Origin of the sequence: Acidisarcina sp. (genome assembly GCA_035539175.1) — a bacterium.
Taxonomy (GTDB): Bacteria; Acidobacteriota; Terriglobia; order Terriglobales; family Acidobacteriaceae; genus JANXZS01.
Map to the genome: position 1 here is coordinate 403700 of DATLIY010000009.1, position 57671 is coordinate 461370.

Consider the following 57671-nt stretch of genomic DNA (forward strand, 5'->3'; position numbering starts at 1 on the left):
GCGAATCGGGTTAGATTCATTCCGTGCGAAGCGGAGCGCACAAGGGACAAAAACGCGGACCGCGTATCGTCCTGACCCATTGCTGCAAGATAGGCAAGCCGCTCCGGTTTTGCGCGGCCACGAACGGGCGGAAAGATGTCGATGACGCTTCCGCCGCCGATTGTCCTCTGCGCAGATTGATCGCGAAGGATCAGACGATCGCCATACAGCGCGCCGATAGGACGGTCGAGCACGAGTTGTACTAAGCCCGAGGCGCCGGGCGCAATGCTGGAGTCCTGCAAAACCGCAACGCGCCCCGTAACATCTGATGCGCCGAGATGGACGTGAACCGGAGTCCAGTGCGCCAACGGCCGCACCTCGCTCTCGAGAATACGAAGACGCGCATCGAAACGCTGCACAGGTTCCGGAACGTTTCCCGTGACCACCCAATCTCCTCGCTCAATGAGCTTGGGTTTCAACTCCGAGCCTGCCAGATTGATGGCGCAGCGCTGCCCTGCTCTGCCGGTTGGGGATGCAGCGTTCTGTGCGTGAATAGTACGAGCCCGGACTGCGAATCCGGCTTGCAGAACTCGCACCTGCTCCCCTGCCGAGAGAGACCCGGCCATCGCCGTTCCAGTAACGATGAGTCCGGCGCCGGAGACGCTGAACGAACGGTCAATCGCCAATCGGAAATTGCCTGCAGTCGTTTTGGGCTTCCACTCTCGTGCAGTTTGCAGCAGGTACGCCTTTAGACTTTCAATTCCCTCACCCGTCAACGCACTCACGGGGAACATCGGCGAGCCCGCCAAGGTCGTCCGGGAAAACAACGCAGCAACTTCATTCTGAACGTCGAGGACTCGCGAGGCCGTCACCCGGTCGGTCTTCGTAATCGCAACCGCGCCCTTCTGAATTCCCAGAAGATCCAGAATCGACAAGTGCTCCCTGGTCTGCGGCATGGGGCCGTCATCTGCGGCGATGATAAACAGGACAAAATCGATTCCGGCCACGCCCGCAATCATGTTGTGAACAAAACGCTCATGGCCGGGAACATCGACAAACCCGAAGGTCTCGGCTGACTCGATGGGGAGATAAGCGAATCCGAGATCGATCGTCATCCCCCTCTGCTTTTCTTCCGGCAGCCGATCCGCATCCACGCCGGTGAGCGCTTTCACCAGCATCGTCTTCCCGTGATCGACGTGTCCTGCAGTAGCAATGATCATTTGGCGGAGGCGCGAAGAAAGTTGAGTGCGGGTAGCTGGCCGACGAACGCCGATTCATCCTCCAGCGTGCGCAGGTCGAAGAGGAGCGTACCGTTCTGTATGCGTCCAATTGCGGGGATGGGCAACTCGCGGAAGGCGCGTGCAATACGCTCCAGGGCCGCTCCGGAATTGCGCCCCTGCACTACGGGCCGGATCGCGAGACCAGCACTCGGAATCTCGCGCGTGGGCAGTGCGCCACTACCAGGCTGGCTGCCGCAGAACGTTGTTTCCACTGAGGCGATTCCATCAAGCCGGGGAGCAAGCAGATCTCGAAGTCGATCGGCCATGCTGCGAATCTCTTCCACTGGACGCACCAGCAGGCGCAGTGCGGGAAGCCGCTCCGCAAGACGCTCCGGATTTGAGTAAAGACGAAGTACCGCGGAAAGAGCGGCGACCGTCATCTTATCGACGCGCAGAGCTCGTTTGAGCGGATTGCGCTTGATTGCTTTGATGAGAACGGCCCGGCCCACGATGATGCCGGCCTGGGGGCCACCGAGAAGCTTGTCTCCGCTGAACGTTACCAGATCCACTCCATTCGCAATAGACTCGGCTGGCGTAGGCTCATGCGGCATCCCAAATTTCTCAAGACCAACCAGCGTGCCGCTACCCAGGTCTACAACGAGAGGAACACTGCGCTCGTGACACAGCCGTGCAAGATCGGCCTCGGGCACTTCGGAGGTGAAGCCCTCGATCACATAGTTGCTGGTATGAACCTTCATGACGAGTCCGGTCTTGGGACCAATCGCGTCTGCGTAGTCGCTCAAATGAGTTCGGTTCGTGGTTCCAACCTCTCGCAGCCGGCAGCCGGAGCGCGTCATAATATCAGGCAGACGGAACGATCCCCCGATCTCGATCAATTCGCCGCGCGAAGTGGGAGCCTCCTTACGGTTCGCCAGGCTGTTCAGAACCAGCAACACCGCCGCAGCATTGTTGTTCACCACCGTGGCCGCCTCCGCTCCCGTTAAGTCGCACAGAAGCCGTTCGAGATGAACGTCGCGATCTCCCCGCCTGCCACTGACTAGATCGAATTCAAGGTTCGTGGCTTCCCGTGCGGCCAGCGCAACCGCCTCAATCGCCTCTTCTGGCAATGTGGCTCGCCCAAGATTTGTATGGAGCACCGTACCGGTCAGGTTGAAGACTCGGCGTAAAGAAGGCACATCTGCTCGCAGTTGGCCGCCGGCGATTCGAATGAGGGAAAGATCGTCAGGAACGATGGTCGAACTGTTGGCGAGCAACTCCGACCGCACTTGCGCCAGCACGGCGCGGATAACACGGGTCACCGCCGGACGACCAAATTCCGCGATCAACCCTGCGGCCTCGGTCTGCTTGAGAAGACTCTCTACCCCCGGAAGCGATGACAACAGAGAGGACCTTGGGGTAGAAACCAGCATTGCCATCCTTCTTCTCGGGACCCTGTTATTTGCCAAGACTATTCAGACGGGTACTATTATAGCGGCGTACCGACGAGTTTCGAATCATCTATCCCAAGGAGAAACCCGCATGGCAACCCAATCGATTCGGCTGACGGAAATGGCGCATGGCGGTGGCTGCGGCTGCAAGCTTGCTCCTGCGGTTCTACGGGAGATCCTGGCAAAGATGCCTCAGCCCATTGGGGTCGAACAGTTGCTGGTGGGCACGGAAACCGACGACGACGCTGCCGTGTATCGCATGAACGATCGTCAAGCTATCGTCGCAACCACGGATTTCTTCATGCCGATCGTCGACGATCCACATGACTTCGGTCGCATCGCGGCAACCAATGCGCTGTCGGACATTTACGCCATGGGCGGAACTCCTGTCATGGCGCTCGCGGTAGTAGGCATGCCGGTGGATAAGATGCCGATGAGTCTGGTACAGGAGATCCTTGCAGGAGGAGCATCGGTGTGCACGGCCGCCGGGATCCCGGTGGCTGGAGGACACTCGATTGATTCGCCCGAGCCGATCTATGGCCTGGTCGCAATCGGCATTGTCGATCCAGCCCGTGCGATCCGCAACAGCACGGCACGCGCGGGAGACAAGATTATCCTGACCAAAGCACTCGGCGCAGGTATCTATAGCGCAGCCCTCAAATTACAGAAACTCAGCCCTCCACTCTATGACGAAATGGTGCGTTCGATGACGCAACTCAACTCCGTCGGCGCGGAGATGCGAGAGATACCGGGTGTGAACGCTATGACGGATGTCACGGGATTCGGGTTGCTCGGTCATCTTCTGGAAATGTGCCGGGGAGCACGGCTTGGCGCCAAAGTCGAGCTTGCCGCTTTGCCATTGTTCTCCCACGCTCAGCAAATGGCGGAAGCCGGGATTGGTACCGGCGGCGCAAAGCGGAATTGGAAGAGCTACGGACACGATATCGATCTACCGGCGGATGCACCTGAATGGTGGCGCGGCGTCCTTTGCGATCCGCAGACCAGCGGTGGCTTGCTGATTGCCTGTTCCAGCGACAGTGTGCCGGAGGTACTCGCACTTCTGCGAAGCCGGAACTTCGATCACGCAAGCGTAGTGGGCGAGTTCGCCGCTGCACCACCACTTATCCATGTGAGTTGAGTAGCGCTCCCGCCAGGGGGGCGCATATCCTGCAATCCAACTCGACCTAAACAGCCCACGACACGGTGCCTAAAAATCCGACTATGGGAAGTAGAATTCTCGAGCTGCGATCAAGTATTGCTTGCAAGGTGATACCCTGGGCAAAAGTCACAGCTGCAAGAACAGATGGCATCTTTCTATCGGGCAAGTGTCGAGGAGTTCCTTACACAGAGTGAGCAGCAGGTGCTCGCTCACTTAGAGGTTGCATACGCCAACCGTGGATATACGAGCCAGTATTCAGACCAAACCCTAACATGGGAACGAGACATCCATTCGCTTCGACTGGCGTTGGAACAATGCGTTCGCTGGTCAACTTCTGCGAACTCGTGGGGCCTGCTTCTCGAGTTCTCAATTCCGCGGAAAGAGCTGCGCATCGATACGGTCCTGTTAGTCCGGGATACCGTTGTAGTCCTTGAAGCAAAGACCGCACAAGTCGCACCAAAGGCTAAGCGACAGATTGAAGAATATGCTCTCCTCCTGCATTACTTTCACAAAGCATCTGCGGATCGTCGAATCGTACCGATTATCCTTTCGCCTGAGGCGCCGAAAGCGAATCTAACGGCTCTGAATCAGCGCGAGCTTCTCCTGCAATTACCGACATATTGGGTGGGGCAGGTCTTGCGGATCTCTTGGAATGAACTTTCACAAATACTGATCGAAGTAGACAAACATTCGACGGGACAGCTCGATGCAACAGATTGGGACGACAGCCCCTATTTCCCAGTACCGAACATTATTGAAGCAGCCTTGGCACTCAGAACCGGGCTTTCGATTCGTGAGATTGCACACTCGGAAGCGTCAGAACACGAAATTGAAAGTGTGCGCCAGACCATTCAGGCGCAGGTAGACCGAGCTCGTGCTGAGAATCATTTTGCAATTTGCTTTTTGACCGGAGTGCCCGGTTCAGGAAAAACCTTGGTGGGCCTAAGTCTTGCGCATTCGAATGAAAATAAGGCTGACGCCATCCACTTTATGAGTGGCAATGGTCCGCTGGTAAAGGTGCTGCAACATCTCTTTACCCAGGAGAGTAGGCGAAGCGGTGCGAATGTCGTACAGGCCCGTGCCGAGGCAAAGACTCTTCTGGAAAATGTTCACGTCTTTGCTCGATATTACACAGAAGACAATCCAGGGCCGCCCTCCAACCATGCAATCATCTTCGATGAAGCGCAGCGTGCCTGGAATCGGAAGCAGAACAAGAAGAAGTTTGCACGAGACTACTCAGAGCCGGAGATGCTTCTCCGCATTATGGAACGACATCAGAATTGGGCGGTGGTCGTAGCGCTAGTCGGCGGAGGCCAGGAAATCAACGATGGCGAAGCTGGGCTGGAAGAATGGGGCCGTGCACTAATCGACAGCGCAAAGCCTTGGGTGATTTACGCATCGCCCGAAGTGTTGGAAGGCGGGGCATCCACGGCGGGACATCGTCTATTTGCCGACCTCTCCATGCAGAAACCGGTGCAGACGAGTTCAGCGTTGCACCTACGAACCTCGAATCGAAGTCTGCGCGCAGAACATCTGGCCACATGGGTGAATCGTGTGCTGGAGGGAGACCCCGAGGGTGCAGCATCCTTGCGGATTGGCGAGCGATTTCCAATCCTCCTTTCACGCAATCTCGACGAAACGCGTTCGAAGTTGCGGGAGCAAGGGATCGGCGCAAACCGTTATGGCCTTGTCGGCTCTTCAGGGACCGCTCGCTTGCGTGCGGAAGGGCTGGAGCCAAGCTCCACCTTTCATGCTGAGTATCCTTGGGAACACTGGTATCTGGCAGAATAAACAGATGTGCGCTCGAGCTATCGCTGTGAAGTATTCGCGACAGAGTTTGAGATTCAGGGGCTGGAACTGGATTGGATTGGTCTTTGTTGGGGCGGAGACTTCATATGGTCTGAACCGCTAGGTTGGCAGCTCCGAACGCTACGGCCTGGTAGACAAAGCAAATGGATCGCGATCAAGAACGATGATAAGAGAACCTATCGTCGGAACGCCTACCGCGTGTTACTCACCCGTGCGAGACAGGGAATGATTATCTTTGTCCCCAAAGGGAATCCGGATGACCCCACGAATCCACCAAAAGAGTTTGAGGCCACAGCGCAGTACCTGCTTCAATGCGGCGTAACCTTGTTAGAGCAGCCAGCCCCCAATACAGATACAGCCCACCTACGCTGCCTATAGACAGTGCCAGTGGGCTGCAGAGTGCTTCGACTAGTGGGCTGTCAGATCGCCGCCGCCGAGGTTTTGCTCGATAGTGTTTGTGCCATCCCAATTGCTGGAGAAGCGGAGAATGCCACCGTTGTAGACCGAGATCCCAAGAGTGTCATTGGTGCCGGGTGTGCCGTTATCGTGGAAGGTGAGCGTCAGTGAGTCGTTCCCTTCAATCGAGATCGGATTCAGCGGATCCGTGACATCCTGGATGTTGGCCTTTGCGATGAACGAGCCATAGCCGCCCGCGACAGTGTCTGTGACCCCGAGCGAAGCGATCGAATTGCTCTTGATCTGGTAGATGTGTCCATTGCCGCGAACGACGATGTTGAGGTGCCCCTGCAGGTTCGTCCCGCTCTGGTTGTATTTGACGTTGAAGCCAAGGTTCGTCTTCGCGCCTGCATCACCAGCATACGTACCCATCGAGGCGCCGTTTACCAGGAAGCCGCCTCCACTGATGAAGTTGGTCTGGTTTGGCAGGTTGACCGAGATCGTGAAGCGGCTATCTCCGGCGGTGGGCAGATAATAGCTGCCCGAATCGGCAACTACAGTGATGGTGGGCGTGGCTCCCGTCTGGCTGCTCGGGAACGAGAATGTATAGCTGCAACCGATCGTTCCGACGCGCGTGTCGTCGGTAACGAGCGATGGCTGAAGATTGCTGCATGCCGGCGTGGCAATACCGTCAACCAGGATCTTGAATCGGGCATTCAGAATATTTCCTGGATAAGGATCATAGATGGGCGATGTGGTTGGTACTGCGTTGCTGTCCTGCACGGTGAACGTCAACGGCGCGGTCACCGAGTACGTACTGCTGGATGCGGTGTAGAGCACATACTGCCCTGTATAGGTAAGATTCGAATCCTCTCCAGCAATAGGAAGCGCCGCTGTGTTCGAGCTGCCCACGAAGTCTGCAAGATCGCTCGGCGTAAATAGCGCAGTAACGGTGTGATTTCCCGGAAGCATCGACCCAGCCACGCTCTCCAACAATAGAGCGTTGGAAACCGTTGCCGTGCCGTCAGGTCCAACCAGTTGGGCATCGCCCAATTGCTGCTGGGTGCTGGTCATGTAGTTAAGGAAGAAGCTGACGCTACCACCAACCCCGGGAGATGAAACGGTAGTTGCGGAAACATTGACCACGTCACTGTACTGCGGCGTCGTGGGTGTGACCGTAACTATAGGAACTGCTGTCGGTGCGGGAGTAATTGTGATAGCAGCAGGAGCCGAAGTTCCGGGAGTGTAGTTCGTATTGCCGGCAAAGCTTGCTGTTACCGCATAAGTGCCGACGACGATAGGCGGTGTAGGAGCGGGTCCATAAGCAGTGCTGCCCGTGCCGGAGTAACTTAGCGTCACCGGTGTGAGCGACTCCCCCTTGACGCCGGTGGCCGTGCCGCCACCGTTGCAACCTGACCCGCTGTAGACACAACTACTTCCGGTAGCCGTTACAGTCGGAGTAGCCTGGGAGACAGTTAGCGTCGACGTCGCCGAGGTTGCGGCGTAAGTGCTGTCGCCTGCATAGCTGACGTTGACGGTGTAGGAGCCGACGGCCAAACTTGCGGTCGGATAGTTCGCAATACACGTGAGCGTGCCACTACTTATTGAGCATGTTCCCTGTACTGGGTTTCCGTTGTTGACCTGGAAACTTAGCGACCCGGTCGGGCTCGTGCTGGCGTTGAATGTACCAGTCGCCGTGAGCATCGCCGATGCGGCACCATACGTTATCGCCGCAGGCGATAGACTTACATTCAGGGGATTTGTCCCAATGGTCTGGGGACTCCAGCGATAAACGACAAGATTTGTACCGTTGTAGTCATCCTTCGTCACCACATATTCACCCGTCGATCGGAGATATGCCCGGATGCCATACATCGAATCCACGTCGTTCCCGACGTACACAGTGCTCGGGCTGCTGTTGATGAAAGTAGTATCCAAACTGCCGGTGGTCAGGTTGAAGGCATCGATATTCGGGACGGTGTGCACGTACCCGACAAACAGATAGTTGCCAGCAGCAGCAATGGCCTTCGGATTCGTACTCGTCAACGTGATAACTGGATTCGGTGTAGTTGTATTTCCAGCTTTCCACCCATGGTAGACTTCGACCCTTGTCCCGATTGAAGTCCAGTCTGTGCTTCCTACAATTCGTTGCGCCAGAATCATCGTGTCTGTGTCTGGCAAGTAGATAATGCGGGCCAATACCCCAATACTGGCGGGCGTGGGAGTGGCAATACCTGCTCCCCAGGTTGGTTTTCCATTGCTGTCAAAGCCAAGCAACGGATAGTGCCAGATTGCGTTTGTCTTATCCAAGCCGGCCCAAACATCTCCCTTGCTATCGAGGCAAAATCCATTCCGGATTCTTGCCGTCGTGCCAAACGCTGTACCGGGTATGGAGGCGTCAGGTATAGCGATATATCCATTCGCCTGATTGAAGTGGGAAAAGAAGAAGATATCCGGATTCTGTCCAGCAGCTACAAGGATCTTGTTCGGCCCTACGGTCGCAACCTGGCCAAAATGTTCCCCACGAGCTGGGTCACTCAGGTTAATTCGCGGATCATTTGGATACGTGATCGGATCGATCGTGTTCGCTATGAATTGTCCACCGGCAGTCCCGGTGTAGATGTTGTTTCCACTGTAGAAATAAGCTCCGTCTGTACCTGAATCGGGATCACCAACCGCCTCGAAGTTTAGAGCCTGGAGCTTCCACTGCAGCGTACCAGTGCTGTCGTAAGCGTGAAGGTCCGTCTCGCCATTGCGCCCTAGATCCCAGGTTCCACCCCAGGGATTATTGAGTACGTACAAATTCCCGGTATTGTCTTTTCCAATTCCGACAACTCGTGTGAACCGCTGAGCTCCAACCTGACCTTTGGTCCCAGTCGTCGAGTCGAGATACCCACCCTTAACGCCAAAGGTGCCAGTCAGAACTGGGGTACTCGCAATGTTGTATATCTTGATGTTCATGTCGGGCCCTTGATCGCCAACCATCAGTCGCGTGTTGGGCGCGTCATAATACAGGGCGGATGGACGAGAGGTTGTGCCCATCGGAATTGTGTTTAGCAGAGTTCCAGTTGGACCGAATTCGACGATTGCTCCTGCGCTCATTTGAGCGACCCAGATATTCCCTGCATTGTCCACAGCGAGCGCGCCAGGCCCCTGAACGCTGATATCTCGCTGCCAGACACCCGCAGTTGTAAATACCCGAACTCGATTGCCTGGAAAGTCGCTCGCGTAAAGCAGCGACCCGGACGTTGCCAGTCCAGTGACCACATCTGCATATTTCTGAGTTGTGGTAGCACTGACCGATATAACCAGATCTCGCGCTTTGGTGGATCGATTGTAGCGTCCCACTTTTCCGCTGCCATACGTTGTCGAATATTCCATAGCCGCAAAGAGAGAAGTTGAGTTACCAGTGATGGCACTACCTTGCGTTTCGTTGTGTGTTCCTATGGAACCTATGCTCTGGCCATTCTGGTAGATGGCAATGCTGCCTTCATTCTCGTCCCATGCAGAAGCTGTATATATAACTCCCTCGGGAGCTACCCACAGGGAACGGGCAGCGTTACCCACGTGTGTTGCATTGGTCCCATATGTGTTAGCCACCCAGTCTGTGGTGTACTGCGCACGGCAGATCGGCGCAATAGCAGCCATCAGCACGACAATAAGAAACGCGTTGATTCGTTTCACTAGCATGAGCGAGGTTCTCCTAAGTCACCTGGCGCATTCGCCGGTGACATGTGTGTTCTCTTACCAACCCAAGTCTTTATTTTTTGCGTCGCAGACATGGGCGAATTTCAAAGCAGCAACGGCCTCAAACGAAACTATTGAACTCGGACAAGATCTCTAGTCTGAGTTCCTAATGTCAATCATGTATGAGAAATTTCCAGAGACCGCTAACAGCGTTTTATTTTTTGATAAGCGCGCTGGCGTCCTGATACAACGACGACTTAAAGATAAAGAAACTCCTTTTTCTATAGAGAAGGCTGGTCTTACGCAATAACTAATAAGATCCCGTGCAGATCGGACCGCCGGAATAGCATCTATTGCTACTAGAAATACACGGAGAAGGAGCCGACACGTTGTTTCGCGTGGTGAAATAGATTGCAGCCTCAACCAGAAGGGTAACCAATCCAGATATCCTGTCAGGAACTGCGCCGCCTATACTGAATCGGGTAAATTCTTGTGGCAAAACGCAGCGCCGGCCTGCTGATGTATCGGCAGCGAAGCCGTGGTCTCGAGGTCTTCCTAGTTCATCCTGGCGGTCCATTCTGGGCGGCCAAGGATCTGGGAGCATGGTCTATTCCCAAGGGGGAATACGCAGAAGGCGAGCAGCCGTTACATGCCGCCGTCCGCGAATTCCAGGAGGAGACAGGCGTTGCCGTGCAAGGAAATCTTCTCGCACTGGGCGAGGTGAAACAGGCCGGCGGAAAGATCGTCTCCGTATGGGCCCTTGAGGGTGACTGCAACCCCGGCGATTTGACCAGCAATCGCTGTCAATTGGAGTGGCCGCCGCGAACAGGGCGTTTCATCGAGTTTCCTGAAGTAGATCGTGGAGGGTGGTTTTCTCTTGCTGAGGCGAGAGAACACATGCTCAAGAGCCAGATTCCCTTCCTCGATCGGCTTACGCGGGCATTGAGCGGAGCGGAGTAGACGCGAAGCCGCAATCGAACAGAGCGCGCTACCATTATCTTGGTATGCGATTGTTTGTTGGAATACCGCTGGCGGCAGAAGTTATCACCGAGCTCTCGGCGGTGACGATGCGTCTTCAATCCAACAACGATGGACTACGCTGGTCACCTCCTGACCTATGGCACATCACTTTGCAATTTCTAGGCAACACCGGCGCGGAACAATTCAAATGCGTTGTCGAACAGCTTCGCAAACTGCATCTGCCTCCCGTTCCTATAAAGCTTGAGTTGCTGGACCTTTTCGACCGCGCAGGGATTTTCTTTGTGGGTGTGCGACTGACTCCCGGCCTGCTCTCCCTTCAGGAGCATGTCTGCACCGCAACAAGTCTTTGTGCATTCGTCCCTGAGACTCGCCCCTATCGTCCTCACGTCACCCTGGCGAGAAGCAGAGGCAAAGGCCCGGGACAAGCTTTCCACGCACTGAAGAGCAGGATCCACCACCAGCCCACCTTCACCAGGTTTACCGCTGATGCGTTCCTTCTTTATGAAAGCTTGCCCGCGCCCACTGGTTCTCAATACGAGATCCGCGAGCGGTTTCTCCTCGATGGCGGTTCCCGAGCTGGATCTTAACGCTCCATTCGGTCGCCTCCCCATCAGCCTCATCCATTAGAATGTGGGAGTCTTCCAGCGAGACCTCGCGAGCGGCTTCTCCTGGACTTGTGAACACCGATACTACAACGAAACAATTCCAACGAAGCCGTGACATCAACTTGCTAGCTGCCACGCACAGACAGGTCTCCTCCATGGCGGAACGCCACCGAACGCTGCTCCCAGTCTTCCTCTACTTTCTGGTTGCTGGCGTCGCCACGGTTATGCTCGGACCTATCTTGCCGACCCTCAATGCACGATGGCATTTGCCTGATGCACAGTTGGGGACGCTCTTCGTCGCGTCGTTTGTGGGGCAACTGCTTGGAGCCTGGTTCGCGACGCGGCGCCTGGGATTGAGCCTGCTATGCGGTGCGCTGTGCTCGGCACTCGGATGCCTTGGACTTACTTATTCCGGATTCCTGATCGCCCACGTTGCCTTCTTCGTCATCGGACTTGGGCTTGGCGCTGGGCTGACCGCCGGCAACGTAATCATAGGCACGATCGATGCTGTCGAAACCAGCGCTCCCCTTGCGCCTGAACGTAAACGCTATTCCACTTCCAGGCTGCTGGCGCTGTTGAATATGGGGTGGGGCCTGGGTGCCATTGCATGTCCGCTGCTGCTGCGATGGAGCCTGCATCGGCAGGTCTTCGAAATCACTGAGTCTGGGACGACGGGCAATGCAGCCGGCAACTTGAAATGGTTCTTCCTCCTTGTGATGATTGGCCTGACGATCGCGGCAGTGCTATTCGCTTTTCTGTTACCGAAAAGGTACTATGGCCTTTCATTGGACAGCGGATCTGGTACGAGGCTTCCCTGGCCGACTCTATGGCTTTTTCTTGCCACGCTGTTTCTATATATAGGAATAGAGAATTCACTAGGTGGCTGGCTACCGACCTATGGACAACGCATCATTCCAGGTAGTTTGAGTTCCGGGATTGCCTCCTCGATCTCGTTCTACTTCTGGATTGGCCAACTATGCGGTCGCAGTTTAATGGCCCTTCTGCTCAGAGATGTAAACGAGCGGCGTGCCTATCGCGGAAGCCTGGTGGCGCTCATCCTTATAGTTGGCGTTTTGATTCTGGCACCACATCTTACAGCGCCTATCCTCATCTGCCTGACGATAATCACAGCGATGAGCTTGGCGCCTCTATATCCGTTGGTGGTTTCGTTCATGCTATCGCGCACCGGGAACAACCCAAGGCTGGGCCGCATCTTTGCCTCCGCATCTCTTGGGGGGGCCACATTGCCGTGGTTGACGGGGCTTGTCTCTACCTACTTCCAGGCACTTCGTATCGGCCTTTTGGTCCCAACGTTCGGCGCGCTCATGCTATTGATGCTTTCTTCCCTTCTACCCCATGATCGCGATGAGCAACCCCAGGTTGTAGCCAGACCTTAGACTCGATCAGGGGTGCCTGGAAGATTCGGGCTGTTGCGGATGAAGCAGCGTGATTCCCTTACCTTCTGTAACACGATAGTAGTGATCGGCAGCTATGTTTTCGAATACTTCAGTCTTTCCAGCAGGCCAAAGAATCTCTACTTTATCCAGGTGATCGCGGTTTTCCAAACCAAAATGGATGCGCAGATCGCTCTGCGATAAGTAACTGCCACCACTGTGCACTTCACCTAATTGGACCAGATCTCCCGCAGTTGCCCTGACTCGAGCATTCAGCGCCAAATGATTACTCTTAGTTCCTTCTAACTCAAAGCTGATCCAGTGATTCGCAGGACCTCCCGTGGGACGAAGGATCATCGGACCGCCCGACAAGTTCTCTACCACGATATCGATTCTGCCATCATTGAAGAGATCGCCCATTGCTACTCCGCGGCTCACCTGAGGCGTTTGAATCGCCGGACCGGCGAGTTGACTTATATCCTTGAAAGTACCGTCTCGCTGATTCAGAAACAGCAGCTTGGGTTCTCGATAGCTTGCATCCAGATGGGCATTATCAACCTGCGGATAGACATGACCATTGACGAGGAAGAAGTCCTGCCATCCATCATTATCAAAATCAAAAAATCCATCTCCCCAACCAACATACGGAGCTGTCCTTCGCGCAAGGCCAGCATGCGCAGAACTATCGGTGAAGGCATTGTTTCCATCATTCCGAAACAGAGCGGCGTATTCATGATTGAAGTGCGACACAGCGATGGAGAAGCGCCGTCCCGTATTGAGATAGTCTCCCAGGGCGACGCCCATATTTGCCTGTTCTGATCCGTCATCGCTCAGCGCAACGCCAGCCGTCATTGCAATATCTGTGAAGGTGCCATCGCCGTTGTTGTGGTAGAGATAGTTTGTCTCTCCGTCATTAGTTACAAAAAGATCGAGGCGGCCATCGTCATCAAAATCTTCCCACACCGACGTCAGCCCAAAATACTTTTGGGGATCATCAACCCTGGCCTTCTTCGAGACATCCGTAAAGGTTCCGTCGCCGTTGTTGTGGTAAAGGTTGTCGGGAGCTCCCTTTAGACCTCGCGGCCCGCACTGAACATCAATCCCCTCGTACTTGCATGTTTTACTTGAGCCAAAAGCAGGAAGGTCATCCAGATGAAAATCAACGTAGTGCGAGACGAACAGATCCACCCAGCCATCCCCGTCGTAGTCTCCGAAGGTTGCACCCGTAGCCCATTGTGTATCGTTGCTTAAGCCTGCCTGCCGTGTAACATCCTTAAAGGTCCCATCATGTTGATTGCGGTATAACACTACGCCGCCGAAACATGTCACCAAGAGATCGGGCCAACCATCGTTATCGTAGTCTCCCACGACCGCGCCCATAGCCCAGCAGGGATATCCAACTCCAGCCTTTTCCGTGACGTCGGTAAACGTACCATCATGATTATTGTGATAAAGAGCGCTGCGCGACTTCTTTCCGGAGAGAGCCATCTGAACGCTTTGCGCATTGGTGAAATAAATATCCGGCCAGCCATCGCGGTCGTAGTCAATGAGCGCCACACCTCCACTCATCGATTCGACAATATATTTTTGTTCGGGTGATGACTGATGCTGAAAGGTAATTCCGGTGGAGGCAGTAATGTCTACAAGCTCGGGTAGTTGTTGTTTTCCTCGATCAGCAGTGGATGGACGCTCCGTGGAACTGTGCGAGCTTCCGCTTTGCTTTCTGCCAAATTGTGGATCTTCCTTCTGTGGCCCCATGCCGCTTTGCGCGAAGGATGGAATGCACGTAAGGAGCGCCGCAAGCAGCAAAGCCCATGCACTCATGCCGCGAACCTGTCTCTCGCGTGCATGAGTTAGAAGGCTCTTTGAGTGCTCACTTCTCGGCATCGGGAACTGCATCCTTGGCATTTGCCGGCAAGCGCATTTTCTTATATGCCTCGCGCAATTTTTCCTTCATCTCCTTGTACTTTTTGTATTGCTCAATCTCGCGCTCTGCATCGGCAGTGCGTCCTGCATGACGATAGAGAGTGCCGAGCCGGAAGTGTGCAACAGCACTGGTTGGATCTAGCTGTACGGCATGCTCCAGCAGCGGGAGAGCTTTATCAGACTGCTGATTCGCGACATATATCCGGGCAAGCCCCAGCATCGCGTCTGTGTCATCCGGCCGCAGTTCGAGAGCATGCGAATAATGCGCGATCGCTAGTTTCTCATCGCCATGCTTATCCGCAAGCTCTCCCAGCTTGCACTCTGATTTTCCATCGAATGGATTCGCAGCCAGAGCGGCTTTGTACTCGATCTCAGCCTCTTTATGACCAGCCTCCGTATCCAAAGAATTCAGAATCTCCGCCAGCTCAAAATGAAGTCCGGGTAACTTCGGATCGATCTTGAGAGCTTCACGGAAGTTAGCAATCGCGGCTTGAGTATCCCCCTGGCGAGCTAACTCATGCGCCATCATCTGATGTACCTGGGCAGACTCCGGATCGGTTATAGCTAAGGACAATCCCGCTTCGCCTGCCTGATCCGAATAGATGCGATAGGCCGCGTAAAGGATACTGGCATTGGCAGGGTCTAGGGCTCGGAGAACGGATACTGTAGTCGCTGCTTTGTCTAGGTCTCCGGTAGCCGTGTAACTCTCAATCAGCTCCAGGCCGACTTCGGTGCGTATCTTGGTTTCCGATAACTGTGGGAAGGCTGCTTCCAGATCGGTACGACCAGCCTCGTCCTCCCCTGTCCTCCGTTCACACATGCCGAGCAATGCCTGTATCTTCCATAGGCCTGGATGCAGCTTGAGGGCATCCTGCAGATGAGGAAGAGCATTCTTGTAGTCCTGGCGAAAAAACAAAAGTACACCGAGGTTTGCCTGGGCATCGGCATTGGCTGGGTCGAGCTTGACCAGCGCCTGCAGTTCGGGTATCGCGAGGTCAGGCTTCTTTTCGAGAAGCAGAGCCTGCGCCTTTCGCGTATGCAGGTCGATCTCACGCTGCTTGTCGCCGGTTGCCTGCGCAAAGCACAGTGCGGAGCCCAGCAGAATACCGATTCCAGTGATTACGAGGCGATATTTTCGAGTCATCACATTCAAATCATATACACGCAGATCGCGGAGATCGATCTCCATAAAAAGGAGAGACGGCAATCTCTTGCCGCCTCTCCTTTACGAAAACCCCGATTCGGCCAGAACTAGAACTGCAGCCGAGCTCCGAGTTGTACGTTACGTCCACCGACTGTTGTTGAGTTAATCTGCCGACCGAATAGGTTTTCCGAAAACGCGTCGCCAGGCTTCGCACCAGCACTCAATCTCAAGTTGGACGAAGGAACGCCAAAGCTCGGGTGGTTAAAAGCGTTGCTCGCGTCTGCTCGAATCTGGAGCTTGACACTTTCCCAGATTGAGAAGGTCTTGCCGGCAGAGAGGTTAAATACATTGAGCCCGGGACCGTAAAGGCTATTCCTCTTTACGTTGCCGAAGGTTCCGTCGAGCGGCATTGAAAATGCTGCGGGGTTATACCACTCGCGGATACTCCGATGCCGGGGAGTTGGACTGATCCCGGTTGCATTTGGATACTGTTTTCCCGACTGAGCGTAGGTATTGCCATTTGTGGTCACAGTAAATGGATTTCCGGTAGAAAGGACCACCGTACCGGAAAGCTGCCATCCGCCGATCACGGCATCCACAAGAGAATTATTGTTGAGGAACTGTTTGCCTCTTCCGAGCGGCAGTTCATAGAGAGCATTTCCCTTGAACGCGTTACGGACGTCAAAGTTGGAACTGCCATAGTTGGACGATGGATCCAGTGCGCGCTGATAAAACTGGTCTCCCGCGCGGCTTCCCCATCCTGAGGAATCCTGATCATCGAGGAAGTGCGACCAGACATAGTTGAAGTTGAAGCTAAGTCCGGAAGTCAGGCGTTTGCTGATGGACGCCTGGAGCGAGTTGTAGTTAGAGATAGCATTATTGGTGCTTCCTTTGATCTGCCCATACTCCGGATATGGTCGGCTGCCTTTATCGTTTGAAGATAGTTTGGATTCAGGCACCTGATTGATATCCACCGGGAAGTTAAGATTGAATCCATGGCTAGCCACGTAAGCGATCTCAGCCACCAGATTTCTCGTCAACTCATGCTGAATTGCCACGGTCCACTGGTAGATCTCAGGCATTGGAGTGTGAAACTGGTTATAGGTCACGTCGTTTCCATTGAATCTCGTCGGATCGGTTGAAGCTGCTGCGAACGGAAGATTCGCACCGCTCCCGCCAAGCTGCACCACGGGCGTTATGCCGTTCGTCTGATCCGTAACGCTGCCTGAAGATCCAAAGGTGCCTCCCATCCCAGGGCCATAGGCATCCAGGCTCCAATTGTAGGCATAGATACCGAAGCCGCCGCGAATCGTGGTTCCAGGCTGGAACAGCCAGGCAAAGCCAACACGCGGCAGGAATGTGTTGTTGACGTCGTCCTGAAGCGACTTGCGGCCATTTACGTGCGTACTGGCATACCAATAGGCACCATTGGCATTTGTAGCGGGATTGAGCACAGTCGGATCGAAGACGGCGATGTTGTTATGGACTTCGTTCCAGCCATGCCGCATCTGGTAGCGTAGACCGAGATTTAAGGTCAGGTTGGGCCTTATTTTGTAATCGTCCTGGATGAACACCTGTGGAGTCTTCATCCGCGCCCCATACTCCGGAGTAATGCCTGCATTCCACGACTGAGCCTTACCAAGCAGGAAATCCGCATAGTTTAGACCAGTTTCAGAATTCGGCTTGGCGATTCCCGATCCTGGATCCACTTGCCATACCTGTGTATATTGACCGGAAAAATTCATCGCTCCGGCATTCATATTCCCCCACGCTGTGGAGTTGTCCTGGTACATCAGGAACTCGCCGCCAAAGTGAAGAATGTGCTTGCCGCGGATCATGGTCACAACGTCAGAGGGATCGAAGACGTGTTCCTTATAAACCGAATTCGAACTCGGCTGAATCCAGGCATACGGATAGGGAGGCCCGAACTGTATCGCGGGAAGATCATCGGCCTTGGCAAACTGCCAACCCAACTTAGAAGCATAGCCATGATTTAGGGCCAGATCTTCAAAGAAGTTTCCTTGCCAGGTATAACCAATTCTCACTTCATTAATGGTATGAGAAGTGATGGTCCATACATCGGTGATCTGCGCGTTATTGTTATCGACATCGCCGGATTGGCAACCAACCGGACATGCGGTCACAGAGCTTGGATACATGACCGGAGTGTCACTCTGCGTGTCGGACATGGTCAGCCTGTTGTTCGGCGTAAGGTCGTAGTCCAGTCTACCGAAGAACTTTCTGTATGGCGTGGACTGCGGAAGGCTGGAATAGAAGTTATTTTCCAGCAATCCTACGCCATTCAACGATCCGGGAACAAACTTCCCGCCGGCGATGTGGTTGGAAGGAGTCGGATAGAGCTTCTGAAAAGCCGCGGCAACGCTATCAATCATGCTGGCTGGGATGGCGTTTTTGCCGGTTTCCTCCAGAAAAGATTTCCTCACCGGGTACGGATTTCCCTTTGAATCATATGCAATTACCTGCGTAGTCGGGTCATAGATAAGGGGCTGCCCGGTAAAGTCTCCATTCATCACATCCGCGGTCGGAATTGTATTAGTGCTGTTGTTGGCAGAACCATGGTTGATGGTCTGGTCATAATTGAAATAGAAGAACATCTTCTTCTTCAGGACAGGACCACCGATGGATCCTCCGAAATTGTTGTAGCGAAGAAAAGGAACCGCCACTTTATTACCAAAACCATAGTGAGCGGCGTTCAAGGCATCGTTCTGCATATAGTCATATGCCGAACCGTGGAAACTACCCGTACCGCCTTTGCTGATCTGGTTAAAGATGATTCCGCCAACACCATACTGAGCAGAAAAAGCAGATGTAGTGACCTGCAGTTCAGAAACCGTCTCAAAGATGGCAGGGTTGGCGTTCTGGCTATGTGACAGTGTAGTAGAAGCGCCATCGGCGAGCACATTGCTATACGGAAGGTTGCCATTCGCCGCGACCGTTTGCCCCGGATTGGCCGAACCCTGAGGTCCCTTGGCCGTACCCGAAGTACCGGCAAGCAGGATAGTGAAGTTTTCCCAGTTCTGGCCGACGTTCGGCAATTGTGCCATTGATTTTGATTCAAGAATCGTCGACTGCTCGCCGGTTTCGGTCTTCAGTTGCGACACATCGGTGTCGACAATCACCTCTTGCTTGGCGGCACCGACACTCAACTGTGCGTTGATCGCGGTTGTGCCAACCTGAAGAGAGAGAGGACCCCGCACCAAAGTCTCAAATCCATCACGAGAGAAGGTGACCTTATAGTTGCCGGTCACAATCGAGCTTGTGTCATAGATTCCGTCCTGGTTCGTGACGAGCTCCTTGGTCACGCCCGTATCGACATTCAGCACTGTAACGCGCACATTGGGAATGACTGCCCCAGTTGCGTCACTTACAGTACCTCGGATGTCCCCAGAATTTGTGCTTTGAGCACGACCGGCAACGGTCGCGCATAGGAGAATGCAAAGCAACATCCAACGAAATAGTTTCACCATGTACCTCCCGAATTAAAAACTGCGTTGATCATCTTTGCTTGCGCATTTCCACACGCATTACGGCATTGTGATCTTCGATCCTGGCCGGCGGGACAATTCATCACCATCCCTGTATCTCGGCCTGTCTATCTAAATCTAGACAAACGATTGCGTTAAAGACAACAAAATGATCACACGAAACACCGCCAACGAGTAAACCTCGCCGCGAGAACGATTGTCAAGCCAAATGTCATGAAGAAAATTTGGGGCTGATTTAGCTATATTTCCCTAGACAATGGCTTGTCTACTTAGGCCATGGAATGGACATGGTTGCTTTTCTACTCCCGACACGGATACCACTTGAAATGGGGTATCCCGCACAATGGATAGAAAACAATCCTTTGTCTAAGGGGCAAACTTCGCATACTATTGCTGGTTACAAAGTCTCGAGTCACGGGTCGAAGGATAATGTCACAGAAAACTCGCCGCGAATTCATGCAGTTATCCGCTTGTGCAGCTGCCGCTATCAGTGCATCCAAAGGATCCCTATTATGGGGTGCCACGGCATCCCCCAGCCGACCGGTCAGTCTGTGGCTCACAGGAGGTACAAGAAGATTTGCGCAGGTTGAGGCTCCACAGTGGAAAGCCACACAGGGTAAGGCCGCTGCGGGGATCCATATCGATCCGACCGTGCGATATCAGGAGATTCTCGGTTTTGGTGCTGCCTTCACAGACGCCTCCTGCTACCTCTTTGGCCAGCTAAGTGCGCAGGACCGGAAGGCTCTTCTCAGCGAGTTGTTCGGAGCGGAGGGGTTACGGCTCTCGGTTGGCCGAACCTGCATCGGATCCAGCGACTATTCCAGGAATGTCTACAGCTATGACGAAGTTGAGCAGCCGGATCCCGAGTTGCAGCACTTCAGCATCGAGCATGATCGCGGTTACATCCTTCCCTCACTTCGGATGGCCCGCGAATTGAACCCGGAGTTGTTCTTATTTTCGAGCCCCTGGAGCCCACCCGGATGGATGAAAGCTGGGGGATCCATGTTGGGCGGCTCTATGCGCCAGAAATATCTGGCTCCCTATGCGGAATATTTTGTTAAGTTCCTGAGGGGCTACGCCGCCGAAGGAGTGAAGATTAACGGGGTTACAGTTCAGAACGAAGTGGACACCGACCAGGATGGACGGATGCCAGCAGCCCTGTGGGCTCAGGAATATGAAGCGGAATTTATCAAGAAGCATCTGGGACCTGCATTGGAGCGCGCCGGCCTCGACACAAAAATCTGGATGCTCGACCACAATTACAACCTGTGGGGCCGCGCGGCAGATGAACTGAGCGATCCTGAGGTCTACAAGTACGTGGATGGAGTTGCATGGCATGGATACGTCGGCACCTCGAGTGCAATGACTCGCGTGCACGATCTCTTCCCCGCCAAGCATGCTTATTGGACCGAGGGAGGCCCGGACATCAGCAGCGCCGACTACGCTACAGACTGGACGAGCTGGTCGCAGACCTTTACTGGAATTCTGAGAAATTGGGCCCGCTGCATCGTTGGGTGGAACCTTGCGCTGGACGAACAGGGAAAGCCAAATATTGGACCGTTCCCATGCGGGGGCCTTGTGACGATCGATTCCAAAACGCAGAAGATCATCCGCAGCGGACAGTATTGGGCATTTGCTCATTTCTCCAAGTCCATCCAGCGTGGAGCCCGCATTGTGGCGTCCCATGGGGAGTTGGCAGGCATCGATCACGTAGCCGCAGTAAATCCAAATGGCAGCCATGTATTGGTGCTCACCAACCACGGGCAGGAGCAGATGGTGCCATGCAGCTTCGGGTCGAGCGTATTACAGGTAAAGGTCCCAAAGAATTCGGTCGCTACACTACTTTGGTAAAGACTGCGGCATACGCCGGCCAATACGGCCCGTCCAATACGTTAGGATCAGTACGAAGCGTTGTTCTTCAAAGTAGAGCGTTTCGATCCACTGTGAAATGAAAGTACGCGGCTGAACTTTTCAAGACTATAGCGATGAAGCCGCAAGAAATGCAGGAATGAAGAAACCTACCAGCGAGCAACAACAATCTGGAAAGCCGCCAGTGCAGGAGCGGGTCAGCCTGAAACAACTGGCGGCGCATCTAGGGCTGAATCCGGCAACGATCTCGGTTGTGCTCAACGACGTACCTGGGCGCTCGATTCCCCAGGTCACGCGGGACCGAATTAAGGCCGCGGCCAAGGAAATGAATTACCAGCCCAGCCTACTGGCTCGCTCCCTTCGCAATCGCCGTACCTTAACGATCGGCATCCTGGTCCCCGAACTAGGAGAGGGATATCACACAGAAGTTATAAGTGGCGTTGGCGATCATTTGGTGAATGCCGGATACTTCTATTTCACCGCTCACCACAGGCACCGCAAAGAACTGGTTGAGGAATACAGCAAGATGTTCATTGGCCGCGGGGCCCAGGGAATTATCGCGATTGATACCTTGCTGGAACACTCCGTATCCATTCCCGTAATCGCCGTTGCGGGTCATCGGCAGATCGAAGGTGTGACCAATGTACAGCTCGATCATCGGCGCGCGGCGGAACTAACCTTGACGCACCTGCATTCGCTAGGCCACAGAAATATCGCCTTCATACGCGGGCAGTCCTTCAGTTCGGACTCAGTCGATCGCTGGAACAACATAGTGGAGATAGCACGGGGGCTGGATATCACAATCCGTCCAGAATTAGTTGTGCAACTGGATCGCGATATGACCTCACCAGAGCTAGGCTATCCTGTGGTGCAGCAATTGCTTGCCTGCAAGACGCCTTTCACAGCCCTGGTCGCATTCAATGATTTTTCGGCTATCGGTGCAATTCGTGCGCTTCAGGATTTCAACCTGCGCGTACCGGATGACGTCTCGGTGATCGGCTTCGACGACATTAAGTCGGCAGCTTATTGCATCCCCCGCCTGACCACCATCCACCAGCCATTGGCAAACATGGGACGAATTGCAGCACAATGTGTTCTCAACCGCATACATGGCACGGAAATGTTCCGCCAGCACATCATCGTCGAGCCTAAGCTGGTCGTTCGGGAATCGACGGGTCCGGTCAAGACAGGTTCTCATGCTACTTCGAGCAAGCGACCTACGATGACTCGCCAGCGCGTGAACCATTCCTAATCCGTACTTGAACTTATAAATAGCGCGTCTTACGAGGAATGCCTCGGAACTGGAGAATAGCGCCAGCCATCCAGCATGACCAGTACGGAGTGAATCCAGAACACAAATACGTCATAGATCGTCGTCCGTGACAGACGTCACATCTAGTTCTCCCTGCGGCAGGAGTATTATCCGCATCCGGAAGGAGCAAGTATGGCGAAGCGGTTCTTTATTTTTGTTCTGGCAGGACTGGCGACACTCACTATTGTTGGCAACGTTCTACAGGGTCAGTCGGGGAGCAAGGTCCCATTGAAGCGCACCTCGGCAACATCTGGTAAAGAGATGTATGAAACCTATTGCACCCAGTGCCATGGCAGGGACGGTACGGGTACCGGTCCAGCCGCTGCTGGGCTGATGAGCCGCCCAACAGATTTAACGCGGCTTGCCAAGAAAAACGGTGGCAAGTATCCCGCGGAACGAGTGGCAAACGTTCTTCGCTCTGGATCTCATGGTTCGCAAGATATGCCCGTCTGGGGTCCCGTATTTCGATCGATGAACAAGGCGAATCCGTCCGGCGAAGAGGAGAAGCGGATCGCCACCATGGTGGAGTTTATTCGTATCTCGCAGGTTAAATAGGCGGACCCGGCATCTCTAGCGGTACGGCTTGTTAGCCAGATCACTAGCGACACAGAGCCACTCCTGCAGAAGGGTTAGCCAGTTCTTTCTCCGGTCAAAGTGGAGCCATCCTTTCCAGATGGCTTCTCAAGACCTGCTACGTCTCATCGCCGGGTCTCTTCCGAAATTGCCACTACACCTGTTGCGGAGACACTGGAAGGTCACGAGAGTTCGTGACCTTCCAGGCCGAGCCCGCACCGGACTCCTACAGTCACACTGCGTTCCAAAGCGAAAGAGATTCCCCTCTCCGAGTGCTACGATGACAGCCAGAATGACAGCGGCCAATCCAGTAACGGCTTCTCTTCTCGCCCTGCTCTTCCTTGCCTCAGCGGGTGCGCAAACAACTTCGCAGATTCCCAGCAAGCCCGTTGTGCTCCATGCAGCCCGATTGCTCGACATCGAGAAGGGACAGATTCTCGCTCCGGGAGAAGTCCTCGTAGCGGGCGAACGCATAGTTGAGGCAGGGACCTCAGTCAATCATCCCCGTGACGCGCAAATTCTGGACCTGGGCGACACCACCCTGCTCCCTGGATTGATCGACGCGCACGTGCATCTCTTTCTTCATCCTGGTGCAGAAGATCTGCAGACCGTGACTGAGTCAGTCCCGGAACGCACGATTCTCGCAGAGATTGCTGCGCGGGAAGATTTGATGGCCGGCTTTACCGCCGAGCGCGATATGGGGACGGAGGGAGCCGGCTCTGCCGACTCCGCTGTGCGCAACGCCATCAACGCAGGCCTTATTCCCGGGCCTCGTATGCTCGTCAGCGGCAATGCCATCAGCACCCTTGGCGGGCATGAAGACGCCATCCATTTCAATCCTGCGGTCCATGTTCCATCGAACGCCACATACGCGAACAGCTCCAGCGACCTCGTCAGCGTGATTCGCCAACAGCTCAAGGAGGGTGCCGACTTCATCAAGATTTACGAGAGTGGACAGGATCAATTCAACGAAGGCAAACTGGCTGCACCCTACCAATACAGCCCTGCCGAGCTCGAGGCTGCGGTAAAGGAGACTGCCCGCATGAACACTCGCGTGGCAGTACACTGCACCACGGAGCCCGGTGCACTCTATGCCGCTCAGTCCGGAGTGGCATCCCTTGAGCACGCGTATCAGCTCAGCCCGGAGACGATGCGCATCCTGCGCGACAAACAGATCTATGCTGTACCGACATTTGCCATTACAGAATATTTTGCAGAGCATGCAGCCACCTCCGAGATGGCCGCCCGCGAACGCGCCTTGCAGCAACTCCACGCGCAGGAGTTTCGTCTGCAACTCGCTGCCGGCGTGCCCATGGCGGTAGGTTCTGACGTGGGTCCATTTCCCCACGGCACCCAGGCTCGCGAATTTATCCTGATGGTGCAATATGGAATGACTCCGCTGGCAGTGCTGCAGGCGGATCTGCTGAATGGCGCCAAACTCCTCGGCTGGCAGGCGCAGATCGGCAAACTGAAACCTGGCTACTTTGCCGATGTCATTGCTGTTCCCGGCAATCCGCTTGAGGACATCAGCGTGCTCCAAAGGGTCAGCTTCGTGATGAAGAATGGCATCCTCTATCGACACTGAAAACAAGTACGGCCGAAACACAGGCGAATGGGGGCTTTGTAGAGTGAAGCAGTGGCGTATTTTCCCGATCTTGAAGGCGGCCGCTATGTTTGCATGCATCTTCTTCCCTGGTGAGACGATGCATGCACAGGCAGCACAGCCACATAAGTGGGCCGTTGTTATTCATGGTGGCGCGGGCGTTATCGAGCGCAGTTCGATGACAGACAAGGCCGATGCAGAATATCGCGCCGGAATCCATGAAGCGCTGGAAGCGGCAGCAGGCGTTCTCGGCAAGGGAGGCTCCTCCCTGGATGCAGTTGAAGCCGCTATCAAGCTGCTGGAAGACAATCCTCTGTTCAACGCCGGGCGTGGCGCAGTCTTCACCGCCGACGGCAGGAATGAACTCGACGCTGCCATTATGGATGGAGCGACGATGAAGGCGGGATCCGTCGCCGGCATTTCGCGCAGTCGCCATCCTATATCCGTGGCACGTGCGGTCATGGATAAGACACCGCATGTAATGCTGATCGGCAAGGGCGCCGACGACTTCTCCGCGCAGGCTGGACTGGAGCAAGTCGATCCCAGTTTCTTCTTCACAGAGGCTCGCTGGCAGAAGTTGATCCAGCAGCTACAGAAAGAAGGCCGGCCCATTCCGCCGCGACCTGCCGGTGCGCCACCTGCTCCAACTATCCCGGCGCCGGCGCTTGAACCAGCAGACGCGCATAAGTACGGCACCGTCGGAGTGGTCGCCCTCGACCGCAATGGAAATATCGCTGCCGGCACATCCACCGGAGGGACACAGGCAAAGCGGTGGGGCCGCGTGGGAGATTCACCGATTATCGGAGCTGGCACGTATGCGTCGAACCAGTCTTGCGCGGTCTCCGCTACAGGTACCGGCGAATACTTTATCCGCCTCACCGTGGCACGTACCATCTGCGCACTCGTCCAGTACGAGCACATGCCTCTGCAATCGGCGGCAGACGAGGTAATCCAGAAGCAACTCGTCGGTATCCATGGCGATGGCGGTGTCATCGCGCTCACTCCGGATGGACAGCTTGCGTGGAGCTTCAATACACCAGGCATGTACCGAGGACGTCTCACCGAAGGCGGCACTCCACACATCGCCATCTACCGTGACGAGCCTTAAGAGCAGTGATCGCGCTCTGCAGCCTGGCCATGTAAGCCACAACTAGTTTTCCGATGCGTCTTCCACAATAGCTCCTCCGTCTAACGTGCAGGCCAACAGATACACCCAGAACGGACGCTTGTTTTGGGCTTATCAATTCAGCCATCTTTACGGCATTTCCAGGAATCGAGTTGGCCTGGCACAAGTGTCACGACAGGGAGACAGAGGGATGACGACCAAGTCACTGCAACGGTGGTGCGTAGTCTGCGGATGCCTGCTGATGTCGCTGGCAGCGCCCTTCGCCGCAATCGGCCAGGAGGCTCACGCTGGCTCCGGGCGCGGCGGATGGATGGGGAATGGATCCATGACGCCTCCGATAACTGGCGTTGTCACCGCCATTGCCTCTGGAGACCTTACGATTCGAACTTCAGAAGCTGAGGTCTATAAGGTCCTCTTCAGCGTCAATACAAGGTTCGTCAAGGATCGCCAGCCCGCCAGGAGCAGTGACGTGAAGGTGGGAGATAGCGTGATCGCGATGGGCGTCGTGGACGCCAAGGCAAAAACAGTATCTGCAGCAGTAGTGGCAGAGCTCGATCCAGAGCAGGCAAAGAAGATGCACGAAATGCAGGCCAATTATGGAAAGACGTGGCTGGCCGGCAAGGTGTCCGCAATCAACGAAACACAATTGACCCTTAGCGGAATGGATGGAAAACCATCCAGCTTTGTTGTCGACGAAAACACCTCCTTCAAGAAGCGCCGGGACAGCATAACCCTTGCTGACATCAAGGTAGGCGATCAGGTTCGTGTGCAGGGAGAAGTTCGGAATGGCACTTTCTTCGCGTCAACCCTGAATGTATTCGAGCCAAGGCCAGAGGGCGAACGTGGTCCACGAGAAGGCATGGGGCCGGGTACGGAGCAGCCGGCACCTCCGCAAAAGTAGCACGGCAAACCGTTCCCAAATTCACTTCCGCACATTGTCATGAGGATTTTTTGGTGCGAACTCTATCTCGATATCTGGTGCCGATGATTGTGGTGTTGACTGCCTGCACACCGCTGATGGCTCAGGATGTTCCGGCCTCGGCGTCACCTGCCGCAGCATCCAGCTCCGCTGAGGTCAAAGGCGGAACCATCCGTGGCTCGGTGAAGTCCGGCAGTGTGCCTCTGCCTGGTGTTGGCGTGACTGCCACCAATACGCTCACTGGCAAAAAATACTCCACCACGACCGATGTGAATGGCAGTTTCTCCATGACCATTCCGCAAAACGGCCGTTATGTCGTCAAAACGGACCTGGCAGGATTCGCCCCCGCTACGAAGGAAGCGCTCCTCAACGCCAGTTCTCACGATCAGCAGATAGAGATCTCCATGATGCTGGCCTCGCGCGTCCAGGCGCAGGAGACACAGCAGAACGCCGCATCCACCCGGCAAGCCGCGGGCGGTGTGCAGAATCTGGCGCTGCTCGGAATGGCTGCCGGTGTCATTCAGGCTGGCGCAAATTCAAGCGCCGAAAGCAGTGGCGCGCAATTGCCTTCTATCGCAGGCAGCTCTGACTTCTCTGGTGATTCTGTAGCGATCAATGGGCAGGCAGGCAGCACCAATCCGTTCGCCAGTGTCGATATGAATCAAATGCGGGAGAACATGGAAAACCAGCGCCAGCAGGAATCCCTCTCGCAGATACCTGGCCAGGGTGGTTCAGCCGGCAGAGACGGCCCTGGCGGTGGAGGCCCTGGTGGCGGTGGCATCTTCTTTGGCGGCGGCAGAAGGGGCGCTGGAAGCTTTAGAAACTTCAAGCCCGATCAGCCTCACGGAGCCATTTATTGGAACGGTGGAAACTCCGCGCTGAATGCGAACCCCTTCTCCTTACGCGGGCAGCCGTCGATCCAGCCTGCCTATGGATCGAACCGATTCGGGGTCACGCTGATCAGCGAACCATTTATCCCCAAACTTACGAAGCCAAGCTCGAAGAGCACGCTCTTCCTCAATCTCAATGGCCAGCGAACCTCCTCTCCGTTTGATCAGTACGCGACCGTTCCTACGTTAGCGGAACGCAGTGGAGACTTCTCGAACTTCACAAATCAGCGGGGAGAGCCAGTTGCGATCTACGACCCGCAGACCGGGCTGCAGTTTCACAACAATCAGATTCCCCTCGACCGGTTAGCCAAGGAAGCGCAGTCCCTGTTAGCCTTCGTTCCGCAGCCGAACCTTCCAGGAACCCTGCAGAACTATAGGCGTCAAACCACGCAGCAAACGAACACGACAACTGCAGGCTTGCGCTATATGCGCAACCTGACAAGTGGCGCAGCTGGTCCAGGACTTCCCGCCTTGTTGTCGCAGTTTGCGAGCACCAAGGGCTTACGCCAGAACATCAACGCCAACTTCAATTACAGTCACTCGGCCAGCGACCGCATCAACATCTTCCCTGATCTGGGTGGCAAGCTATCCTCTGACAATTATTCGTTCGTGCTTGGCTATACGATTGGGTACGGCAAGCTGACCAATAACTTCTCGGCAGGCTGGAACTATGCACAGTCGCAAGTCATCAATTCCTTTACAAGCAAGAAAGATATTGCAACCCAGACAGGAATTCTCGGACCAAATGGAAGCGCCCTGAACGCGAGCCCACTCAACTACGGCTTACCTAGCATTGTCCTGAGTGAATTCAATGGGCTGAACGAGACACAACCCAACCTGCGACTTACGCAGACTATCTCCGTCTCAGATTCAAGCTCCTGGTCTCACGGCAAGCATAACGTTCGGTTTGGTGGAGACTTCCGGCGCGTGCATCTCAATCTTCTCGGCGGCACTAACGCCACGGGAACGTTCTACTTTACCGGCTATGCAACCCAGGCTCCGAATTCAGGAAGCGCTGCTCCGTCGGGATCTTCGCTTGCAGATCTTCTGCTTGGAACCCCACAGGAGACGACCATCCAGTCGCCACAGCAAAAAGCTTACATGCGCGCCAATCAGTGGGATCTGTTCGTGCAGGATGACTTTCGCGTGCTTCCCAACCTGACCCTCCTCGGCGGTCTTCGCTATGAATATTTCTCGCCTTACTCTGAAAAGAGTGATCGTCTCGTCAACCTGGATGTGAACGGAGACTTCTCTCAGGTAAGTGCGGTCTTCCCCAATAGCGTCGGGCCATATTCGGGAAAGTATCCCAGGACGCTCATCGCTCCAACCCGCACTGCTATCGCGCCACGCTTCGGGTTTGCGCTCCGGCCAATGAAGAACACCGTAATACGCGGAGGCTTTGGCATTAATTTCACGGGCGGTCAGTATGCAAACTTCATACAGAATCTCGCCTACCAACCTCCCTTTGCGAATGTCCAGACAAACCAGGTAACGCAGGGCGCGACCCTTTCGTTATCCAATGGCTTCCCTGCTCCGCAACGCATCGGGAACTTCGCCGTGAAGAAGAACTACGCCTTGCCGTACGTCCAGGTATGGAACCTGGATATACAGCGTACTCTGCCTGCCGGCATCGTTCTCAACGTCGGATACAACGGAGCAAAGGGCACGCATCTTGACATCACGAGTGCTCCGGGACGAACTGCATTGGGCACAACCAGCGGAGTCTACTTCAACTATGAGGACTCGGTTGCGTTCTCGAACTTCAATGCGGCGACAGTACGTTTGCGCAAACGCCTTCAAAACGGCGTTTCGCTGGGCTTAACCTACACCTATTCGCACTCCATCGATAACGCAGGATCGATCGGAGGCACTTCCACTGTGGTTGCGCAGAATTGGCAGAACCTGTTGGCCGAGGAGGGTAACTCCAGCTTCGACGTGCGCCACAAGGCCACAGGGGACTACCTCTTTGAACTTCCATTGGGCCCCGACAAGCAATGGCTGAACGGTGGCAACTGGGCCTCCCACGCCTTCAGCAACATCTCTGTGTCAGGTGACTTTACATTTGCCACCGGTGTTCCGCTGACACCGCGATATGGCGCAGCCGCAGCGGATGTCGCGCGTGGCACCGCAGGGTCCTTGCGTCCGGATAAGGTCCAGGGCCTCTCCATCACGGCCGGAGGCGGTTCTCTGGATCACTGGTTCAACCCGCTGGCGTATCGCTCTCCCGCGACATCCTACGGCAATGCATCGCGCAACTCGATTCCTGGGCCGGGCACCATCTCCAACAATATGTCTCTTGCAAAGACGATTCACCTGGGAGATATCCGGAGCCTTGAATTTCGCGCCACGGCAAACAACGTCTTCAATACCGTTCAATATGCAACCGTGGATACGCAAATCGACTCGCATACGGTGGGCCAGGTTACTTCGGCCGCGAGCATGAGGCAATTCAACTTCGTCGCACGCCTGCGATTCTAGGAAAGAGCATGAAGAGAGAAGATCAGCTCCGGACACCCTGCCTTCCGACAGGAACAGACGCAGTGGCTGCGCGCACTGTGGTTGCACTCACTGTGGTTGCAATCTTCGCATCGCTGCTGTTGCCTTGGCTGCGTGCAGACGCGCAGGAAACCTCCGATAGTCGCGCGCAGAATAACGGCCAATCGTTCACCCTCAAGGTGGAGAGCGATCTGGTGCTGACAAACGTGGTCGTGCGCGATAAGAAGACGGGCGAAGTCGTGCGTGGTCTCACCGAGAACGATTTCACCGTTCTGGAAAGTGGGCGACAGCAACGCATCGCCACCTTCGACTTCCAGAGCGTGGACCAGGCCGTCGCTCTGCAGGAAGCTACCGTAAGCGGCACCTCCGGGCCGATCGTTTTGGGTAAGCCAGGAACTGGCGCAAACGACGAGCAACTGCGCAACCATCGGCTGATTGTTCTATTCTTCGATCTCACCTCGATGCAAGTAGAGGATCTGGACCGCTCCGTTGCCGCTGCCCGCGACTACATCAACAAACAGATGCAGCCAGCCGACCTTGTTGCATTGGTCTCGCTCAGCACTTCGCTCTCTCTCGATCAGGACTTCACCTCTAACAAAAAGTTGCTGCTTAGCGGAGTAGGCCGCTACAACGGCTCTGAAGGACAAGGCTTTGCCCAGGGCGGCACTGGCAATGCGAGCGAGGATGCAAGCGGCTACACCGCAGACGAAAGCGAGTACAACTCCATCAATACGGATCGCGAACTCTTTGCTATCGCCGCGGTCGCAAAGTCGCTCGCAGGCATCAACCAGAAAAAATCTTTGCTCTACTTCTCCGGAGGTCTAACTCGAAGCGGCATTGAAAACCAGGCATCGCTGCGCGCGGTGGTCAATGCATCGGTTCGCGCAAACGTCTCCATCTATAGCGTCGATACTCGTGGGTTGGAGGCTATTTCGCCGCTGGGCGATGCCACCAAAGGAAGCCTGCGCGGAACAGGAGCCTTCAACGGTTCCGCGATGCAAACAAACCTCGATGCAAACTTCTCCTCGCAGGAGACTCTCTCGACTCTCTCCGCCGACACCGGGGGCAAGGCCTTTCTGGATGCGAACGATTTTGCGCCGGCATTTCAACGCATACAGCAGGACACCTCGGCGTATTACGTCCTTGGTTTCCGCTCGACCAACCTGGTTCGTGATGGACGTTTTCGCAAGCTGACAATCAGGGTGAACCGGAAGGACGTCAAACTGGAATACCGGCCCGGCTACTATGCGCCGGCGGACTTCCGTCACTCCAACAAGGAAGATCGCGAGCGCGAACTCACCGAGCAACTGCAGAGTGATCTGCCGGCAACCGATGTATCTGTGTATCTGCAGGCGCTCTACTTCCGCCTCGACGAAAACCGCTTCTATGTGCCGGTATCAATCATCGTGCCCGGCTCGCAGATCCCCTTTGTCAAGGGCGGGGATCGCGACAAGGCGACGCTCGACATCATTGGAGAGATCAAGGATGCGCAGGGTCACCAGATCAGCGATGCACGGGAAACGGTGAAGCTGGCCATTGATGAATCGCAGCAGATTGCGCGGAAGAATATCCAGTACTCGACAGCCTTCACGCTGCCCGCCGGCAAGTTCCATCTGAAGTTTCTCGTGCGCGAAAACGAAACCGGACGCATGGGTTCCTTTGAGGCAGACATCACGGTTCCCGACCTGAAGAAGATGCCCCTGAAGATGAGTTCCATTGTGCTTTCCAGCCAGCGTGTTCCCGCGGGAAAGCAGAAGTCCGAGAGCCCGCTTGTCCGGGATGGCCTGCAATGGGTTCCCAACGTCTCCCATGTATTCCGCGGAGATCAGCACCTCTATTTTCTCTATGAGGTCTACGACCCCACCGCGGTGAAAGCGGCAACAAAATCAACGGTCAAAGTGCTGACCAGCATTGAGTTTCTGCAAGGTTCAACGAAGGTGTTCGAAACTCCGCTGGTCGAAGCCAATGCGACAAATGTTGCGGGACGAGATGCTGTCGCGTTTCAGTTCGACGTACCGCTCACCGATCTCAAAGCCGGGCTCTATACCTGCCAGATAAACGTCATCGATGACGCCGGAGGCAGCTTCAGCTTTCCCCGCCTGGCGCTTTTAGTCCGCGATAGCAGCAGCGCTGCGGCTGCCCTTCCCGCACCCTCCTCACATGTCTCCCCGGGAACCGAAAAACGTTAACGACGCAGAGGACAGAGGAAGGTTAATATGTATCCTCTCTGGGGATCGCGGAAACGAAGGGAGAATTATGGCTACGCTCACAATGGAATCTACTATCCAGTCGCTATTGGCTCCGGGCAAAGGCATTCTGGCTGCGGACGAGAGTTTCCCGAGCATCGCAAAACGCTTCAAGGAAGTGAATATTCCTTCGACCGAAGAAAATCGTCGGGCATATCGCGACATGCTCTTCGCAACTCCAGGGCTGAATGAGTTCATCAGCGGTGTCATCCTGTTCGATGAAACGCTGCGCCAAAAGATGAAGAGCGGCGTTCCGATGCCGGCAGCGCTCACAAAGCTGGGCATCGTTCCTGGGATCAAGGTCGACCTGGGAGCCATTGCTCTGCCCAACTTTCCCGATGAGAAATTCACCCAGGGCCTCGATGGCCTTCGCGAGCGGCTCGCGGAGTATGTGACCCTTGGAGCCAGGTTCACCAAGTGGCGCGCCGTAATCAAAATCGGGGAGCAGTTGCCCACGCGAACCTGTATCCAGGCAAATGCCACGATGCTGGCCATATTTGCCGCGCTCAGCCAGGAGGCGGGACTGGTTCCCATTGTGGAACCCGAGGTGCTAATGGATGGATCTCACACTTTGGATCGCTGCGAAGAGGTCATCACGCACACCCTCCGGAGCGTCTTTGACACACTCTCTCACTATCGAGTGGTGCTGGAACAAATGGTGCTCAAATCCAGCATGGTGCTTTCCGGCAAGGATTGCCCGCAACAGGCCGATGTGCCAACCGTCGCCTCTGCCACAATCCGCTGCTTCCGCCGCTCAGTGCCGGCAGCCGTACCTGGAATTGTCTTTCTCTCCGGCGGCCAGCAGGACGTCGAGGCTACACAACGATTGAACGCGATCTGCAAGGTGACCGACGTTCCATGGAAGATCACTTTCTCTTATGGACGCGCGCTGCAGGCTCCCGCACTCAAGACCTGGCGGGGTTCCGAGGGCCAGATTGCCGCCGGTCAGGCTGCGCTCTACCATCGAGCGAAGTGCAACGGATACGCGGTTCAAGGTAAGTATTCTGAACAGATTGAATCCGCCAAAAACTGATGACGATGTTCTACGAATCCCTGAATCCACGTCTCCTAAATCCACGCCGACTGTGCAGGAAGTTTCACACCACAATGCCTGCCCGGTAGACGTGGATTTAGGTACGTTCCTGTTACATTTTGGCTGCACCGGAGAGGAAATCCTTAGCGCAATAAAGCAAATCGAGCGGCAAGGAATAAGGCCGTTTAGACGCTGTTTTCACGCCAAAAATGCACAATTAGCGGTCCTCCCACTATCCATTCCCACCCGCTGACCGTGCACTCATTTGTGATTGGGATCACAAAAAATCCCCCAAACGGGGGCTAAATGTCATAGGATAAGTCTAGTAACAGTTCGTTGATGAGATCGTCTGGGGCCGGCCAATACCCCTCTCAAGACTTACCTCAGAATTTCATCGTAGTGCTGTAGATGCTTTCTTATGCAGCTCTTAGTGTTCATCCATCAAGAGAGGGCTTCGTCTTCATTCTTCTTTTCCTGAGGGTGTATCATCCCTCCCGGGCAAAGCTGTCATTGTGGCATTACGGAGAAGGAACTCACGAAAATGCTTGCGAAAGGACTCCAGGTAACTCGGGCGATCCTGCGGGGTGCGATGTTTTTGCCGCTGCTTGCGTGCCAACGCGCGCTGGCTGCGTCCTCCACCAGTATCTTTGCCCCAGGGTCCACCCCGGCAAAGTCGATCGTCGATCTGTCAATTTTCGTTATAGCGCTCACCGGCACAATCTTCGTGGTGGTGGCGTCTTTACTTGTCTATGTTATTGTCCGCTATCACCATCGCCGCATGGATGACGAGAGCGAGCCTCCGCAGATTTATGGCAGCAGCCAGGTCGAAATGGCCTGGACGGTGGTGCCAGTACTTATCGTCGTCGTTCTTTTCCTCACCACTGCCCGCGTCATTTTTGGGATTCAGGATGCACGCAAGCCCAAGAATGCGGTCGACGTGACGGTGATCGGGCATCAATTCTGGTGGGAATTTCGCTATCCCAAGCAGGGGATTGTCACGGCAAATGAATTGCATGTGCCCGTAAGCGATGCGCATGACCCCTCTCCCACGTTTCTCACCTTGCTTTCCGCAGATGTCGATCACAGCTTCTGGGTGCCCGAACTGGCAGGAAAGACCGATCTGATTCCCAACCACCCGAACAGTATGTGGATTGATCCGCATACTGCGGGAGTGTACCTGGGGCAGTGCGCGCAATTCTGCGGTACCCAGCATGCCAAGATGCTGTTGCGTGTGGTCGTCCAGCCGAAGGCGGAGTTCGAGCAATGGGTACGCGATCAGAAGGCCGTAGCTCAGCAGAGCGATGCTGTGGCGGCAGGGCGTCATGTCTTCGAGACGCAGGCCTGCATCAACTGCCATACAATCTCCGGCACTGTGGGCACGGGGCGTTTTGGACCCGACCTGTCGCACCTGATGAGCCGGGCAACCCTCGCCGCGGGTGCTGTTCCCAATACGCCGCAAGATCTGCGGCAATGGATCCGGGAACCGGATTCGATCAAACCGGGCTCGCTGATGCCGGCCATGAACCTGAGCGATCAGCAACTCGATCAGCTAACCGCTTATCTCTCAACGTTGCGCTAAACATGTAGGGGCTCGATACCATGGCTGATACCACCATCTCGATTGCCGCGCTGGATGAAACACCTCCGGAGCGGCCTCACGGTACGTTTCTGGAAGTGGTGCACGACTGGCTGATCACCGTCGATCACAAAAAGCTCGGCATCATGTATATCGTCTACGCTGTGTTCTTCCTGATAGTTGCCGGGTTGGAAGCGCTGGCGATCCGTGTTCAGCTTGCCGTCGCGCACAATCACTTCCTGTCGCCTCAGGTCTATAACCGCATGTTCACCATGCACGGCACGACCATGGTCTTCCTGGTGGGCATGCCGATCCTCTTCGGGTTCGGGAACTACTTCGTCCCCCTGATGATTGGCGCGCGCGACATGGCGTTCCCGCGGCTGAATGCCTTCAGCTTCTGGATGACGGCGATGGGCGGCCTCCTGCTGTATTACAGCTTTTTAGGAGGCGGTCTCTATGGCGCAAGCAGCGCGCCGGATGTCGGCTGGTTCGCTTATGCTCCGCTTACCGCCCGGGCCTTCTCGCGTGGCCATGCCACCGATTTCTGGACGCTCTCGCTGCTGGTCAGTGGTGTCGGTACGGTGGGCACGGCGATCAACATTATCGCCACCGTCGTCTGCATGCGTTGCAAAGGGATGACGATGATGCGTATGGCCCTGTTCCCCTGGGTCATGCTGGTCATGTCGGGGCTGACGCTGGTAACCATCACGCCCCTGACCGCAGCGCAGGTCATGCTGGTCATTGATCGCTACCTCGGCGGACACTTCTTCGACACCCAGGCCGGTGGTTCCGCCATTGTATGGATCCACTTTTTCTGGATTTTCGGGCACCCGGAAGTATATGTGCTGGTCTTGCCCGCGTTTGCCTTCGCCAACGAGATCATCCCGGTCTTCTCCCGTAAGGCGATCTTTGGATATCCGGCCATGGTTGCGGCTTCCGCCGGCATCGCCTTCGTCAGCCTGGGCGTCTGGGCGCACCATATGTTCACCGTCGGCATGACCTCCGCGGGAAACACATTCTTCGTCCTGTCCACCATGCTCGTGAGTATCCCGACCGGCATCAAGCTCTTCAACTGGCTCGCCACTATGTGGGGCGGCAAGATCCGATTTGCGACTCCGATGCTGTTCAGCACCGGGTTCCTCTTCCAGTTCCTGATCGCCGGACTGACCGGCATCATGCTGGCCGTGGCGCCATGGAACTGGCAACTCCATAATTCCTACTTCGTCGTAGCGCACTTCCACTATGTGCTGGTGGGCGCAATCGTATTTATGATCTTTGCGGCGTTCTATTACTGGTATCCCAAGGTTACGGGCCGCATGCTGGACGAAACACTGGGCAAATGGCACTTCTGGCTCTTCCTGATCGGGTTTCACGTCACCTTTGACCTGATGCACATCCCCGGCATGCTTGGCATGCCGCGCCAGATTTATACCTACGAGCCCAACCGGGGATGGGAGGGCTGGAACCTCGCCGTCTCCATCGGGGGGTTCATCCAGGCGATCGCTGTCGCAATCTTCGCCTACAACCTTATCCACTCCTACTTCAAGGGCAAGGTTGCCGGGAACGATCCATGGGATGCCTGGACGCTGGAGTGGGCCACTACCTCGCCTCCTCCCGTCTATAACTTCGCCGTTGACCCTGTCGTCCGCAGCCGCCGTCCGCTGTGGGATCTAAAGCATCCGGAAGATCCGGATTGGAAGTACGAGTAAGGAACAAGCGCGAATGAGCACCATCCCTATTACAGCTATCGCTTCCGAAGATCGTCCGTGGGTGCTTCCCTCCCGTGGCCGTATCGGCATGTATTGTGTGATCATCGCGGAGTCGGCGATCTTCACCATCTTTGTGGTTGCCTATATCTACAACCTGGGCAAAAGCATCTATGGACCGACGCCACGCCAGGTTCTTGACATCCCGATCTTCAATACCGTCTGCCTGCTCTCAAGCAGCTTAACCATCATGATGGCGGAGCACCTGATCGAAAAGGGTCGTATACGCGCCTTCACATTCTGGTGGGCGCTGACCTTCGTTCTCGGCGCAATCTTCCTGGTCGGTACCGGTATAGAGTGGCACAAGCTGATCTACCACGACGGATTGACGATCGCCACCAACCTCTTCGGTACAACTTACTACTCCCTGGTTGGCCTGCATGCCTCGCACGTAGTCATTGGCCTCATCGGGCTGTTGACTGTACTGCTCTTCGCCCTTACGGGCCACATCAAGCAGCAGCACTCCGAACGCCTGCAGGTGTTCGCCATGTACTGGCACTTTGTGGACGCAGTCTGGGTCGTAGTATTCACGGTTGTCTATATCATCGGCCGCTGACGGGAAAAACATGGATACATCTCACGAACATTCCGAAAATGACGTTGTCCAACTGCCTGCGCCGACCGCCTGGCCGTTCATTCTTGCGTTTGGTCTGACATTAAGCGCTGCGGGACTGGTAACCAATATGGGGATCGGCATGCTCGGCGGCCTGCTTACGCTCTATGGATGCGTAGGCTGGTTCCGTCAGGTGCTGCCGCACGAGCATCACGAAACCATCCCGGTGAAGGTGATCGATGTCCCCATCACCACCATGCGTCCGAAGGTCACGCATATCGAGATCAGCGAAAGCCACCGCGCCCGTCTGCCGCTGGAGGTCTACTCCGTGGGTTCGGGCCTGAAGGGCGGAATCGCCGGCGGTATCGCAATGATCATTCCGGCCCTTCTCTATGGCGCCTTGAAATACCACAGCATCTGGTATGCGGTGAACCTGCTGGGCGGCGTAGGCATTATGGGAGAACCGAATCCCAGCACTGCCTACATCGCGGCCTTCCATTGGCAGGCAGTCGCTGCAGCTACTGTCATCCACGTCGTCACATCTCTGCTCGTCGGCCTGCTGTATGCCGCCCTTTTGCCGATGATGCCGCGCCGTCCTATCCTGATGGGCGGCCTGATCGCTCCCCTGCTCTGGACCGGCCTTATCTATTCGACCCTGAATATCGTTAATCCGATACTTGATCAACGCATTGCCTGGGTCTGGTTCTTCCTTTCACAAATTGTCTTCGGCGTTGTCGCCGGATTGGTAGTAGCACGCCAGGGACGCATCCGGACCAGTCAGCATCTGCCTTTTGTCGTCCGCATGGGTCTGGAAGCACCTGGTCTGATTCAGTCTCACCATCAGGAGGATCTCCCGAAATGATCGGACGTTTGCTCAACGGCAGCGCTTTGGCGCTGTCCACTCTGATCGTTCTGGGCTGCAGTCACATGCCAGGCGCACCTGGCCCGGCAGCGGAAGTCACACGGCCAGACGCAATCCATGACTTTGCCACGCTCTACAAGCAGAACTGCTCCGCCTGCCACGGTGCGCAGGGACGGAATGGTCCATCGCTCGATCTCGCGGATCCCGTCTACCAGTCGCTGGTCGACGATGCATCCCTGCATATGATCATCACGAATGGCTATCCCGGTACGCTGATGCCCGCATTTGCGCGCAGCGCAGGAGGCATGCTGACCGACCAGCAGGTAGATGTGCTGGTCAATGGCATGCGATCCGAGTGGCGGAAGGCTGGCACGTTGAATGGCCAGAACGCGCCGCCCTATGAAGCCAGCACAAAGGGAGACGTGCAGCGGGGACAGCAGGCCTACACTACGTTCTGCGCCTCCTGCCATGGCACCGGATCGCAACGGGGTCCCAAGGCAGGCTCCATCACCGATACCACCTATCTTGGCCTGGTGAGCGATGATGCATTGCGCACCCTGATCATTGCAGGCCGCCCTGACCTGGGAGCGCCAGATTGGCGCAACGACGTACCCGGACATCCGATGACGGACCAGGACGTGACCGACGTTGTTGCGTGGCTATCGTCCCAGCGCTCGAAGACGCCTGGGCAACCCTATCCAGCAGTAAGCACCAAAGGAGAATCTGAATGAGCGACAACAACACCTTTTCCCGTCGAACGCTGATGAAACTGGGGATGCTCCTCAATGGAGCCGTCGCCATCGCCATCGCGACGCCGGTAGTGGGCTACCTGCTGTCGCCGGTGAAACGGAAGGGCGCCTATAAATCCTGGATTACCCTTGGCCCGCTCGGCGATTTCCCTGAAGGCCAGACGCGGCTGGTGAACTTCGAGAATCCCTCGACCCGCCCCTGGGACGGCCAGACGGCAAAAGCAGCCTGCTGGGTACGCCACCAGGAGGGCGAAAAATTCCAGGTATTCGCCATCAACTGCGCACATCTCGGTTGCCCCGTACGCTGGTTCCCACAGTCGGGACTCTTTATGTGCCCATGCCATGGCGGCGTTTACTATGCGGATGGCTCCCGTGCCTCCGGCCCGCCGGAGCGTGGACTCTTCGAATACGACTACAAGGTTGAGGACGGCCAACTGCACATCAACGCCGGTCAAATGCCAACACTCTCAAACGAAGCAATGCTCAGTAAGGGGAATCGCCCATGCGCTGGCTGAAAAATACCTTCGGCTGGGTAGAACGCCGCGTTCAGTTGGAAGAGTCTATCAAGGACGCTGCGTTGCACCCTGTCCCACGCAATACGGCCAGCTGGTGGTACGTATTCGGCAGCGCCTCGTTCGTGCTGCTGTTGCTGCAAATCGTCACCGGGGTCCTGCTGGCGATCGTCTATGTGCCCTCGGCGGGAAACGCGTGGAACAGTCTCGACGTGCTCAACCACCAGTTGACGCTGGGCTGGTTCCTGCGCGCCATGCACGGCTGGGGATCGAACTTCATGATCGCCGTGGTGCTGATCCACATGGCCCAGGTCTTCCTCTTTGGCGCATATAAGTTTCCCCGCGAGCTCACCTGGATCCTCGGCGTCTTCCTGCTGCTGATGACCTTGGGAATGGCGTTTACCGGCCAGGTGCTGCGCTTTGACCAGGATGCTTATTGGGGCCTCGGAATCGGCGCCTCCATAACCAGCCGCATCCCATTTATCGGCGGCTCGCTGGTGCATCTCCTGCTCGGCGGTCCAATCATAGCCGGCGCCACGCTCTCGCGCTTCTTTGCGCTGCATGTCTTCGTCATTCCCGGCACCATGCTGCTCTTCGCTTTCCTGCATGTGTGGATGGTGCTCAAGCTTGGAATCAATGAGTGGCCAATGCCGGGCCGCATCGTTCGCCGCGAAACCTATATCCAGGAGTACCACAACCTTACCCAGAAGGATGGCGTTCCATTCGTTCCCGATGCCTTCTGGAAAGACCTTGTCTTCTCCGGGATGATTCTGCTTGCGGTTGCGGTTTGCGCTGTCTGGTTCGGCCCCAATGGCCCCGGCGGCCAGCCTGACCCGACGATCATCCAGACCGCGCCAAAACCAGACTTCTTTTTCCTCTGGATCTACGCGGTTCTTTCCTACCTGCCCCCGAGTCTGGAGACTCCCTTTGTCCTGATCGCTCCCATCATCGGGGTGGCGATCCTGCTGGGGCTTCCCTTTGTTGCGGGACAGGGCGAGAAGAGCTGGCACCGCCGTCCAGTCGCGGTATTGACGGTGATGACGGTTGCCGTGGGCTTCGTGGTTCTTACGCATCTCGCCAGCTTCGCTCCCTGGAGCCCGCAGATGGATGCGTGGAGTGGCGACCCGATTCCGACAAAATATCTGCATGCTGCGACTCCGGTCGAGCGTCAGGGCGCAGTCGTCTTCCAGGCCAAGCAGTGCCGCAATTGTCATCAGCTTGGCGGAACGGGTGGCGAACGCGGTCCGGCGCTGGATGCCGTTGCCACGCGCCTCACGGAGGATCAGCTCATCCGCCAGGTCATCCAGGGCGGCGGGAATATGCCTGCGTATGGCAAGAATCTCTCGCCGGCAGAAGTGACGGCACTGGTGCGCTTCCTCGAAACGCTTCGCCCCGAAGGGGAGCAACCCGCGCGTGACGCATCGCAACAAGCTGTAACAACAGGTACTATGGGCCCGCAGCAACCTGCCGGGCAACGCTAGATGTCTTCCGCAGTACAAGCGGCTCTCGCTTCCTGGGCCTTTCCGCCGTGGATCAGTGTCTCTCTGCTACTCACAGCACTGATCTACTGGCGGGGATGGCGCAAGCTGCAGTTCACGCGCCCCGCATCCTTCCCGGTCTGGAGACTTGCCTGCTTCTGGACGGGGCTTCTCACCCTGTGGCTGGCGGTTGCCTCACCTCTCGACTCCCTTGGCGGCATGCTGCTTTTTCTGCACATGACACAGCACCTCGTGCTCATGTCTGTCGCTCCCCCGCTGATCCTGCTTGGAGCGCCCGTAGTGCCTCTGCTCCGCGGCCTTCCTCGCTCGTTTGTGCGCGAGGCACTTGGCCCATTTTTCAGCATGGGAGTTCTGCATAAGCTGGGCAGCTTCCTCACCCGCCCTGCCGTCGGTTGGCTGGCGATGAACCTCACCTACATAGGGTGGCATTTAACCCCGGCCTATGAACTCGCTCTGCACTCCCCCGCCTGGCATGAGGTGGAGCACGCCTTCTTCTTCTTTTCCTGCATCCTCTTCTGGTGGCCGATCATTCTCCCCTGGCCCAGCGTCGCCCGCGGTTCGCGCTGGCTGATCTTGCCATATCTGGTCACCGCCGACCTGGTGAACACCGGGCTCTCCGCATTCTTCTGCTTCGCTGGCCGGACGCTTTACCCCACCTACAGCGAAGTCCCGCGGCTCTTTGGCCTTACGGCATTGCAGGATCAGATCGCAGCCGGAGCACTCATGTGGGTCATCGGCTCGACTATTTTTCTGGTCCCCGCAGGCTGGATCACGCTGCAGTTGCTTTCGCCAAAGCTGACGTCCCGGCAAGAGGCTGCCGTTCCACGGCGCGTGCCGCGGCCCGTTGATTCGCGGCCCTTCGACCTGTTGCGCGTCCCCCTGATCGGATGGCTCCTGCGCGCCCGCTACGGACGCATGGGCCTGCAGGCCATCACGCTGGCGATTGCCATTGTGGCGATTCTCCACGGCCTGTTTGGCCACCCCATGGGCTCGATGAACCTCGCGGGAATCGTGCCCTGGACCTATGCGCGTGCACTCGGAGTCATAGCTCTGCTTGCCGCCGGCAACCTCTTCTGCATGGCCTGCCCCTTCACCCTGCCACGCGAGCTGGGCCATCGGATGGGCCTGGCAACGCGAACCTGGCCTGTCTGGCTGCGGAATAAGTGGCTGAGTGCATTCCTGCTGGTCTTTCTCTTCTGGATGTTTGAAGCATTTACCTTCTGGGATCAGCCTGCACGCACGGCCTGGATCGTGATTGCCTACTTTGTAGCTGCCTTTGTTACAGATACCTTTTTCCGCGGGGCGAGTTTCTGCAAATATGTCTGTCCCATTGGCCAGTTCAACTTTGTCAGTTCCCTGCTTTCTCCGCTTGAAGTGAAGTCCGCAAGTCCCAGCGTATGCTCCAGTTGCAAGACGCATGATTGCATCGCCGGAAATGAGCGGCAGCGCGGGTGCGAACTGCAGCTCTTCATTCCGCAGAAGACCGGGAACATGGATTGCACCCTCTGTATGGACTGCGTCAAGGCATGCCCCCATGACAACATCGTGATTGCGGCTGGGCCTCCCGCACGCGATCTGCTCATCGATCCTGTGCGTTCTTCCATTGGCCGGCTCTCTTCCCGCGTCGATATCGCAACAGTCGCTTTAGTGGTTGTATCGGCAGCATTCGCAACCAGCGCGGTCATGGTCGAGCCAGTCTCCGCCTGGCTGCAACATATCGGCGGTCTCATGCCCGGCTATAGCGCTCTGGCGACCAGCTTTGTAGCGTCCTTCCTGCTCCCCGCAACCCTGCTGCTTATAACTGTCGCCGCGGCCTATGCTGTTTGGAAGTTCTCCCAGTCACCACAGCCAGCACGCGTCCTCTTTTGCCGCCTCTCGCTAGCGCTGCTTCCGCTTGGACTGGGCATGTGGGCTGCACATCTTCTCTTCCACCTGCTCAGCGGCTGGAGCACGCTGGTTCCCGGGGTGCAACAGGCCGCCATCGACCTTGGCATCTTCGCCCTGGGCAGGCCGCAATGGGGCGCGGCTATGAGTAGCCCGTTGACCGCCAATGGTATGCTTCTGCTGCAACTGCTCATCCTCGATGGCGGGCTGCTGCTCTCGCTCTATGTGGGGTGGCGCGTGGTTCGCGGAATGATCGGCGGAATTGTGCGCCCGGCATGCTCTATGCTGCCGTGGGCCGCAGTGGTTGCTTCGCTCTATGCTGTGGGTATATGGATACTGCTGCAGCCAATGCAGATGCGAAACATGGTACATGGATGAAGCGCTGGATAGTCTTGCTGATGATGATCGCGCTCACTGGCACCGCCTATGCGGATGGCGGACGAGTGCGACTGCAGCAGGCTTCCGGGGATTTCGTCATTACGCTGTTCACCTCTCCCGAGCCGCTCACGACGGGCGAAGCCGACTTCAGCGTTCTGGTTCAGGATCGCTCCACGCAGCAGGTTGTCCTCGATGCCCTGGTCGACCTTGAACTACGCTCTCCATCCGGAGAAGCGGAAACCTCCTTCCTGACGCACGGCGGCGCAAGCAACAAGATTTTGCAGGGCGCCACGGTCCGCCTGCCACGAACAGGAACGTGGCGGGCTACTGTCATGGTGCATCGAGGAGCGGAGAAAGCGGCATGTTCGACATCGTTCGATGTCGCGGCCAGTCACTCAAGAAGAACCCTCGTCCTGATCTTCCTGATCCTGCCACTGCTGGTAATTGCGCTCTTCCTCGTTCACCAGGCACAGCGCTTCCGGCAGGCTTCTCCGCTAAGACAAGACAGATAAGACGCAGTTCTCCTGCCTATTTCGGCGCTGGCGTAATGTCCGTGACCGGTAGATCCCAGTGACTCAGCAATATCTCGAAGCGTCTCTGCTCTTCCCGCTTATATCTCTCCTTATCCGGCCAAAGCTGCCGGATCGATGCGTTCTCCTGCGGATCGGGAGTGGTTGCCGCGGTGGAGTTTTTAAACTGGATCGTGACGCGATAATCCCAGCGCGCCTCTTCCGTCATGTGGTTGGCAGGAGTCTCAATCTTCACTGAGACCATCCTTCCCTCCTGCACTCCCTTTTGCAGCAGCGGGTAATGGTTGCGGAGAAAGAGGTCTAGGAATTCCTGCTGATGCCCCCACTGAACCTTGTAGTAGTACTCCATCGTGTAGGGGTGGTCCGCCGCAACCTGCGGGGGAGCCCCTTGTGCGAACAACGGTATGGTAAACACCGCAAACAAGAGAACCATGACTGCACGCTTCATCCATCCCTCCTTCACTCCGGTAGAGTCCGCGAAATCCGTGGCGGGAGCACGTCATCATTCTTAGCTACAACCCCGCAACTGCACAACGGGAAACAGTCCGGGCGCGGCAACCATGCCCTGCGGAGCATCGGAGCCCCACGAGGAAATAGGGGATCTGCGGCGGTGTTCTCTGCGCCGCGATTGTGCAAAAATGAGAGGATAAACTCCCATGCCGAACCCAAATACACCCGAGTCCGAACCCACCCCCGAGTCTAATGAGTCCTTTGGCGACCTTCTTTCTCAGTATGAGCAGAGCCATTCGCGCGAGGCAGAAGGCGGCGCGAAGCAGTTGCTGGGCACCGTCGTCGCTGTCACTGCCGATTCCGTGTTGCTCGATATCGGCTTCAAGAGCGAAGGCATCCTGCCCCTTGCACCGTTCCAGGCCGCCGGAGAAACGGTAACCCCCGGCGATACCTTTCAGGTCTCGGTCAAGGGCCGCGATGCCGATGGATACTACGAGCTATCCCGCTTTAAGACTGCCTTGCCGAAGGATTGGTCAGCGTTAGAGCGCGCCTTCGCGGACAAGACGACGATCATGGGAACAGTGACGGGCGTCGTCAAGGGTGGCCTGCACGTGGATGTGGGAGTACGCGCCTTTATGCCCGCTTCGCGAAGCGGGGTGCGCGATGCCGCCGAAATGGAGAAGCTCGTCGGCCAGGAGATTCGCTGCCGCATCATTAAGCTCGATGTCGCCGACGAAGATGTAGTTGTCGATCGCCGCGTGGTTACGGAAGAAGAAGAGCGCGCAACCAGGGAGCAGCGTTACTCCGCGATGAAAGAAGGCGATACGGTCCATGGCGAGGTACGCAGCCTGACCGACTATGGCGCCTTCGTCGATCTCGGCGGTGTGGACGGCTTGCTGCATGTGAGCGACCTGAGCTGGGCCCGCGTCACCAAGCCATCGGACGTGCTCACGGTAGGGCAGGAAGTTGAAGTCCGGGTCCTCAAAATCGATCAGGAGAAGCGGCGTATTTCCCTTGGAATGAAGCAGCTTCAGCCCCATCCATGGGATTCTCTCGCCGAGAAGTACAAGGTCGGCGACCGCATACGCGGCACGGTAACGCGCGTTATGGACTTCGGTGCATTCGTAGAGCTCGAGCCCGGCGTTGAGGGCCTGATCCATATCTCAGATATGTCCTGGGCCAGAAGAGTGCGAACTGCCGGCGATGTTGTGAAGCAAGGCGAGACGGTTGAAGCAGTACTCCTCGGACTGGATCTAGCCGAACGGCGGATTTCGCTGGGGCTCAAGCAGGCATTGGGCGATCCGTGGGCAGAAGCTGCTCAGAAATATCCCACGGGCACGGTAATCGAAGGCCCGGTTACCAGCATCACGAAATTTGGCGCATTTGTGCAGCTTGCTGAGGGCGTCGAGGGCATGATCCACGTGAGTGAGATCAGCGCGGAAAAGCGCATCAATCATCCGCAGGATGTTCTTAAGCTGGGTCAGGTGGTCAAGGCCCAGGTGCTGGAGATCGACAAGGAAAAACGCCAGCTCCGCCTGAGCATGAAGCAACTCGTCCCCACCAGCCTCGACGAATTTCTTGCCGAACACAAGCCGGGCGATGATGTAACAGGTCGCATTCTCGAAGTCTCTAACGGAAAAGCGCGCGTAGAACTGGGGGAAGGCATCCAGGCAAGTTGCAGCCTTCCCGCCCAGAGCGCTGCTGCCACGCAACCGGAATCCAAGGCAGACCTTGCATCGCTCAGCGCAATGCTCAAGGCTCGTTGGAAGGGCGCCGCTTCCAGCAATGCGCCCGGACCGGATATCGTTCGCAGCGGAGAGATTCGCAGCTTCCGAATAACGAAGCTGGATCCTGCAACGAAGGCTATCGAGCTGGAATTGCTGCAATAGACTGACATGCAAAGAGTTATAAGGTCAGGCCACCCTTCTCTGAGTTGGCAGCGGCAAGATCGCACAGTTGTGTGCGGCCGTGTGCTGTCAATGATTCCTGGATGAATAGATTCTCTGCGTGCTGGGGAATCAAGCCCAGGGTGACCGCAGTCACTTCTTCCCACGCAGCCAGAGGATACGATGGGGATCAGGCTCATAGGAGCCGAAGTCTGAGTTGGAAGGGAAGATGTATGGATTTGGGGTTTATTGAGAGCAAGACATACGACGAAATTTCAATTGGTGATACCGCCCGGACAGAGCATGTTCTGACCGCGGATGACGCGATGGCCTTTGCCTCAATTTGTGGATTCGACTCTGTTCTGAATTCTGAGCAGCTTATCGAGCGTACGGGAGGAGTGCCTCCCACCGGACCAAACATGTGGTGCGCGTCGTTGATCTCCGGCCTCTTCAGCATGAATATTCCAGGTCCCGGATGCACGCTTACCAACGTATCGCTCTCCTTCCAAAATCGCATCCGCGTTGGAGAACGCATCCTCGTCAAGGTGCAGGTTACTTCCAAGGAGGAGGCTACGAAAAGCGTCCACTTTGATTGCGAGGCAACTAGTAGTGATGGCAAACCTATCTTCTCGGGCAACGCTCAGCTCATCGCACCGCCTGTAAAGCTTCGCTGGTCCACGCTGCCGGTTCCCCAGTTGACTGTGCACGATCCTTATCGGCGCTACCATACCCTGATCGCCCGTGCGACATCCAAGCCCACGGTTAAGACAGCGGTTGTCTGGCCATGCGACAAGGTATCGCTCGGCGGCTGCATGCAGGCATTTCGGGATAAGTTGATTGTGCCGGTGTTGGTTGGCCCTGCTGACAGAATCCGCAGCCTTGCAGAGTCCATGAAGATTGACCTGGGCGACGTCCAGATCGTGGATGTTGCCGAAAGCCGCACGGCTGCCGTGAAGGGGGTTGAGCTGGCTCGTAAGGGAGAGGTTCAGATGCTCATGAAGGGCTCCCTGCACACCGATGAACTCATGAGCGCCGTAGTTTCACGCGAAGGCGGAATGCGCACGGGACGCCGCATCAGCCACGTGTTTGCCCTGGACGTGCCGGCCTATCACAAGACGCTCTTCGTCACCGATGCGGCCATCAACATCCAGCCGGACCTGGAGACCAAGATCAGCATCCTGCAGAACGCGATCGACATGATGACAACGCTCGAGGTGCCGAATCCGAAGGTCGCCATCTTGTCGGCGGTCGAGTCCGTAAACCCGGCCATCCCGTCCACCCTCGATGCCGCCGCCCTCTGCAAGATGGTCGATCGCGGACAGATCACCGGAGCTATCGTCGATGGTCCACTGGCCTTCGACAATGCTATTTCAAGCGATGCCGCACGGATCAAGAAGATCAACTCTCCCGTTGCAGGCGATGTCGATCTGCTGATGGTCCCCAATCTGGAAGCCGGAAATATCCTCTTTAAGCAGCTCCAATATCTGGCGGGTGCATTGGCAGCGGGAGTCGTGGTGGGAGCCAAGGTTCCAATCGTGCTGACCAGCCGCGCCGACGGAGAGCTGGCCCGAATGGCAAGTTGCGCCCTCGGCGTTCTGCTCGCTAAACCCGCCCCGGTCCTGGCCTAGCCTCTCAACCTGCAGTCTCTTGACACCGTGCCGTACTCGGCACGGTGTCATTTTCTTTGCGCAGTCTTTAGCGCCGAACAGCCCAGGCCAAGCCATCGGGCTGTGGCCCTGCGTCGATCTTTCCTGTGACTTCGAGGCTCTTCAGATCAACGACCACCACATAGTCATCGGGTGTACATGCAACGAAGGCGCGCGCGCCATCTGGTTGCATAAGGATTCCGGCCGCTCCGTGCCCAATCTTCAAACGCTTCACAGTCTGCCGGCTGGCCGTATCGAGAATGATCAGATCGCTCCCACGCAGCGTCGAGAGGAATGCCAGCCTGCCGTCTGGTGTGAACTTGAGGCGATTCGCTCCCACCGCATTCGCAGACAGTGTCTGTATCACTCGCTTCGTAGCGATATCGACGATAGAGATGGTTCCGTCCAGCGCGTTCCCAACCCATAGCTCTTTGCCATCCGGAGAAACATCGAATCCCTCAGCGCCGTTGCCCACCTTCACCACCGTCTCATCCCAATCGTCTCTCGGTGGCCCCATTGGCCGTGCAGGCCCCGGCCCATTTGCTGGAGACATCCCCGGTCCCGCCGCGCGCGTGATCTTTTCGATAAAGCTCACCGTGCCCGAGCTCACGTTCGTCGTGATGATTCGCTTCCTGTCGTCGGCGACGTAGATCATGTGGGTCCGGTTCTGCCCCGTCCCCAGAATCCAATCCACCTTTCCCGTCGCAGGACTGTAGCTGCCGATTACCTTGGCCGCTTCTGCTGTGAACCAGGTCTTTCCGCCCACAAACGCCAAGCCATGAGGACCGCCAAGGAGACCGAGATCAATAGATGGGAGCGCCCTTTGTCTCACCAGATCCACCACCGCAAGCGTGTGCAGGGCTCCTCCGCCATAGTTGGAGATATATGCGGTCTTCCCGTCGGTAGATGCAACCACTTCGTGCGGATCGTCGCCTACCGAAACTCGCGTAAGCACCTTCAGATTCGCAGGATCGACGATGGAGACGGTCCGGTCCTTCTTTGACAGGACGAGCAGAGCGTCTTTGGGTGTGCTCTGTGCATGGAGGACGCTGCCTGCGAACAAAGCTGCGGCAAGCACCAGCGCTCTCGGCTTCAGGCCCGTGCAGCAAACCATAAGAAGTACCTCCTCACAGCAGCGCTGTAAAACAGGAAGAAGGAACCATTCACGCCGAAACTACAGCCACAATCAGGCGAGCGCGTTGTTCACAATCTGCTGCGCCTCATGCACGATCGTGTTCAGATGGGCCGCGTCCTTAAAGCTCTCCGCATAGATCTTGTAGATGTCTTCGGTGCCCGAAGGCCGAGCGGCAAACCAGCCACTCTCCGAGACTACTTTCAAGCCGCCGATTGGAGCATCATTCCCCGGCGCGCGTGTCAGCTTCGCCGTAATGGGCTCGCCCGCGAGTTGCGACTCGTTCACCGCATCGGGAGATAGTTTGGACAGCCTGGCCTTCTGTTCCGCATTTGCTGCCGCGTCGATGCGCGTGTAATACGGCATGCCAAACTCCGCCACCAAGGCAGAGAAATGTTCGCCCGGATCCTTGCCCGTTGTCGCGGTAATCTCGGCTGAGAGAAGCGCCAGGATGATGCCGTCCTTGTCGGTCGTCCACACCGTACCATCCCGCCGCAGGAAGCTGGCGCCAGCACTCTCTTCGCCGCCAAAGCAATACGATCCGTCAAAGAGTCCCGGCGCGAACCATTTAAAGCCCACCGGAGTCTCCGACAAACGGCGCGCAAGTTTGTGAACAACGCGATCGATCATGCTGCTGCTGACCAGGGTCTTGCCAACAAATGCATCGGCCGGCCACTGCGAACGATGCGTCAGCAAATATTGGATGGCAACGGCCAGATAGTGATTGGGATTCATCAACCCCGAGGACGGAGTGACGACTCCGTGCCGGTCTGCGTCCGGGTCATTGGCGAAGGCCACCTGGTACTGGTCCTTCAGCCCGACGAGACCGGCCATCGCATAGGGACTGGAACAATCCATACGAATCTTGCCATCGTGATCGACCGTCATGAAGGAAAATGTCGGATCGATCACCGGGTTGACCACCTTGATCGCCAATCCGTAGACCGAGTTGATCGGCTCCCAATACGGCTCGGCTGCGCCGCCCAGCGGATCCACTCCCAGCTTCAGCCCGGCGGCGCGGATCGCATCCATGTCGATGACGTTCTTCAGGTCCTGGACATACGGCATGACAAAGTCTTCCTGATGCGTCGTCGCCGCCTTGATCGCGGTGGAATAGGGCACGCGCTTCACGTCCACGTTCTTCGCGCGCAGCAGTTCGTTCGCGCGATCCTCAACCCATTTGGTTACGTCGGTGTCGGCCGGGCCACCATTGGTAGGGTTGTATTTGAAGCCACCATCCTCGGGCGGATTGTGCGACGGCGTGATGACAATACCATCCGCAAGATGCTTGTCGCGCCTGCGATTGTAGACAAGAATGGCGTGGGAAATCACCGGCGTTGGAGTCACACCATCGTTCTGCTGAATCACCGTCTCGACTTGATTGGCCGCGAGAACTTCGAGCGCCGTGCGCTGCGCCGGAGCAGAGAGGGCATGCGTATCCTTGCCCATATAGAGCGGGCCATCGGTTCCCTGCTTTCGCCGGTAGTCGCAAATCGCCTGCGTAATCGCGAGGATATGCGCCTCAGTAAATGTGCCGCGTAACGGAGAGCCGCGGTGGCCGCTGGTTCCAAAGCTCACCATCTGCGCCGGATTGCCAAGGTCTGGCTGATGCTCCAGGTATTCCCGTTCCAGTTGCGCTACATCGATCAACATTGACTTGGGAGCAGGTTTTCCTGCTAAGGGAGAGATACCAGGCTGTGTCTTTGCGTCAGTCGCCATTCCATGCTCCTCGATGCGTGCAGGCAAAATAGCTGGGGGGCCGGCACTATGCCATACGGAGAGATGCCATTGCAGACATCCCGGTTTTGTCCCCTTCGATCAATGGGCGAAAGTCGATTGTATCAAGCGCTCAAGTGCCGCGTGTCATTCCACAATTGCACTACAGGATGATCGAGATCGCGCTCATAAGTTAGAGTGCTTACGCTTGCCGTGTTCAGCAAAAAATATCTGCCGCCAGCGGGTTCAAGCCCCAGCCAGCGGGCAACAAACACGCGCAGAAAATGCCCACTGGAAAACACCAGAACATTTCCCTCGATGGCACGGACGCGCGCCAGAACTCGATCCGCCCGGGCGCCTACCTCTGCGGGCGATTCCCCTCCGGGACAACCGTCCCGAAAGATCTCCCAGCCAGGCCGCTTTGCTTGAATCTCAACGCTGCGCAGACCCTCGTACTCCCCATAATTCCATTCCACCAGGTCGGGATCTACGTATGCGACGTCACCAAATCCGGCAAGCTTACAGGTGGTGGATGCCCGTTGCAAAGGACTCGTGAATACGCGCGCAAAGGAAAGTTCGTGCAACCGCGGTCCCAGGCTCACGGCTTCTCGCTGCCCCTGTTCCGTCAATGGCAAATCAGTAAGTCCTGTATGTTGGCCGGACAGACTCCAGGCCGTTTGCCCGTGTCTGGCAAGGCAAACCATCGGAAGTTCTACGCTCACCCGTCGCTCCTGTCGTTCCGAATCTCCCCTCTCAACACAGACAAGGGGCACCACGACTCATATCCATGAGTGTGTTTCTGCAATCAGCTAACTTTTGCGGTACTATTTGCTTCTCCTGCTGCCGCTCGATCGGCAAGCACCTCGGCCTGATCCTGATTCACTCTTGCAGCAGGGATTGATTTGTCTCCTGCGAGCAGACGGCGAAACATGGTGGCCTTCTCACTGCCGGTAACCAGCCACAGGATCTGTCGTGAACGATTGAGGATGGGATAGGTCAGCGTCATGCGGCGCCTGCCCATGTAGGGACCAGTCAAAGCTACATCTGCATCGGTCACGCTGAGGGCCGGGTCCCCAGGAACCAGCGAAGCTGTATGTCCATCGGGCCCCAGGCCAAGGTGCGCTATATCGAGGACCGGAGGCGCGCCAGCAATGCGCTGCAGAACCTGCTCGTATTGGCGTAGTGCGCCTTCGAGGTCTGAGGCTTCTACCGGCATGTCGTAGATCTGGTTTGGAGGAAGCGGCGCATGATCCAGCAAACTGGCGCGCAGGTGGGTCAGGTTTCGATCCGGATCACCCGCGGGCGCGATACGCTCATCGACCTGAAAGATATGGACGTCGCTCCAGGGAACCTCTTCTGCCGCAAGCGCGCGCAGCATGATCCACGGAGTTCTACCGCCGCTCACCGCCATAATGAAGCGGCCACGTGCAGCAACTGCAGCCCGGGCCGCCGCGGCAATGGTTGCCGCTGCGGCCTGAGCTACGGCATCAGCGTCAGGGAAGACTTCAGTCTTCATGGAAGGCACTCCCATCAACAAAATAATGCGTTGCGCCCGTTATCCCAGCCTTACTTAGTCGCTGGAATCGAGGGAAATGCGAGTATCGGGGGCTTTCCGCATGGATCTTCGTCGTACATCACAGGATCGTGCCATCCGCCCTGAGGAGTCACCCTCCTCTTGGGCGTGTCCTCTGGTCCCCAGGTGCCCGGCTCGTATTCTGTAACCGGGTCCTTCAGATCCAGCACCGGATCGACGATGCGCCAAGCCTCTTCCACGTAGTCCTGACGGGCAAAGATTGTAGCGTCGCCCGCCATGGCATCCCCTAGAACCCGCTCATACGCAGCCACATCCGTAGAGCGAGGCTGACGGGTGAAGACCATCTCCGTCAGAATGCTCTGGTCCGTATTATGAGCCATCACCGTCACGCCCATGGCGATCGTCATCTCTGGACTGACGCGAAAACGCAAGTAGTCGTGATGGGGGCCATGCCTCCTGAAGATGGTTGGCGGACGGCGGAAGCGCGCTCGAACCTCGGTGCAGGTAATCGGCAGATTCTTACCCGCCCGGATGTAGATTGGCACCCCCATCCAACGCCAGGAATCAGATTCAAGACGGACGGCGGCGTAGGTTTCGATATTCGAATTGGGAGCGACGCCTTTTTCATTCCGATAGCCTTTGAACTGGCCGCGAATCACGTCCTCCGGGGCGAGGGGGTGGATCGATTTGAGTACCTTCACCTTCTCATCGCGGACGGTCTCGGCGTCTCCGCGCGGAGGCGGCTCCATCATCAGGTTGCACAAAATCTGGAAGAGATGATTCTGGATTACGTCGCGGATGGCGCCCGTCCTGTCGTAGAACGTGCCGCGCCCCTGCACTCCAAAATCTTCCGCCATGGTGATCTGCAGGCTCTCTACATAATTCCGGTTCCAGCTCGGTTCGACGAAGGCATTGGCAAAACGAAACACCGTCAGGTTCTGTACCGGAGACTTGCCGAGGAAGTGGTCAATCCGAAAGATTGATGACTCAGGGAAGGCGGCGAGCAAAATCCGGTTGAGCTTTTGTGCTGAGGCCAGGTCATGACCGAAAGGCTTTTCTACAATGACGCGACCGTTCCGCGAGCAGCCCAGGTGTGTCAACCGCCCGATCACTTCCTCAAAAAGCACAGGAGGAATTGCCAGGTAGTGCGCAGGACACTTTGCGCTGCCGAGTGCGGTGCACACATCCTCGAAGGTTTTTCCATCGGTATAATCGCCATCGACATAACGGAGCAACGAGGAGAGTTTTTGCCAAGCCTCCCGATCCACACCGCCGTGCTTTTCCAGGCTATCCAGGGCACGAGCCTTAAGTTGGTCAAGGTTCCAGCCGGCCTTGGCTACACCAATGACGGGGACGTCAAGATGGCCGCGTTTTACCATGGCTTGCAGCGCGGGAAAGATCTGCTTGTAGGCAAGATCTCCAGTCGCTCCGTAAAAGACGAGGGCATCGGATTGCGTATTACTCATGACAGTCTCCATGGCGTGTGGGGTTGATTGAGGCTTCTGCACCCTGAGACGGAGATCCGGTTAACCCCTCTGAATCCGGAACCCGCGATTTGGCCTTCTGCGTAAACGGCTGGTGCCCTATTCTCGCAAGCACGCGATTCATGGGGCACCAGCCAGGATTATTTCTGGGCGGGTTTCTCAAGATGTCCGCCGAATGCGAAACGCATCGCAGAGACGACCTTATTTGAGAATTCCGCCTCACCACGCGAGGCGAATCGCGTCTGTACCGCCGAGGTGAGAACAGGAGCGGGGACAGCCTCATCGATAGCGGCCTTGATCGTCCAGCGGCCTTCACCGGAATCGGAGACCCTGCCGCCAAACTTCGCAAGCTGTGGGTCCGCAGCCAGCGCTGATGCGGTGAGGTCAAGGAGCCAGGAGGAGATGACGCTGCCGCGCCGCCAAACCTCGGTGACATCGGTGAGGTTGAACTCGTACTGGTAGTGTTCTGGATCGCGCAGTGGAGTTGTCTCCGCATCGACCTCGTGTGTCTGCTTGCCTACATTGGCCGCGCGCAGAATGCCCAATCCCTCGGCATAGGCTGCCATGATGCCGTACTCGATGCCGTTGTGCACCATTTTGACGAAGTGTCCGCCGCCGCTCTCACCGCAGTGCAGGTATCCCTCTTCGGAGGTCCCGCCGAGTTTCTCGCGTCCGGGGGTGCGCGGAACATCTCCCACGCCTGGGGCGATGGACTTGAAGATCGGGTCCAGATGCTGAACAGCCTTGGTGGGGCCGCCGATCATCATGCAGTAGCCACGTTCGAGTCCCCACACTCCGCCGCTGGTTCCTACATCCACGTACTGTATGCCTTTGGCGGACAGTTCCTTGGCTCGACGGATATCGTCGATGTAGTAAGAGTTTCCGCCGTCGATCAGGATATCGCCGGATTCAAGATGAGGAGCGATCTCTGCGATTGTCTGGTCGACGACTGCCGCGGGAATCATGAGCCAGATAGCGCGCGGCTGCTGCAGCTTGCTGACGAGATCCTTAAAGGAGGAAGTTGCGATGACCCCCTTCTCCTTCGCCAGTTCGGCCACCGCCTTGGGCGACATATCGTACACGGGACATTCATGACCTTCCGCGACGAGACGCCTCACCATGTTGGCACCCATTCTTCCCAAACCTACCATTCCCAATTGCATGAATCGCTCCTCTGTTTAGAATTCCGTTACTAAAATGCCTGGTCCGTACCGCTACTTCTGTCGTCGGTACCGTCGAATCAGGCTGCTGGTCGAACTGTCGTGCGCGAGCACGGGCTCGTCAGCGCTGTCAATTTCCGAAAGAATGTGCTGGGCGAGCACCTTGCCCAGTTCCACACCCCACTGGTCGAAAGAATCGATGCTCCAGATGGTTCCCTGGGTGAACACAATGTGCTCGTAGAGAGCCACAAGCTTACCCAGGACCTCTGGCGTGAGGCTATCCGCAAGGATCGTGTTCGACGGACGATTCCCCTCGAAGACCCGGTGCGGAACCAGCCAGTCCGGAGTGCCGCCCGCCTTCACCTGCTCGGCCGTCTTGCCAAAGGCAAGTGCTTCGGCCTGGGCAAAGACGTTTGCCATCAGGGTGTCGTGATGCCGCCCAAGCGGATTGAGCGACTTGTAGAAACCGATAAAGTCGCAGGGAATCAACCGGGTTCCCTGATGAATCAGCTGATAAAACGAGTGCTGTCCATTGGTCCCCGGCTCACCCCAGTAGATAGGGGATGTCTGATAGTCCACCTGAGCGCCGCTGAGGGTGACGTGCTTACCATTGCTCTCCATGGTGAGCTGCTGCAGGTATGCGGGGAAGCGCTTCAGGTATTGCTCATAGGGCAGCACGGCCACAGTCGAAGCGCGGAAGAAGTCGGTATACCACACGCTGAGCAGCGCCATCAGCACCGGCAGATTGCTGGCGAAGGGCGCAGTGCGGAAGTGCTCGTCCATCTGGTGGAAACCGTCGAGCATCGCGCGGAAGTTCTCGGGCCCGATGGCCAGCATGGTGGACAGGCCGATGGCCGAATCCATGGAGTAGCGTCCGCCGACCCAATCCCAAAAGCCGAACATATTCGCGGTATCAATGCCAAACTCCGATACCGCCTTGGCATTGGTGGAGACCGCTACGAAGTGCCGGGCGATGGCCTTTTCATCGCCGAGGCCGGCAAGCAGCCAGGCACGCGCGGTGTGGGCATTGGTCATCGTTTCCAGAGTGGTGAAGGTCTTTGAGGAAACGATAAAGAGGCTCTCGGATGGATCGAGATCCTGCACTGCCTCGGCGAAGTCGGTGCCATCGACGTTGGAGACGAAGCGGAAGTTGAGATCCCGCTGGCTGTAATGCTTGAGCGCCTCATATGCCATGACGGGACCGAGATCGGAACCGCCGATGCCGATGTTGATGATGTTACGAATCTTTTTGCCGGTATGGCCAAGCCATGCTCCGCTGCGGACGCGATCGGAGAAAGCAGCCATGCGGTCGAGCACCTCATGGACGCCCGGCACGACATCCTGGCCGTCGACGAGGATCGATGTCCCACGGGGAGCGCGCAACGCCACGTGCAGGACGGCGCGGTTCTCGGTAACGTTGATTTTCTGACCGCTGAACATGGCATCGATGCGGTCCCGAAGGCCGGATTGCTCCGCTAGCTGCACGAGCAGCTTCAGGGTCTGGTCTGTAATGCGATTCTTGGAGTAATCGAGAAAAATTCCAGCCGCTTCAAGGGTAAGGCGTTCGCCGCGCTTTGGGTCATTGGCGAAAAGTTGCCGGAGGTGTACATACTGCAATTCCTCGTAATGTGTTCCGAGTTTCTTCCATGCAGGTCGTTCACTTAGAGGTTCAATCTTCACTGCCATCTTGATGCTCCTTTGGTCCTTCAATCTTCATTATTTCGACGGTACCATTTGCGCAGCAGTAGGGAAAAGCGGGGCGAAGCAACGCCGGCGGCGGTATCTGCCGTAGATTCCGCTTATTAGCGGAATCTACGGCCCAATGCGAATGAATAGAGTTTCAAACAGTCTTCTGAAGGAGAGCGCTCTTGGATTCAACGACCGCCTTCAATTCTTTCCATGAATCGACGAATTGCTTGGCTCCATCGTTCTGAAGCCGGGCGGCAAGTTCCTGGAGATCCACGCCAGCCTTGGTGAACTGATCGAGCACCTTCTGGAAGTCTCCGCCATCGGGCGGCATGACATCGCCGACTTCCCCGTGATCCCCAAAAGCCTTCAGGGTATTTTCCGGCATGGTATCGATGGTGTCGGGTGCTGCCAGCGCCTTGACGTAGAGAATGTCGGAGGCCTTGGGGTCTTTGGTGCCGGTGCTGGCCCAGAGCAGGCGCTGTGGGTTGTAGCCAGCGGCGATAATCTTCTGCCAGCGCGGTGACTTCAGCAGTTCGCGATACGCCTTATAGATGGGCTGCGCGATTGCGATACCAAGCCGATTGGTAAGCTCCGGCGGAACCTTGCCCGCAACGGCTACATCCCAGCGGCTGATGAAGACCGAGGCTACGGACGTGACATTATCAGCGGGGAGACCGGCTGCGATGCGCCGTTCGATGCCCTTAAGGTACGCTTCTGCAGCAGCAAGGTATTGATCACGGGAGAAGAGCAGCGTGACATTGATGGAAATGCCAGCAAAAATCGCCTCTTCGATCGCCGGAAGGCCTTGTGGCGTGCCCGGAATCTTGATGAAAAGGTTGGGGCGGTTGCCACGATTGTGCAGATCCTTAGCGGCAGCAAGGGTCTTTGCCGCGTCAAAAGCAAGCAAAGGGGAGACTTCCAGGGAAACCCAGCCGTCGACGCCACGAGTCTGGTCATAGACTGGGCGGAAGAGGTCTGCTGCGCGGCGGATGTCTTCGAGGGCGAAATCGAAGAATACATTCTCTCCGGTTACACCTTTGCTCAGGCTGCTGGCAATGCTGGCATCGTAGGAGGTGCTGCTCTTGACCGCGTGGTAGAAGATGGTGGGATTCGAGGTGAGCCCAGTTACGGACAGCTCGTCGATATAGCGCTTGAGGGTGCCGCTATCGAGCAGGTCACGCGTAATGTTGTCCAGCCACAGGCTCTGGCCAAGATTGTGAAGGGATTGGGTAGCTTTCATATTTTCTCCTGACGTGTGGGCCGCAAAACGTGGCAGCCGTTAACAATGCAATAAGAGCAGGACTTCAACCGTTTGTGAGAAGTGGAAGTTAGCGTTAAAGTCGT

39 protein-coding genes and 1 pseudogene (1 of these 40 cut by a window edge) are annotated in these 57671 nt (G+C 56.5%); 25 read left to right on the forward strand and 15 right to left on the reverse strand.

Annotated features, from left to right (window positions below):
* Together selB and selA are read right to left on the reverse strand one after the other, a co-directional pair.
* Positions 1-1199 carry the 5' portion of a selenocysteine-specific translation elongation factor gene (gene selB, locus VM554_13405; GenBank protein ID HVJ09370.1) on the reverse strand. 721 nt of this gene lie to the left of the window's left edge, so 1199 of the gene's 1920 nt are visible here — the first part of the coding sequence; the start codon lies at positions 1197-1199; the stop codon falls past the left edge of the window.
* Positions 1196-2629: an L-seryl-tRNA(Sec) selenium transferase gene (selA, locus tag VM554_13410; GenBank protein HVJ09371.1), complete on the reverse strand. Its 1434-nt coding sequence runs from the start codon at positions 2627-2629 to the stop codon at positions 1196-1198. The genes selB and selA overlap by 4 nt, the downstream gene beginning before the upstream one ends.
* 109 nt (positions 2630-2738) lie before the next feature.
* Here selA and selD point away from each other — a divergent pair, with 109 nt between their 5' ends.
* Together selD and VM554_13420 are read left to right on the forward strand one after the other, a co-directional pair.
* On the forward strand, positions 2739-3785 hold the full coding sequence (gene selD, locus VM554_13415) for a selenide, water dikinase SelD (GenBank protein HVJ09372.1): 1047 nt from the start codon (positions 2739-2741) through the stop codon (positions 3783-3785).
* A 165-nt stretch (positions 3786-3950) separates the two neighbouring features.
* Positions 3951-5993 (forward strand): annotated as a pseudogene (locus VM554_13420) (DNA/RNA helicase domain-containing protein).
* Positions 5994-6023: 30 nt separating this feature from the next.
* On the opposite strand, the gene VM554_13425 reads toward VM554_13420, so the two are convergent.
* Positions 6024-9701, reverse strand: coding sequence for an Ig-like domain repeat protein (locus VM554_13425; GenBank protein HVJ09373.1), 3678 nt, complete (start codon positions 9699-9701; stop codon positions 6024-6026).
* Between the two features lie 489 nt (positions 9702-10190).
* Between VM554_13425 and VM554_13430 the strand changes: the two genes are divergently transcribed.
* The 3 genes from VM554_13430 to VM554_13440 all read left to right on the forward strand — a co-directional run bounded on the left by VM554_13430 (position 10191) and on the right by VM554_13440 (position 12681).
* Positions 10191-10658, forward strand: coding sequence for an NUDIX domain-containing protein (locus tag VM554_13430; GenBank protein HVJ09374.1), 468 nt, complete (start codon positions 10191-10193; stop codon positions 10656-10658).
* 44 nt (positions 10659-10702) lie between these two features.
* Positions 10703-11266 (forward strand): RNA 2',3'-cyclic phosphodiesterase, encoded by a 564-nt coding sequence (thpR, locus tag VM554_13435; protein ID HVJ09375.1) that lies wholly within the window; start codon positions 10703-10705, stop codon positions 11264-11266.
* 173 nt (positions 11267-11439) lie between these two features.
* Entirely contained in the window at positions 11440-12681 is a 1242-nt protein-coding gene (locus VM554_13440) for an MFS transporter (GenBank protein ID HVJ09376.1), read from the forward strand.
* A gap of 6 nt (positions 12682-12687) precedes the next feature.
* Here the strand turns inward: VM554_13440 and VM554_13445 are convergent, their stop codons facing one another.
* The 3 genes from VM554_13445 to VM554_13455 are packed head-to-tail and all read right to left on the reverse strand — an operon-like array spanning position 12688 to position 19236.
* Complete coding sequence (locus VM554_13445; protein ID HVJ09377.1) at positions 12688-14502, reverse strand: CRTAC1 family protein; 1815 nt, start codon at positions 14500-14502, stop codon at positions 12688-12690.
* Positions 14503-14551: 49 nt separating this feature from the next.
* The gene (locus VM554_13450; GenBank protein HVJ09378.1) at positions 14552-15811 is read right to left on the reverse strand and encodes a tetratricopeptide repeat protein; all 1260 of its coding nucleotides are present in this window, start codon (positions 15809-15811) and stop codon (positions 14552-14554) included.
* A gap of 44 nt (positions 15812-15855) precedes the next feature.
* Positions 15856-19236 (reverse strand): TonB-dependent receptor, encoded by a 3381-nt coding sequence (locus tag VM554_13455; GenBank protein ID HVJ09379.1) that lies wholly within the window; start codon positions 19234-19236, stop codon positions 15856-15858.
* A 669-nt stretch (positions 19237-19905) separates the two neighbouring features.
* Between VM554_13455 and VM554_13460 the strand changes: the two genes are divergently transcribed.
* The 18 genes from VM554_13460 to VM554_13545 all read left to right on the forward strand — a co-directional run bounded on the left by VM554_13460 (position 19906) and on the right by VM554_13545 (position 43612).
* Complete coding sequence (locus VM554_13460; protein HVJ09380.1) at positions 19906-21105, forward strand: glycoside hydrolase family 30 beta sandwich domain-containing protein; 1200 nt, start codon at positions 19906-19908, stop codon at positions 21103-21105.
* A 157-nt stretch (positions 21106-21262) separates the two neighbouring features.
* Positions 21263-22375 (forward strand): LacI family DNA-binding transcriptional regulator, encoded by a 1113-nt coding sequence (locus tag VM554_13465; protein HVJ09381.1) that lies wholly within the window; start codon positions 21263-21265, stop codon positions 22373-22375.
* 192 nt (positions 22376-22567) lie between these two features.
* On the forward strand, positions 22568-22990 hold the full coding sequence (locus VM554_13470) for a cytochrome c (protein ID HVJ09382.1): 423 nt from the start codon (positions 22568-22570) through the stop codon (positions 22988-22990).
* Positions 22991-23288: 298 nt separating this feature from the next.
* Positions 23289-24593 carry an amidohydrolase family protein gene (locus tag VM554_13475; GenBank protein HVJ09383.1) on the forward strand — a complete coding sequence of 435 codons (1305 nt, stop codon included), beginning with the start codon at positions 23289-23291 and terminating at the stop codon, positions 24591-24593.
* Between the two features lie 85 nt (positions 24594-24678).
* On the forward strand, positions 24679-25719 hold the full coding sequence (locus VM554_13480) for an isoaspartyl peptidase/L-asparaginase (GenBank protein ID HVJ09384.1): 1041 nt from the start codon (positions 24679-24681) through the stop codon (positions 25717-25719).
* 208 nt (positions 25720-25927) lie between these two features.
* Entirely contained in the window at positions 25928-26638 is a 711-nt protein-coding gene (locus VM554_13485) for a DUF5666 domain-containing protein (protein ID HVJ09385.1), read from the forward strand.
* 53 nt (positions 26639-26691) lie between these two features.
* Entirely contained in the window at positions 26692-30024 is a 3333-nt protein-coding gene (locus VM554_13490; protein HVJ09386.1) for a TonB-dependent receptor, read from the forward strand.
* A gap of 62 nt (positions 30025-30086) precedes the next feature.
* Positions 30087-32231: a VWA domain-containing protein gene (locus VM554_13495; GenBank protein ID HVJ09387.1), complete on the forward strand. Its 2145-nt coding sequence runs from the start codon at positions 30087-30089 to the stop codon at positions 32229-32231.
* Positions 32232-32298: 67 nt separating this feature from the next.
* A complete protein-coding gene (locus VM554_13500; protein ID HVJ09388.1) occupies positions 32299-33321 on the forward strand; it encodes a class I fructose-bisphosphate aldolase in 1023 nt (340 codons plus the stop codon).
* 541 nt (positions 33322-33862) lie between these two features.
* Positions 33863-34900 (forward strand): cytochrome c oxidase subunit II, encoded by a 1038-nt coding sequence (coxB, locus tag VM554_13505; protein HVJ09389.1) that lies wholly within the window; start codon positions 33863-33865, stop codon positions 34898-34900.
* Between the two features lie 20 nt (positions 34901-34920).
* Complete coding sequence (gene ctaD / locus VM554_13510) at positions 34921-36606, forward strand: cytochrome c oxidase subunit I (protein ID HVJ09390.1); 1686 nt, start codon at positions 34921-34923, stop codon at positions 36604-36606.
* A gap of 13 nt (positions 36607-36619) precedes the next feature.
* Entirely contained in the window at positions 36620-37219 is a 600-nt protein-coding gene (locus VM554_13515) for a heme-copper oxidase subunit III (GenBank protein HVJ09391.1), read from the forward strand.
* Positions 37220-37229: 10 nt separating this feature from the next.
* A complete protein-coding gene (locus tag VM554_13520) occupies positions 37230-38078 on the forward strand; it encodes a hypothetical protein (GenBank protein HVJ09392.1) in 849 nt (282 codons plus the stop codon).
* Positions 38075-38809, forward strand: coding sequence for a c-type cytochrome (locus VM554_13525; protein HVJ09393.1), 735 nt, complete (start codon positions 38075-38077; stop codon positions 38807-38809). The genes VM554_13520 and VM554_13525 overlap by 4 nt, the downstream gene beginning before the upstream one ends.
* Positions 38806-39342, forward strand: coding sequence for a Rieske (2Fe-2S) protein (locus VM554_13530; GenBank protein ID HVJ09394.1), 537 nt, complete (start codon positions 38806-38808; stop codon positions 39340-39342). Before VM554_13525 ends, VM554_13530 begins: the two co-directional genes overlap by 4 nt.
* Positions 39330-40820 (forward strand): cytochrome b N-terminal domain-containing protein, encoded by a 1491-nt coding sequence (locus VM554_13535; GenBank protein ID HVJ09395.1) that lies wholly within the window; start codon positions 39330-39332, stop codon positions 40818-40820. Before VM554_13530 ends, VM554_13535 begins: the two co-directional genes overlap by 13 nt.
* Positions 40821-43100: a cytochrome c oxidase assembly protein gene (locus VM554_13540; protein ID HVJ09396.1), complete on the forward strand. Its 2280-nt coding sequence runs from the start codon at positions 40821-40823 to the stop codon at positions 43098-43100. It abuts the gene before it with no gap.
* Positions 43097-43612, forward strand: a complete 516-nt coding sequence (locus VM554_13545) for a hypothetical protein (protein ID HVJ09397.1) — start codon at positions 43097-43099, stop codon at positions 43610-43612. The genes VM554_13540 and VM554_13545 overlap by 4 nt, the downstream gene beginning before the upstream one ends.
* A gap of 16 nt (positions 43613-43628) precedes the next feature.
* Here VM554_13545 and VM554_13550 read toward each other — a convergent pair whose 3' ends face one another.
* Positions 43629-44078 (reverse strand): hypothetical protein, encoded by a 450-nt coding sequence (locus tag VM554_13550; GenBank protein ID HVJ09398.1) that lies wholly within the window; start codon positions 44076-44078, stop codon positions 43629-43631.
* A gap of 208 nt (positions 44079-44286) precedes the next feature.
* On the opposite strand from VM554_13550, the gene VM554_13555 reads away from it, so the two are divergent.
* Together VM554_13555 and VM554_13560 are read left to right on the forward strand one after the other, a co-directional pair.
* Positions 44287-45969, forward strand: coding sequence for a 30S ribosomal protein S1 (locus VM554_13555; protein ID HVJ09399.1), 1683 nt, complete (start codon positions 44287-44289; stop codon positions 45967-45969).
* A gap of 230 nt (positions 45970-46199) precedes the next feature.
* The gene (locus tag VM554_13560) at positions 46200-47594 is read left to right on the forward strand and encodes a bifunctional enoyl-CoA hydratase/phosphate acetyltransferase (GenBank protein ID HVJ09400.1); all 1395 of its coding nucleotides are present in this window, start codon (positions 46200-46202) and stop codon (positions 47592-47594) included.
* Between the two features lie 67 nt (positions 47595-47661).
* Here VM554_13560 and VM554_13565 read toward each other — a convergent pair whose 3' ends face one another.
* The 8 genes from VM554_13565 to tal form a co-directional block, all read right to left on the reverse strand.
* On the reverse strand, positions 47662-48726 hold the full coding sequence (locus VM554_13565) for a hypothetical protein (protein HVJ09401.1): 1065 nt from the start codon (positions 48724-48726) through the stop codon (positions 47662-47664).
* A gap of 72 nt (positions 48727-48798) precedes the next feature.
* Positions 48799-50463, reverse strand: coding sequence for a phosphoglucomutase (alpha-D-glucose-1,6-bisphosphate-dependent) (gene pgm, locus VM554_13570; GenBank protein HVJ09402.1), 1665 nt, complete (start codon positions 50461-50463; stop codon positions 48799-48801).
* 122 nt (positions 50464-50585) lie between these two features.
* On the reverse strand, positions 50586-51164 hold the full coding sequence (locus tag VM554_13575) for a histidine phosphatase family protein (GenBank protein HVJ09403.1): 579 nt from the start codon (positions 51162-51164) through the stop codon (positions 50586-50588).
* Between the two features lie 101 nt (positions 51165-51265).
* A complete protein-coding gene (pgl, locus tag VM554_13580; protein ID HVJ09404.1) occupies positions 51266-51976 on the reverse strand; it encodes a 6-phosphogluconolactonase in 711 nt (236 codons plus the stop codon).
* 50 nt (positions 51977-52026) lie between these two features.
* Positions 52027-53460: a glucose-6-phosphate dehydrogenase gene (zwf, locus tag VM554_13585; GenBank protein ID HVJ09405.1), complete on the reverse strand. Its 1434-nt coding sequence runs from the start codon at positions 53458-53460 to the stop codon at positions 52027-52029.
* Between the two features lie 158 nt (positions 53461-53618).
* Entirely contained in the window at positions 53619-54641 is a 1023-nt protein-coding gene (gene gnd, locus VM554_13590; protein ID HVJ09406.1) for a decarboxylating 6-phosphogluconate dehydrogenase, read from the reverse strand.
* Between the two features lie 51 nt (positions 54642-54692).
* Positions 54693-56324, reverse strand: a complete 1632-nt coding sequence (gene pgi, locus VM554_13595) for a glucose-6-phosphate isomerase (GenBank protein ID HVJ09407.1) — start codon at positions 56322-56324, stop codon at positions 54693-54695.
* Positions 56325-56478: 154 nt separating this feature from the next.
* Positions 56479-57567: a transaldolase gene (gene tal, locus VM554_13600; protein HVJ09408.1), complete on the reverse strand. Its 1089-nt coding sequence runs from the start codon at positions 57565-57567 to the stop codon at positions 56479-56481.
* Positions 57568-57671 lie beyond the last annotated feature (104 nt).

Coding starts and splice junctions, on each gene's coding strand:
- selA (HVJ09371.1), bottom strand. CDS start 2,629: ATGCTGGTTTCTACCCCAAGGTCCTCTCTGTTGTCATCGCTTCCGGGG.
- selD (HVJ09372.1), top strand. CDS start 2,739: ATGGCAACCCAATCGATTCGGCTGACGGAAATGGCGCATGGCGGTGGC.
- VM554_13425 (HVJ09373.1), bottom strand. CDS start 9,701: ATGCTAGTGAAACGAATCAACGCGTTTCTTATTGTCGTGCTGATGGCT.
- thpR (HVJ09375.1), top strand. CDS start 10,703: ATGCGATTGTTTGTTGGAATACCGCTGGCGGCAGAAGTTATCACCGAG.
- VM554_13440 (HVJ09376.1), top strand. CDS start 11,440: ATGGCGGAACGCCACCGAACGCTGCTCCCAGTCTTCCTCTACTTTCTG.
- VM554_13445 (HVJ09377.1), bottom strand. CDS start 14,502: ATGAGTGCATGGGCTTTGCTGCTTGCGGCGCTCCTTACGTGCATTCCA.
- VM554_13455 (HVJ09379.1), bottom strand. CDS start 19,236: ATGGTGAAACTATTTCGTTGGATGTTGCTTTGCATTCTCCTATGCGCG.
- VM554_13465 (HVJ09381.1), top strand. CDS start 21,263: ATGAAGAAACCTACCAGCGAGCAACAACAATCTGGAAAGCCGCCAGTG.
- VM554_13470 (HVJ09382.1), top strand. CDS start 22,568: ATGGCGAAGCGGTTCTTTATTTTTGTTCTGGCAGGACTGGCGACACTC.
- VM554_13475 (HVJ09383.1), top strand. CDS start 23,289: ATGACAGCCAGAATGACAGCGGCCAATCCAGTAACGGCTTCTCTTCTC.
- VM554_13480 (HVJ09384.1), top strand. CDS start 24,679: ATGTTTGCATGCATCTTCTTCCCTGGTGAGACGATGCATGCACAGGCA.
- VM554_13485 (HVJ09385.1), top strand. CDS start 25,928: ATGACGACCAAGTCACTGCAACGGTGGTGCGTAGTCTGCGGATGCCTG.
- VM554_13500 (HVJ09388.1), top strand. CDS start 32,299: ATGGCTACGCTCACAATGGAATCTACTATCCAGTCGCTATTGGCTCCG.
- coxB (HVJ09389.1), top strand. CDS start 33,863: ATGCTTGCGAAAGGACTCCAGGTAACTCGGGCGATCCTGCGGGGTGCG.
- ctaD (HVJ09390.1), top strand. CDS start 34,921: ATGGCTGATACCACCATCTCGATTGCCGCGCTGGATGAAACACCTCCG.
- VM554_13515 (HVJ09391.1), top strand. CDS start 36,620: ATGAGCACCATCCCTATTACAGCTATCGCTTCCGAAGATCGTCCGTGG.
- VM554_13520 (HVJ09392.1), top strand. CDS start 37,230: ATGGATACATCTCACGAACATTCCGAAAATGACGTTGTCCAACTGCCT.
- VM554_13525 (HVJ09393.1), top strand. CDS start 38,075: ATGATCGGACGTTTGCTCAACGGCAGCGCTTTGGCGCTGTCCACTCTG.
- VM554_13530 (HVJ09394.1), top strand. CDS start 38,806: ATGAGCGACAACAACACCTTTTCCCGTCGAACGCTGATGAAACTGGGG.
- VM554_13535 (HVJ09395.1), top strand. CDS start 39,330: ATGCGCTGGCTGAAAAATACCTTCGGCTGGGTAGAACGCCGCGTTCAG.
- VM554_13540 (HVJ09396.1), top strand. CDS start 40,821: ATGTCTTCCGCAGTACAAGCGGCTCTCGCTTCCTGGGCCTTTCCGCCG.
- VM554_13545 (HVJ09397.1), top strand. CDS start 43,097: ATGAAGCGCTGGATAGTCTTGCTGATGATGATCGCGCTCACTGGCACC.
- VM554_13550 (HVJ09398.1), bottom strand. CDS start 44,078: ATGAAGCGTGCAGTCATGGTTCTCTTGTTTGCGGTGTTTACCATACCG.
- VM554_13555 (HVJ09399.1), top strand. CDS start 44,287: ATGCCGAACCCAAATACACCCGAGTCCGAACCCACCCCCGAGTCTAAT.
- VM554_13560 (HVJ09400.1), top strand. CDS start 46,200: ATGGATTTGGGGTTTATTGAGAGCAAGACATACGACGAAATTTCAATT.
- VM554_13565 (HVJ09401.1), bottom strand. CDS start 48,726: ATGGTTTGCTGCACGGGCCTGAAGCCGAGAGCGCTGGTGCTTGCCGCA.
- pgm (HVJ09402.1), bottom strand. CDS start 50,463: ATGGCGACTGACGCAAAGACACAGCCTGGTATCTCTCCCTTAGCAGGA.
- VM554_13575 (HVJ09403.1), bottom strand. CDS start 51,164: ATGGTTTGCCTTGCCAGACACGGGCAAACGGCCTGGAGTCTGTCCGGC.
- pgl (HVJ09404.1), bottom strand. CDS start 51,976: ATGAAGACTGAAGTCTTCCCTGACGCTGATGCCGTAGCTCAGGCCGCA.
- zwf (HVJ09405.1), bottom strand. CDS start 53,460: ATGAGTAATACGCAATCCGATGCCCTCGTCTTTTACGGAGCGACTGGA.
- gnd (HVJ09406.1), bottom strand. CDS start 54,641: ATGCAATTGGGAATGGTAGGTTTGGGAAGAATGGGTGCCAACATGGTG.
- pgi (HVJ09407.1), bottom strand. CDS start 56,324: ATGGCAGTGAAGATTGAACCTCTAAGTGAACGACCTGCATGGAAGAAA.
- tal (HVJ09408.1), bottom strand. CDS start 57,567: ATGAAAGCTACCCAATCCCTTCACAATCTTGGCCAGAGCCTGTGGCTG.